The following is a 56862-nucleotide window of genomic DNA, read 5'->3' on the forward strand; positions in this document are numbered from 1 at the left end:
GCCTGCCGGCACCTTCTCCCCGAGGGGGAGAAGAGACTCGCTGCGGCGCCTCTTTTCCCTTCTCCCCTCGGGGAGAAGGTGGCCCGAAGGGTCGGATGAGGGGGCCGCTGGCTCGAATTCTCAATGCGCCAACGATTTGATCGCCGGATAGAGTGCGCGGTAGCGCTTGTAGGCATCCTCATAAGCGCCGCTCAATGCAGACACCGGCTCGATGGTGCCCGATGTCACCGGCGGCGTGCAGACGGCAATCGGATCTGCCCCGGTTGCTGCGATCAGGCCGAGGCGGGCGGCGCCGAAGGCCGCACCGAAATCGCCGTCGGCCGGCAGGTCGACCGGAACGCCGAGCGCGGTCGCGATCGACGCCAGCCAGTAATGCGAGCGCGAACCGCCGCCGATCGCCGTAACGCGGGAGATGCCGGTACCGGCCGAGCGCAGCGCTTCGAGATTGTCGCGGATGGCGAAGGCCACACCTTCGAGCACCGCCTGGGTGAGCACGACACGGCTGCTTTCATGTTCGAGGCCGATGAAGGCGCCGCGGATGACGGCATCATTGTGCGGCGTGCGTTCGCCGGAGAGATAGGGAAGAAAGCTGACGCCGGCCGGCGCCTTCAGCGTCTCGCCGAGTTCTCCGGTCAGCTCGGCGGCCGATTTGCCGGTGACCCCGGAATGCCAGTTGAGCGCATCGGTGGCCGACAGGATGACGCCCATCTGGTGCCAGGTGTTCGGCAGCGCGTGGCAGAAGGCATGCACGGCGCTTTCCGGCTTCGGCAGATAGGAGCCGTTGGCGGCAAAAAGCACGCCTGATGTGCCAAGCGAGACGAAGGCAGCGCCATCGCTGACCGTGCCCATGCCGCAGGCCGAGGCCGCATTGTCGCCCGCGCCGCCAGCAACGACGGCGTCGCCGGAAATGCCCCATTGCGCCGCCAGTTCAGACCGCAGCTTGCCGGCCTGCTCGGTGCCTTCGACAAGTGCCGGCATCTGCTCTCTGGAAAGATTGGTGGCCGCGAGCAGTTCAGACGACCAGGCGCGCTTGCCGGTGTCGAGCCAGGAGGTGCCGGCCGAATCCGACATTTCGGAGATATATTCGCCGGTCAGCCAAAGACGTAGATAGTCTTTCGGCAGCAGCACCTTGGCGATCCTGGCGAAAACATCGGGCTCATGCTTCTCGACCCAGGCGAGCTTCGGCGCCGTAAAGCCGGGAAAGACGATGTTGCCGGTGAGGGCACGAAAGCGCGGGTCGGCATCGAGGGCCGCAGCCTCGACGTGGCTGCGCGTGTCATTCCAAAGGATGCAGGGACGCAGCACCTTATCGGTGGCATCGATAAGCGTCGCGCCGTGCATCTGGCCGGAAAGGCCGATGCCCTTGACCGCAGCCAACTCCTTCGGATGTTTCGCCTTGAGGCCGGCGACAGCCTCCTCCGTCGCACGCACCCAGTGGGCCGGCTCCTGCTCCGACCAGCCGGAATGCGGACGCGAGACGTCGAGCGAACCATTGGCCGAGCCGACGATCTTCTGATCGCCGTCGATCAGCATCGCCTTGACGCCGGAGGTTCCGAGATCGAGACCGAGATACATGAGGTATTCTCCTTTGCCGTTACGGCAGATTGTCCTTCAGAAATATGTCGAGGCGAATGCGCTCCTGCGCTTCGATGACGGCAAGCCCGTCCGCCTTGGCTTTCAACACACGAATGGCGCTGCGCACCTCATGGCCGGCGTCCTGGTTGAGGATCGCATCGATCGTATTGTCGACGAGCGCTGCGCGCGTATGGGCGGTGAGCTCATGGGCGATGACAGTCAGCGTCCGGTCGACAGTCTTCTCCTTCAGCGCCCGGATCAGGCCGCGATTGCCGGCGCCAAGGCTGTAGACGCCGATGATCCCGGCATTCCCAAGCGCGTCGGCAACGAGCCTATGGGCGACCTCGGGGTCGTCGCGGCCTTCGAGCACCGGCAGGATTGCAAGATGCGGAAACTCCGCGGCCATGACTGCGGCAAAGCCCTCCAGCCGCTCGCGATGGTCGCGCACCAGCATGGAGCCGGCAAGCACGGCGATCTCGCCCTTTCGCGGCCCGAGAAAGCGGCCGAGCAGGCGGGCCGCTGTGCGGCCGGCCGCGATATTGTCGACGCCGGCGTAGTGATGGCGCAGCGAGCCGGTGAGATCGGAAACCAGGGTGACGATGGGAAAGCGCTCGCGCACCAGCTTGTCGACGGCGGCGCGCACTTCAGGCGCATCGGTCGCAACCATCGCAATGCCGCAAGGTTTCTCCCGGGATAACTCTTCCAGCACCGAGACGAGGGCGGCCGGATCGAAAGCCGGAACCTCGATCGTGCGAATATCGGTACGCTCAGCCGGCGAGCGCAGCACCGCCTGTCGGATCTCGGCATTGAGCCCGTGCATGAAGGAATTGTCGCTGGCCGGAAGGATGAAGACCAATGGATAGGTACGCCCTTTGGCGAGATTGGCGGCGGCAACGTCTCTGATATAACCGAGCTCGCGGATTGCCGTCTCGACCTTCTCCCGCGTGACGTGACGCACACCGGGGCGCTGGTTGAGAACCCGGTCGACAGTCGCGAGACTGACACCGGCGGCAGCGGCGATATCGTGAACCGTGGGCCTCATCGTTCCTCCTGACGAGACCATTAGCGCCAAATTTGATGTACGTAAATCAAAAAATCGAACAGGCCGATCGGCGTAGTGTTTTCCGCCACCGCAGGTCCGCTTGGGACTGTCCGACCGAGGATGACATGCTGATGACATATGAGTTGGAAAACGGCAAATAAAAAGGCCCTCCGGAGAGGACCTTTTCATGGGGCGGCAGGCCGGAGGTCAGTGGCCGCCACCGCCTCCCCCGCCTTGCGGCGCAGGTTTCTTGATCATGGCGACACCGAGAATCATCGCAACGAAAAGTGCGGTCAGGATGAGGAAAACGTCGCTGAAGGAGAGGACGACCGCCTGCTTGGTGGCAAGACCGACCATCTGCTTGATCGCGACCGAGGCGCCATCCATGCCGTAGGTGTTAAAATTGGCGGCCATGTTGTTCATCTGGTCGATTGCCGCCGGATTGCCCCAGTCCATATTCTCCCGCAGCCGTTCGTAGTGCACGTCCTGCCGGTTGGTGAGTACGGTGTTGATGACAGCGAGACCGACAGCGCCGCCGAGGTTTCTCGTCAGGTTGAACAGGCCGGATGCGCCGCGGATGCGCGACGGCGGCATCGTACCGAGCGCGATGTTGTTGATCGGCACCATGCACATCATCAGCCCGAAACCGCGCAGAATCTGCGGGATGAACAGTTCGTAGAAATCCCAATCCGCCGTCAGGTGTATCATGATGTATGTGCCGGCGGCGAAGCTGGTGAAACCGATCACCATCATCAGGCGCAGGTCCATCTTCGTCGACAGCTTGCCGGCGATCGGCGCGGTGAAGAACATCGCAAGCCCGGAGACGAACATCGTCTGGCCGATCATCAGCGAATCATAGCCGCGGATGCGTCCAAGGTAGACTGGGTAGATGTAGGTGAGGCCATAGAGGCCGATGCCCATGACGAAGGAGAAGATCGAGCCGAAGGAGAAATTCCGGTTCGAAAAGGCCTTGAGGTCGACGACGGGGAAGTCCACCGTGAAGGCGCGATAGAAGAAGATAATAGCCGCAACGCCGGAGGCGACGGCTGCGATGGCGATGGAACTGTCATTGAACCAGTCGTTCGAATTGCCCTCTTCGAGCACATATTCCATCGCGCCGAGGAAGATGCCCATCGAGAAAAGTCCCCACCAGTCGAACTTCTTGAAAAGCGACAGTTCCGGCTTGTCGAAATCGATGAAGTTCCAGGTGACGATCGTGACGATGATGCCGGGAACGATATTGACGAGGAACAGCCAGTGCCAGGAAAAGGCATGGCTGAGATAACCGCCGACGGTCGGACCGATGGTCGGCGCCAGCGTCGCGATCAAGCCGATGATCGGCGAAACGATGCTGCGCTTCGACGCCGGAAAGATGGTGAAGGCCGCCGCGAACACCGACGGGATCATGCCGCCGCCGATAAAACCCTGGATGGCGCGGTAGACGATCATCTGGTCGATATTCGTCGCCGTCGCCGCAAGCGCGCTCGCCATGGTGAAACCGGCAGCCGAGATTGCGAAGAGATAACGCGTCGAGATGATGCGCGCCAGCGTGCCCGAAAGCGGGATCATGATCACTTCGGCGATGAGATAGGCCGTCTGCACCCAGCCGACTTCGTCGCTGCCGGCCGAAAGGCCGGCCTGGATTTCGGCTAGCGAGGCCGAGACGATCTGAATGTCGAGGATCGACATGAACATGCCGAGCACCATCGCGAAGAAGGCGATGAGCTTCCTCGGATCCATGTGATCCTCGGCGTGGGCGGGCGCTGCCGGAATCGTCCCTGCTGCTGTCGCACTACCGGCCATCGGACCACCTCCGCCTTTTCTAAAGGCTTACTTGCTCGGCGCCGTGCGGGTGTCGACGTCGACGACGACGCTGAGGCCGGCGCGCAGACGGCCGCTGTCGAGCGCATCCTGCGGCAGCGCGATGCGCACCGGCACCCGCTGGATCACCTTGGTGAAGTTGCCCGTGGCATTTTCCGGCGGCAGGAGCGAGAAGACCGAGCCGGAAGCCGGCGAGATCGATTCGACGGTGCCGACGACGGGATTGTCGTCATAGGCGTCGACATGGACGTTGACCTTCGAGCCGGGAACCAGATGCTGGATCTGCGTTTCTTTGAAGTTGGCGTCGATATAGAGCTGGCGCACAGGGACGAGCGCCATCAGGCGCTGGCCGGGCGAAACGAGATCGCCCTCCTGGACCGAGCGGTTGCCGACGATGCCGTCATAGGGCGCCTTGAGCACGGTGAAGGAGAGGTCGCGGGCGGCCTTGTCGCGCGAGATTTCCAGCGAACGGACCGAGCCTTCGGCCTCCTTGCGCTGCGCCTGGAGAATGGTGATGTTGGCCTGCGCAGCAGTGATGTTGGCATCGCCGCCAGCAAGATTGGCCTTGGCCTGGTCGAGAGCGATATTGGCGTTGTCGAGATCGGCGGCAGTGCCGACCGACTTCGCCTGCAAATCGCTCTGGCGCTTCTGGGTGATCTCGGCACCGCGAACGGCCGCTTCGAGTGCCACCTTCTGCGCCCGCGCCTGCACGAGGCTGGCATTGGCGCCTTCGATCTGCGCGTCGATGCGCTGCAGCGAAAGCTGTTCGGTGGCGATCTGGGCCTCAGCCTGATCGAGGGCGTTCTGATAGTCGCCGTTATCAAGCGTGGCAAGCACGTCGCCCGCTTTGACTTCCTGGTTGGCGACCACATTCACCTTCGCGACGTAGCCCGTGACCTTCGGCGAAATCGTTGCAATATCGCCCTCGATATAGGCGTCGTCAGTCGACACCATGAAGCGGCCGTTCGTCCACCATTCGTAACCATACCAGCCGCCGCCGGCGAGAAGAGCAAGCACGACGATCGGCAGCACCGGGCTACGGCGCTTCTTCGCAGCCGCGGGCGCTGCGACCGAAGCCGGCGCCGACTGCGCGGGGGCAGATGGCTTCTCGCGAGCTTCCGCCGTCGGAGCTTCTGCAACTGCAGCGACTTCAGCTTTCGCCTCTTCGGCTTCGGCGTTTTCGCTGACGATCCGCGCGACGCTGCTTTTCTGGTTGCTCGACATGGCCACTTTACCGATCTTGAAGTAAATAATCGAACTGAACGGTTCGGTTCAGTTGACTTAAACCTGTTCTACCGTCATATCAAGATGTATAGAACCAATCGGTTCGATTTCTTTAAAGAAAAAACGAAACCGTGAACACGGTTAAGGAAAAATGACGCTGAAACCCGACCACGCCGCCGTCTTCAGCCCTCCCGTTGGAGGAGGCCGATTTGCCGCGGGCGAAGATCCGGCCAAGCGCCAGCAGATACTCGCCGGCGCCAAGCGCGTCTTCATGAAGATGGGCTTCGACGCCGCCAGTATGAACGACGTGACGCGCGAGGCCGGTGTCTCCAAGGGGACGCTCTACGTCTATTTCACCAACAAGGAAGAATTGTTTTCGGCGATGATCGAGGCCGAGCGCGCCGCCTTTGTGGCGGCCGTGCGCACGGCGCTTGCCGAACATGACGATCCCGAAGCCGGTCTGTACGAATTCGGGGTAAGTTTCGTCACCCATATGACAGATGAAAAGGTCATCAGCGCCATGCGCACCGTTCTTGGCGTGCGCGACCGCATGCCGGTGCTCTGTCAACGCTTCTTCAAGGGCCCGGAAAACCTGCGCACCATCATGCGCGACTTCCTGGAACGGCACATCGCCGAAGGCAGGCTCGAAATCGACGATATCGATCTGGCCGCCGGCCAGTTTCTCGACCTCGCCAGCGGCAGTTTCTTCAAGCTCCGCCTGTTCGGAACCATGGAAGAGCCGCCGCATCGCGACGAAATCGAGCGCGTCATCTGCGGCGCCATCCGGGTCTTCATGGCCGCCTACGGCGCCCGCCGACACGAGACCGCCTGACCCACCTCTGCCCCACCCTTGACTGCCGCGCTCCATCGGCCAAAATCCCGCAACGACGATCAAACCCGGCTTTCGGCTTTACTCTAGAGAAGAGCTGCAACTAGGGGAGTGAGGATGAGCGCCGTTGGACGGGCGATCTGGTTCATCGAGAGCCATTTCGAAAACGATCTGTCGCTGGAAGTGATATCCGAAACAGCCGGATTGTCGCATTACCACCTGTCGCGCGTTTTTGGGCTCGTCACCGGCCACTCGATCAGCAGCTACATAAGAGGGCGGCGCCTCAGCCGCGCCGTGCCCGCATTGATCGGCGGTTCATCCACCATTCTCGAGGTTGCGCTTTGTGCGGGCTATGGCTCGCACGAGGCTTTCACCCGTGCCTTCCGCGACCAGTTCGGCGTGACGCCGGATGCTGTACGCCGGCAGGGGCACGCCCGTAACCTTGTCTTGCTGGAGCCGATCAGAATGGACCCCACCCACCTCAACGACCTCGAACCGCCCCGCTTCGAAACCCTTCAGCCGATGCTGTTTGCCGGCTTGCAGGAAACCTACCCCTATGGCGGCAACGCCGCCATCCCTTCTCTCTGGCAGAAGTTCAATGCCCATTTCGGCCATATCTCAGGACAGAAAGGCAATGTCGCCTACGGCATCTGCAACCATATCGACGGCGAGGCGGAGAAATTCCGCTATATGGCCGCCGCGGAAGTCGCCGACGCCGGTGATCTGCCGGCGGATTTTGCAACACTCAAGCTTCCCGGCCAACGTTACGTCGTCTTTGCCCACCGCGGCCATGTCTCCGGTATTCCGCTGACCATGAACCGGATTTTCGGCACATGGTGGCCGACCTCCGGTCTGGAGCATGGCGCCGCGCCAGACATGTTCGAACGCTACGATGAGCGCTTCGACCCCTATACCGGCATGGGCGTCACCGAAATCTGGCTGCCGATCAGAGCATGATGCCGAAAAGTCCGAGTAGTCTTCGGACGACATCATGCTCTAACTCTTTAATTTAGAACAGGATGGTTTAAGGCCGACCTGGCCTTAAATCATTCTGTCTAAAGCATGTCGCGCAAAAGTGTGCCGCGGTTTTGCGCTAACGACATGCGTAAAAACAAAGACCTAAAGCGCGAGGAGCGAATCTGAAAGATCGCGACGCGCTTTAGGGAATAAAAGTCACATCGATTTCGTATACCCCCTTGCGGCGCTTGCGTAGCAGGCCACGGACACTACATTGCGCGCGTCATTCACGCATGTGACGCAAGAGGGATATACGCTTATGCAGGAAATCATGACGCTCATTCAGGATCCGGCCGCCTGGGTGGCGCTCATCACGCTGGTGGTGATGGAAGTCGTTCTTGGGATCGACAACCTGATCTTCATTTCCATTCTCACCAACAAACTGCCGCCCGAGCACCGGGAGAAGGCTCGCAAGATCGGCATCGGTCTTGCGCTCGTTATGCGCCTGGCACTCCTCGGCACCGTCGCCTGGATCGTGCAGCTGACCGAACCGCTGTTTGAGGCTTTCGGACACGGCTTCTCCTGGAAGGATCTGATCCTGATCGCCGGCGGCTTGTTCCTGGTGTGGAAAGCCACCAAGGAAATTCACCACAGCGTCGATCCTGTAGACCAGCAGGAGGATTTCATCGCCAAATCCACCACGACAGGCTTCGCGTCGGCGATTGGCCAGATCCTGCTGCTCGACCTGGTCTTCTCGGTCGATAGCATCATCACCGCCGTCGGCATGACGCCGCATCTGCCGATCATGGTGGTCGCCGTCGTCGCCGCCGTCACGGTCATGCTGGTTGCTGCGACCCCGCTTGCCAACTTCATCGAGAGGAACCCGACGATCGTCATGCTGGCGCTCGCCTTCCTGCTGATGATCGGCACAACGCTGATCGCCGAAGGCATGGGCTTCCATGTGCCGAAGGGTTACGTCTACGCCGCCATGGCCTTCTCCGCGCTGGTGGAGGTGCTGAACATGTTCGCGCGCAACGCCCGCAAGCGCAAGCGCGAAGGCGCACATTGAGGTTGAAGCGAGAAGGCGCGGCGAAACCGGCGCGCCTTCCCTCCCACCGGGCCTTTGCAGGCGTGGTTTTTCTTGACGCGCCCTGTTGAATATGGCCTAAGGCCAGCCGAACGGACGATCGGCGGATAGTGCGGGCATATGCCCTTTTCGGCCGGTTTGCCGATGAAGATATCTGCATCCTTCGGCCGAACGTTGCTTTCCCCGGAAAGCCGTCCGGCGTTCATTGACGGGCCATACCAATGACAACTTCCGGCGTCCGCGTCCGCATCGCTCCCTCGCCGACCGGCGAGCCGCATGTCGGCACCGCTTACATCGCTCTCTTCAACTACCTTTTCGCCAAGAAGCACGGCGGCGAGTTCATCCTGCGCATCGAGGATACCGACGCGACGCGCTCGACCCCGGAATTCGAGACGAAGGTGTTGGACGCGCTGAAATGGTGCGGCCTGGAATGGAAGGAAGGCCCCGATATCGGCGGTCCCTACGGCCCCTATCGCCAGTCCGACCGCAAGCCGATGTACCAGCCTTACGCCGAGGAGTTGCTGGGCAAGGGCCATGCTTTCCGCTGTTTCTGCACGCCCGCGCGCCTCGAACAGATGCGCGAAACCCAGCGCGCCGCCGGCAAGCCGCCGAAATATGACGGCCTCTGCCTCAACCTGACGGCCGAGGAAGTCACCTCGCGTATGGCCGCCGGCGAGACGACCGTCATCCGCATGAAGATCCCGACCGAAGGCTCCTGCGATTTCACCGACGGCGTTTACGGCGATGTCTCCATCCCCTGGGATTCCGTCGACATGCAGGTGCTGGTCAAGGCCGACGGCATGCCGACCTATCACATGGCCAACGTCATCGACGACCATCTGATGAAGATCACCCATGTGGCACGCGGCGAGGAATGGCTGGCTTCGGTTCCGAAGCACATCCTGCTCTATCGCTATTTCGGCTGGGACCAGCCGGTCTTCATGCATCTGTCGCTGATGCGCAATGCCGACAAATCGAAATTGTCGAAGCGCAAGAACCCGACCTCGATCTCCTATTATTCCGCGCTCGGCTATATCCCCGAAGCGTTGATGAACTTCCTCGGCCTCTTCTTCATCCAGATCGCCGAAGGCGAGGAGCTGTTGACGATGGATGAGCTCTCCGAGAAGTTCGACCCGGAGAACCTCTCCAAGGCCGGCGCGATCTTCGACATCCAGAAGCTCGACTGGCTGAACGGCCGCTGGATCCGCGAGAAGCTGTCGGAAGAAGAGTTCCGCGGCCGCGTGCTGAGCTGGGCGATGGAAAACGACCGCCTGATGGCCGGCTTGCGCCTGTCGCAGACGCGTATCTCAAAGCTCGGCGAGTTGCCCGATCTTGCTGGTTTCCTGCTGAAGTCCGATCTCGGCCTGCAGCCTTCCGACTTCGCCAAGATCAAGTCACTGCCGGAAGAGATCCTGGAGATCCTCAACACCGTTCAGCCGGATCTCGAAAAGATCCTGGAATGGAATGTCGAGACGATCGAAGCCGAACTGCGCGCGATTGCCGACCGCATGGGCAAGAAACTGAAGGTAGTGGTCGCGCCGCTTTTCGTCGCCGTGTCCGGCTCGTCGCGCTCGCTGCCGCTTTTCGATTCCATGGCGATCCTCGGCCGCTCCGTCGTGCGCCAGCGCTTGAAGCTCGCCTCGCAGGCCGTCGCCGCCCTCGTCGGCTCGAAGTAAGAACAGTCAGAGGATTTCGACAATGGCTGACAACAAGACCGAAACCACCCTTTCCTCCGACGCGACTGAGGTGCGCGCCCAGAAGCTGAAGCTGCTGCGCGAGCAGATCGGCGACGTCTATCCGGCACATTTCCACCGGACGATGACCAATGCCGAGCTCGGCGCAAAATACGAATCTCTGGAACCCGACGTCGAGACGCAGGACGTCGTCACCGTTGCCGGCCGTGTTTATTCCTCGCGCAACTCCGGCATGTTCATGGACATCCACGACGCCGGCGGCAAGATCCAGATCTTCAGCCATAAGGATACGACGCCCGAAGAGGCCCGGGCGCTGCTGCCGATGATCGACATCGGCGACATCATCGGCGTCACCGGAATCGTGCGCCGCACCAAGCGCGGCGAACTGACGATCAACGCCCAAAAGATCGAAATGCTGACCAAGTCGCTGTTGCCGATGCCCGAGAAGTGGCACGGCCTCTCCGACATCGAACTGCGTTATCGCAAGCGCCATCTCGACATCATGACCAACGAGGATTCGAAGCTTCGCTTCCAGCAGCGCTCGAAGATCGTCTCCGGCATCCGCCGCTTCATGGAGAATGACGGCTTCATGGAAGTCGAGACGCCGATGCTGCAATCGATCTATGGCGGCGCCACCGCCGAGCCGTTCAAGACGCATCACAACACGCTGAAGCTCGACATGTACCTGCGCATTGCGCCGGAACTGTTCCTGAAGCGCACACTGGTGTCCGGGCTGACCGACAAGGTCTTCGAGATCAACCGGAACTTCCGTAACGAAGGCGTCTCCACCCGGCACAATCCTGAATTCACGATGATGGAATGTTACTGGGCCTATGCCGATTACGAGGACATGATGGACCTCGTCGAGCGGCTGTTCGAGACCCTGGCGCTCTCCATTCACGGCACCACTGAATTCGATTTCGGCGACAAGCGCCTGTCCTTCAAGGGACCGTTCAAGCGTGTGCCGATGCCGGATGCCGTCAAGGAAGTGACCGGCATCGATTTCCTGGCGATCAAGACCGACGAGGAAGCACGCGCCGCCGCCAAGGCTGCCGGCTTTGAAGTCGAAAAGGATTGGACCTGGGGCGAATGCCTCGCCTTCATCTTCGAGGAAAAGGTTGAATCGACGTTGATCCAGCCGTCTCACGTCACGCATTTCCCGAAGGACATCTCGCCCTTCGCTAAGGAAGTGCCGGGCGAACCGCGCCTCGTCGAGCGCTTCGAGACCTATTGCAATGCCTGGGAACTCGGCAACGCCTTCTCGGAGCTGAACGATCCCGAAGAGCAGCGCCGCCGCATGGTCGAGCAGCTCGAACAGGCGCATGCCCGCGGCGAAAAGGAAAAGCAGCTGGACGAGGAATTCCTCGATGCGATCGACCAGGGCATGCCGCCGGCCGGCGGCCTCGGTATCGGCGTTGACCGCCTCATCATGCTGCTGACCAACGCGCCGTCGATCCGCGACGTCATCCTCTTCCCAGCCCGCCGCAACAAAGCCGACTGACGGAAATAAAATATCGAAACAAAATAAGCGGAGTGCCTGCCGGCGCTCCGCTTTTTTTATGATGTGCGCTCAGTGGGTCTTGGCGGGTTCCGCCGGCGGTTCTTCGGCCGGTGCCTCCGCGACGACGTCAGCGCCGCTGCTCTCCGTAGCAGGCGCGGCTTCGGCCGCCGGTGCTGCGTCATGTGCGCCGCCTGCGGCCTTCTTGCCCTTTTCCCCGTTCTTCGTGGAGCCAACCGCGACCGGGTCGACGCAATCCTCGGGATCCTTGAAAGCAGAACTGATCATGGCGATTTCGTCGGAGGGCATATCTATGCGCTCGCCGAAGAACAGGCCGTTTTCGCTGGCCTTGCCGTCATAGTAGCGCGCCGTATAAGGCTTGTCGTCTAGGCCGGGAACGGTCTTGTCGGGATGCGGGATATAGACGACGTCGGCGCCGATCGCTCGGCCGCGGATGTCGGCGCGCAATGTCGGACCGTTCTCGTCGAGCACCACCACCTGGACCAGATCCGGCTTCTGCGCTTCGTAAACGGCTTGGGCTACGCGAAGCGCGGTTTTGACGCGCGTCATCCCATCGGTCGGTTCGGTCTTGATGTATTTGCGTACCCAGATGTGGTCCTGCTTCCGGATCGTCACCAGGTTGACGTCGCTGCATTCGAGCCCGTAGCCACCACCGGCAGCACCCATCAGCCTGTCCTTGCCGACATAAACGGCCGCGCCGCCGGAAACGCCCGCCAGAAGAGCGACTCCACCGATGATGATTGCCAATTTCCGGGAAGGCCGGAACATGCGCAGTAAGGCCTTCACGCCAACTGCTCCGCCATCTGAAACTCCAACGCAGGACAAGTGCTGATAATGCTAAGGAAATGACGTTTCCGAAAGTTTAAGTGAGGGAGCGAAGCCTGCGCCATTTTGAGAAAACACCAAAAAAGGTCCGCTTTTTCCGGCCGCTTGCCACGGCCTGTTCCGCCATGCTCTAAACGCCCATGGCCTTCACGCTTCGCCAGGTTCAATATTTCGTCGCCGTCGCCGAACAGGGATCGGTAACGCGCGCCGCGCAGAACCTGTCGATCTCGCAATCCTCGGTGACGGAAGCGCTGAAGGAGCTCGAAACCGACCTCGGCGTTACGCTCTTCGAGCGCCACCCGCGGGGCCTGACGATCACCCATGACGGCCACCAGTTCCTGCGTCACGCGACGAAGATCCTCGCCTCTGTTTCCGATGCGCGCACCAGCTTCTCCGGCCAGCAAAGCACGCTTTCCGGCACGCTGAACATCGGCGTCACTTCGCTTGTCGCCGGCTACGTGCTCTCCGACCTGCTGGCGCGATACCGGCGTGCCTGCCCTGGCATCGAGGTCAGCGCCATCGAGGACAATGGCGGTTACCTCGAGCATCTCCTGGTCGGCGGCGAACTCGATGTCGCCGTCATGGTGATATCGAACCTGCGCGACCGCATGGCGCTGCAGGCCGAGATCCTCGAAACCTCGCCCTATCGGCTCTGGCTGCCGATGGGCCACCCTCTGGTGTCGGCCGACATCATCTCGGTCGCCGACATCGCCCGCGAACCGCTGATCATGCTGACGGTCGACGAAATCGAGGAGAATACCGGCAAGCTGCTCTCGGCCCTCGGCGCCCGCCCGCATGTCGCCTTCCGCACTCGATCGGTCGAGGCGGTGCGCAGCCTGGTTGCCACGGGCGCCGGCGTGGCGCTGCTTCCCGATCTCGTCTACCGCCCGTGGTCGCTCGAAGGCGACCGTATCGAAAGCCGCGACGTCTCCGGCTCGCTGCCGGTCGTCCAGGTCGGCATGGTCTGGCGCAAGGGCTCCAGCCTGCCGCGGGCGGCACGCGATTTCGTCGGCATCGCCGAAAGCCTGCGGTCGGGGCGCATCCGCTGATATCGGAATTTCCGATAATGCCTTTCTGATAAATGAATTTGCGAAAGCGGCCTTTTCGCGTCACTTTTTCATCCGGGAACAAACCGCCACTAAAGTGGCACCAGACCGGGAGACGGATGATGACACATCTCTTGAAATCCTGCACGGCAGCGCTCGCCTGCCTGAGCTTCGCGACGCAGGGCATCGCCGCCGAACCGCTGAAGGCGCTCGGCAAAGGCGAAGGTGCCGTCAGCATCGTCGCCTGGGCCGGCTATATCGAGCGCGGCGAAACGGATAAGAACTACGACTGGGTGACCGATTTCGAAAAGCAGACCGGCTGCAAGGTTTCCGTCAAGACCGCCGCCACCTCGGATGAAATGGTATCGCTGATGAACGAGGGCGGCTTCGATCTCGTCACGGCATCGGGCGACGCCTCGCTCCGCCTCATCGCCGGCAAGCGGGTCCAGCCGATCAACACCGATCTGATCCCGAGCTTCAAGACCGTCGACGAGCGTCTGCAGAAAGGTCCGTGGTATACGGTCGGCGACGTCCACTACGGCGTGCCTTACCTCTGGGGGCCGAATGTGCTGATGTACAATACCGATGCCTTCAAGGATAAGGCGCCGACCAGTTGGAACGTCGTCTTCGAAGAGCAGACGCTGCCGGACGGAAAATCGAACAAGGGTCGGGTTCAGGCTTATGACGGCGCGATCTATATCGCCGACGCCGCCATGTATCTGATGGCGCACAAGCCGGATCTCGGCATCAAGGATCCCTACGAGTTGACCGAGGACCAGTACAAGGCTGCACTCGATCTGCTGCGCGGCCAGCGCAAGCTCGTCTCCCGCTACTGGCACGACGCGATGATCCAGATCGACGACTTCAAGAACGAAGGCGTCGTCGCCTCCGGCTCCTGGCCCTTCCAGGTGAACCTGCTGCAGGCCGACAAACAGAAAATCGCCTCGACTTTCCCCGACGAGGGCGTCACCGGCTGGGCCGACACCACCATGCTGCACGCCGACAGCGAACATCCGAACTGCGCCTATATGTGGATGGAACATTCGCTGCAGGCCAAAGTTCAGGGCGATGCCGCCGCCTGGTTCGGCGCCGTGCCTTCCGTTCCGGTCGCCTGCAAGGGCAACGAACTGATGGGAGACGCCGGCTGCGCCACCAACGGCTTCGATCATTTCGACAAGATCAAGTTCTGGAAGACCCCGGTCGCCAAATGCACGACGCAGAGCGAATGCGTGCCTTATCATCGCTGGGTATCGGATTATATCGGCGTGATCGGCGGGCGGTGAACCCGAGCCGTTCGCGGGACAAACCCCTCCCCAACCCCTCCCCACAAGGGGGAGGGACTCCGAGTGGCGCCGCCGAATTCCTGCCGAAACACCAAGGTATCTGCGAAAGGGGTACGGCAGATTAAGCCCCTCCCCCTTGTGGGGAGGGGTTTGGGGCGGGGTCTTCATCAACCAAGACCGAAGCCCTCTCTAAACATCGCAAGACCCGGAGCTCCCCATGACGTCAGCCGTCCGCTTCCAGCAGGTATCGCGCCATTTCGGCCAGGTTCGCGCCGTCGACGGCGTCGACCTCGAGATAGCGCCCGGCGAATTCTTCGCCATGCTCGGACCGTCAGGTTCCGGCAAGACGACCTGCCTGAGATTGATCGCCGGCTTCGAGCAGCCAAGCGCGGGTCATATCCAGATCTTCGGCGAGACGGCCGACGGCATTCCGCCCTATCGCCGCAACGTCAACACCGTGTTTCAGGACTACGCACTGTTCCCGCATCTCAACATCCTCGACAATGTCGCCTACGGGCTGATGGTCAAGGGCGTCGGCAAGACAGAACGGATGAAGGCTGCCGGCGAAGCCCTCGATCTCGTCAAGCTGCCGGGCTATGGCGCCCGCCGTCCCGGTCAGCTCTCCGGCGGCCAGCGGCAGCGCGTGGCGCTCGCCCGCGCGCTCGTCAACAAGCCGAAGGTGCTGCTGCTCGACGAGCCGCTCGGAGCGTTGGACCTGAAGCTGCGCGAGCAGATGCAGGAGGAGTTGAAGAGCCTGCAGCGCGCGCTCGGCATCACCTTCGTCTTCGTGACGCATGATCAGGGCGAAGCGCTGTCCATGGCCGATCGCGTCGCCGTCTTCAACGATGGCAACATCGTTCAACAAGGCACGCCGCAGGATATCTATCGTTGCCCGAAGACCCGCTTCGTCGCCGATTTCGTCGGCTCGTCGAACGTGATTGCGCCTGACCTCATGGCGCTCCTCGGCGGCGAGAAGCGCTGGGCAAGCCTCCGCCCCGAGGCGATCCGCCTGGCAGGCGACGGCATCGAGGCAAAAGTCGAAAATGCAAGCTTCCTCGGCGCTGCCACCCGTCTCGGCGTCGAACTCAGGGGCAGCCGGCTGCACGTCATGCTGCCGGCGGGCGCGCCGGTGCCCGAGGTCGGCGCCGGCATCCGCCTCGCCTGGCAGCCTGCAGATATTCATTACATGGATGACGCGGCATGACGGCGCTCACCCTGTCAGGCGGCAAGACATCGATCCGTCCGGGACGCGGCGGCCTTTTCGGCCGGCTGTCGGACGCCTTCTGGCGGCACCCGAAACTGCTGCTCTTCCTGATGCTGACGCCGCCGCTGCTTTGGCTCGGCATCATCTATATCGGCTCGCTGATCGCCCTGCTGCTGCAGAGCTTCTTCTCGATCGATGATTTTTCCGGGCTGGTGAATTACGAGTTCACCCTCTCGACCTATGCCCAGTTGCTGAGCCCGACGAATTTCGACATCATCATCCGCACCGTCGTCATGGCCACACTGGTCACCATCGCTGCCGCGCTCATCGCCTTCCCGATCGCCTATTATGCGGCGCGATATGCGCAAGGCAAATGGAAGGCGCTCTTCTATCTAGGCATCATGCTGCCGCTCTGGTCGAGCTACCTCGTCAAGATCTACGCCTGGAAGCTGATCCTCGCCAAGGAAGGCATCCTCACCTGGATCTTTGCAAAGCTCCATCTCTCCTGGCTGCTCGAAGGTATCCTGGACCTGCCCGTCGTCGGCGGCAATTCGCTGTCGGTAAGCTATCTCGGCACCTTCATCGTCTTCGTCTATATCTGGCTTCCCTATATGATCCTGCCGACCCAGGCCGCCCTCGAGCGTGTGCCCGGCAACCTGATCGAGGCCTCGGCCGATCTCGGCGCCACACCACGGCAGACCTTCCGCACCGTGCTGCTGCCCTTGGCGCTCCCCGGCATCGTCGCCGGTTCGATCTTCACCTTCTCGCTGACATTGGGCGATTACATCATCCCGCAGATCATCGGCTCGTCCAGGCTCTTCATCGGCCAGGCCGTCTACGCCCAGCAGGGAACGGCCGGCAACGTGCCGCTCGCCGCCGCCTTCTCCGTGGTGCCGATCGTCATCATGGCGCTCTATCTGTCGCTCGCCAGGAAAATGGGGGCCTTCGATGCGCTCTGACCTCAAAAGATCGCCACTGGCCTTGAAGATCGCCGCAGCCGTCGGATTGCTCTTCCTGCACCTGCCGATCCTGCTGATCTTCGTCTATGCCTTCACGACCGAGGAAAAGAGCTATCAGTGGCCGCCGCCCGGTCTGACGCTGCAATGGTTCACCGTCGCCTGGAACCGGCCGGATGTCTGGTCGGCGCTTGGCCTGTCCGTGCAGGTCGCCGTCATCGCCACCGCGATCGCGCTTCTCCTCGGCACGCTCTGCGCGGCAGCCGTCAGCCAGACGAAGTTTTTCGGCCGCGAGGCGATCTCGCTGCTGGTTATCCTGCCGATCGCTCTTCCCGGCATCATCACCGGCATTGCGCTGCGCTCCGCCTTCAGTCTTTTCGACATTCCGTTTTCGGTGTGGACCATCGTGCTCGGCCACGCCACCTTCTGCGTGGTCGTCGTCTACAATAATGCGGTCGCCCGCTTCCGACGCACCTCCGGCTCGCTGATCGAGGCTTCGATGGATCTCGGCGCCGACGGCTTCCAGACCTTCCGTCATGTCATCCTGCCGAATATCGGCACCGCCCTTCTTGCCGGCGGCATGCTCGCTTTCGCGCTGTCCTTCGATGAGGTCATCGTCACCACTTTCACCGGCGGCCAGCAATCGACTTTGCCGATCTGGATGCTGGAAGAACTCATCCGCCCGCGTCAGCGCCCGGTCACCAATGTGGTCGCCATGGTCGTGGTGCTCGTCACCTTCCTGCCGATCCTGGCAGCCTATTACCTCACCCGCGACGGCGATAAGATCGCCGGTGCGGGCAAATAACAGGGAGAACATCATGGACACCCAAATGCTGATCGGTTCCCGCTTCGAAAAAGGCACGGAGACGGAAGAGCGCATCCTGAACCCAAAGACCGGCGAGGCAGTAATCGACCTTGCTGAAGCTTCGCTTTCCCAGGTCGACGCCGCCGTCGATGCCGCCGAAAAGGCCTTCGCAAGCTGGTCGCGGACGACGCCGAGCGAACGCTCCGGCTACCTCTTGAAGATTGCCGACGCCATCGAGAAGGATGCCGCCGGCTTCGCGACGCTTGAGGCGCTGAATTGCGGCAAGCCGATCAATGCGGTGCTGAACGACGAAATCCCGGCGATCGTCGATTGTTATCGCTTCTTCGCGGGTGCCGTGCGCAATCTGCATGGACCGGCCGCCGGCGAATACCTGCCCGGTCACACGTCGATGATCCGTCGCGATCCGATCGGCATCGTCGGCTCGATTGCGCCCTGGAACTATCCGCTGATGATGATGGCCTGGAAGCTGGCGCCGGCGATCGCCGGCGGCAATACGGTCGTCTTCAAGCCCTCGGAGCAGACGCCGCTGACGGCGCTGAAGATGGCCAAGCTGCTTTCGGATATCCTTCCCGAAGGCGTCGTCAACCTCATTCTCGGCCGCGGCGAAAGTGTCGGCAACGCCCTGATCAATCATGCCAAGATCGGCATGGTCTCGATTACCGGCGATATTGCCACCGGCAAGAAGGTGCTGCAGGCCGCCGCCAAGACGGTCAAGCGCACGCACCTGGAACTCGGCGGAAAGGCCCCGGTCATCGTCTTCGACGATGCCGACATTGACGCCGTCGTCGCCGGCATCCGCACCTTCGGTTACTACAATGCCGGCCAGGACTGCACCGCCGCCTGCCGCATCTATGCCGACGCCAGGGTCTATGACAATTTCGTCGCCGATCTCTCCTCGGCGGTGTCGAGCATCCGCTTCAATCAGGCCGACGATACCGAAAACGAGATCGGTCCGCTGATCTCCAAGCGCCAGCGCGACCGCGTCGAAAGCTTCGTCGCCCGGGCTTCCGAACACAAACACATGGAGATCACCACCGGCGGCAAAGTCTCCGGTGACAAGGGCTTCTTCTTCACCCCGACCGTCATATCGGGCGCCACGCAGGACGACGAGATCGTCCGCCGTGAAGTCTTCGGCCCCGTGGTTTCGGTCACCCGATTTACCGAAGCCGAGGATGCCGTCACCTGGGCAAACGACAGCGACTACGGCCTCGCCTCCTCCGTCTGGACGAAAGATATCGGCCGCGGCATGAAGACTGCCGCCCGCCTGCAATATGGCTGTACTTGGATCAACACGCATTTCATGCTGGTCAACGAGATGCCGCATGGCGGCGTCAAACAGTCGGGATACGGTAAGGACCTGTCGGTCTACGCGCTGGAGGATTACACCGCCGTGCGCCACGTGATGATCAATCACGGCTGAGCGGCGAAAAGGCAGGATTCGGAGAGGCTCAGGCGGGGTGGCGGTAAAGCGCCAGCACTCGCCCGCCGCCGTTGCGGATCATGGCGCGTGTGGGTAGACGATGAGCCGCATCAGGCTGCCCGCAAGCGCAATGCCGGTGATGGCAAGGAGCGTCATTTCTCCGCAGAGGCGTCATTCCATTCAAACGACCTGGAACATTTTCCCGGTTGCCGCGTCTTTCTCAGATAGACGCAAAGGATCACGTCATGTTGAAATGGGCTTTGATATTTTTCGTGATTTCACTCATCGCCGGCTTCTTCGGTTTTTCCGGTGTCTCTGCGGCCACCGCGACGATCGCCCGCGTTCTCTTCGGCATTGCGCTGGTGATCTTCCTCATTTTCCTGGTCCTGGCACTGATGGCCGGCCAGGCGATCTTGTGAGCGGAAAGCCGCCCTTCCTCTAACCTATTTCAACTCGGCGAGCAGAGCCTCGGCACCTTTGCGGATGCCTACCTTCGAGGCTTCCATTGCCGTGAAGCTGGCGCCGATATTCATCGCGTTGGGATATTGCTTGGTGACGTAGGACGACAGCAGACGATTGCTCGCGGCATCACAGATCTCCACGGCATAGTTCACCGAACCGGTCATCGAGCCTTCTCGGCCACGAGCGGCCTGGACGGTATTGTACAATCCACCTGCGACGTCGATGTGTGAAACCGTTCCGAGCACCGCAGTCGTCGCCTTGGCGCCCGTCAGCGTCAGGTGCAATCTGAGCGTTGCCGGAGCAGACGTGCTGACGATGGCAAAGCGCGTCTTCAATTTTTCCGTGAATTGAGCCTGCATATAATTGGCAAGCAACGCTTTGTCTGTCTCGGGGACCTTGCCGAACTGATTGTCGGAACCGTTATAAACCGTAACGGGATCGACGATGATCCGGGCGTATTGGCTCCAGTTGACATTCGTCTGATAACGATATGGCACGCGGCCGGTTTTGTCCGCCATATCAGGCTGAAGCTGCGAGGCCGAAGCGAGTCCGGAATAAACAGTCGGGTCAGGCGTCGAGCATGCGGCGACGGCAGAACCAATGAGCATCAGTGCGGCACCGACTTTCAATTTTTCTATCAAGGATTTGCTCCAGCTTTGAAAATGCCGAACGGCATGGGATCTGCTGGGACAGGTTTTATGGAATTCGAATATTGCTGTGTTTGCGATCATGTGCGGAAATGTTCGCGAGCCATTTTTTACGACGAAGGCCGAACGACGCGAGCCTGACGACACCACCGGCCGGACCTCAATGTGATGAAGGGATTGACGGCGGGCCTTCAGGCTGGGCCATCTGAGCGGCGGGAAGATCGATCACGACCACCAAGCCGCTCGGCTTCCTGTCCAGCAACGTCAATTCTCCATTGTGCCCTTTGGTGACGATCCCCTTGGCGATCGGCAGACCGAGCCCAAGCCCGGAGCCACCTTTGGCGCCGATCTGTCGCGATTTGTCCGCTTTGAAGAATGGCTCTAAAACTTTCGCCTTGAGTTCATCCGTCAAGCCGGGGCCGTTGTCGCTCACCCTTATTTTGATCCCGCCATCATCGCGGCATTCCAAGCCGATTTCGACCCGCGTTGCATAACGGGACGCATTCTCCACCAGATTCGTAATAGCGCGGCTGAGCGCCTGAGGTTTGCAGATAAATGCGAGCCGCCGCGGCCCGGTGAAACTCACATCGACGCCGGTGTCGGCGAAATCGGTCGCGATCGTCTGCAGCAGGCTCGAAATATCGACCTTTCGATCGACTGCCCTCACCGACGGGTCTTTAAAATAGGCCAGGCACTCGTCGATCATGAAGCTCAGGGTGGAGATATCGGCCAGCATCAGGCTGCGAAGTTCCGGCTCTGCGGAGCGTTCGGCCCGCATCCGCAGTCTCGTCAACGGCGTCCTCAGATCATGACCCACTCCGCTCAGCATTCTTGTCCGATCTTCCGCCATGCTCTGGATTCGATCGCTCATGACGTTAAGCGATTCTGCCAGACTTCGAATCTCGGCTGCGCCGTCCGGTTCGAAAGGCTTTTCCAGACTGCCTTCCATGCACGCTTGTTTCGCAGCGGCAGCAAAGCGCCTGAGAGGTTCGGTGATCAGCCGGCTGCTGAAATAAGCAAGCAGCACCAAAGGGATGACGATTTTCAGAATTCCGCTTGCAACCGCCGGAACGAACCACAAATAGCTGGGGAAAACCGGCAGTTGAAAGATCAGAGCACGCTTACCGTCAATTCCGACAGTCAGGACGTCAGGGTGCGATTGACCCATGGCGAAGCGGTGAAATGCGGCCAGAATATTGTCGGCGAGCATTGCGTCGATGCGCGCCACCAGCTCGCTTGGAGATATCCGTTGTTCCTCTGCGTCTGGCTGATCCGAGGACGTCCTTTCGACCGCAATGCCCAGTGCCGCAGCTCCCTTGAGGACAGCGTCTTCGTCCTGCGCTGAACTTGCCTCAGCAAATTGCTCCGCGATCATCGCCGCTCTCGCAGCAAACAGGCCGTTTTGAAAGCCGCGATCATGACGGCCGTAGATGAATGGCTCCATGGCCGTCGCCACCACGGAAACCAGCACGACAAGGAGGGTCGCCAAGATGAGGATCTGGTTCTGGATCGAAGCGCGCCGAAAATTTTTCAAGAGAGGCGCTCTACCTTGGATGCGAAAAGATAGCCGCCCAGCCGCACCGTCTTTATGAACGTCGGGTCTTTCAGGTTCGGCTCTATCTTTTGCCGGACCCGGCTGATGTGGGCGTCGATGCTGCGCTCAACCGGCCCCGCCGATCCGGCATGCGTCATCGACAGAAGTTGTTCGCGGGTCAAAACCTTGTTCGGATTGCAGCAGAATGCCAGAAGGATATCGAACTCGGCGGTGGTCATCGAAACCTGCGCTCCGTCCGCGTCGTGGAGTTGACGGCTTTTCGGATCGATGCGCCATCCGGAGAACGTCATCGGCCCAAGCGCTTCCTGCTGATGATGCGCATATGACGCTCTGCGCAGAATACTCTTGATCCTGGCCAAGAGTTCGCGGGAGTTGAAGGGTTTCGTAACATAGTCGTCGGCCCCGAGCTCCAAGCCCAGAATGCGGTCGATATCCTCCTGAAGCGCCGTCAGCATCAGGATCGGCACCTGGCACGATGCACGAAGCCGCCTGCAGATGCTGAAGCCATCCTCGCCCGGCAGCATCGCGTCGAGGACGATGAGATCGAATTGCTGTCGCGCCATTATTCGATCCATGGCCGCGCCGCTGTCGACCGACGAAGCCTGAAATCCGCTGCTTCGAACAAGCTCCACCAGCATATCCGCGATGGCGGGATCGTCTTCGACAATGAGGATGTGAGCCTGATTGGGAACCGTCATTTCATATGCCATCTTCATTCATTCTTTTGCCCGCTATGGCGCGAAATTACCACGCTTCACCGTGACTAGGTCAGCCTCGTCCACTGTCGATCACGGTGGTTAAGATCTTAAAGCAGGCAGATACCGCACGATATCAGTTGCCGCGCCGACGCCGGGCTCCGCCTTCAGGATATCAGCTGCCGTGCGATGATATGTTCGATAATGTTGAGATATGTTGTGGAATCTCCAGAGTGGAATCCGGCCTCAGAACTGGCTTTCAGGATCGCCGCTGATTTCCACCTTGTCACCTTGAATTGCGCAATCGATGATGACGGTGGCGATGAAACACATGCGAACAACCAGCAGGCAAAAGAACACCATAGAGGCGGCAGCCGTCGCATAATGCTTCACGGCTGAGCGCTTCGGCAGCCTTGCGGTAAATTTATGAAGGGCGTTTCTGGCGAGACGACCGACCGCCACGAGCAAGAACAACGCCGTGATGATATAGCCGCTTGCTGATGCTGCTCCTAACAACTGAAACATGAAAAGACATCCGCACCACGTGAAAAGCTCCGGTTTCGGAACTACGCTTTCAAGCCGACGAGACCGGGCAGAACAATGCCCATCGGATCCGCCTGGAACGAGGCGCAGCGTCCGACCCGTCGGCGGAGGGAATTTGCCCACGTCTAATCAGCCCGCTCTGCATCTGACGTGGCGCGGCGACTTAAAAGAAGAGATGTGGCGGCACGCCATCGAGATGCCTTCGCCCTGCCTGCAATCGACCTGACGCTGGCAGCCGGGGCCTTTTGGACTGCGTCAATCCTGCTTGTCCTTGATTCCGCAAGAGCCGCGATCCTTCTCAGAAATGCGTCGCTGTCGAATTCTTTCGAAGAGCGGACGGACTTTGCTGCCGACTGGGTAGCATGGAAAAACACCTCCAGATTGATGACCGGTATTGGCTTGATGTTTCGGACCATATCGATATCCGACCGCATTGTTACGGCCAGAAAATACCGGTCGGAACGCAAGGCGTCGAAGAGCTCAGGCACCGAGGATACAGCCGCCGCGGCATATCCCTTCTCATTCAATATCGAGACAATGTCGCAGGCGGCGCCTTTTCCGAGAAAGACGAGAATTGGCTTTTGCCGATTGCTTGGCGCGGAAGACATCACTGGCACACTCCTGACCTGTCGCCATAAGTGTAGCCCGCATCGACGCAGTCGTTTGTTCGGTTTTATTCGGTTTTGTTGCGTCGGGGGATGGCCGGCGAAGCTTCGATTACAGCACCGCCCGCAGCCAGGGATGCAGTCTGTTTGTTCGCTGCAGTAGCTCGTCGATCGATATCGATCCCGCGCCTGAGGCCGCCAGGACGAACATGCCACCGGCGATTGCCAGGTCCTTCTCGAAATGAAGGAGTTCGTTCTGGCTCGCAAAATTCGTGTGGAAGAGAAAGGCGGTCGCCAGGCAGAAGAGCGCCAATGCGAGTGCGCCAAGCCGGTTGAGGAAACCCGTCGCAATAGAAAGGCCGGCGCCCAGCTGAAGGGCGATCACCGCAAGCGCAACCGGCGCCGACAGGCCGAGCGTTGCGAAAGTGTCGATGGTCGCGGTGATATTTTTCGCGAGCGACGAACCTTCATGCAGGAAGATCAACGACAGCAGCAGCCTGCCCAGGAGAAGAACGAGATCGGCCAGTCGCAGCCGGCTTAGGGCGTTTTCCATCATATCCTCCGGTTTGACGAGAGCAGGCCGCAGTTCTGCCGCCTGCTCTTGCATTCATATACTCTTCAATTGCCGCCCTTGGCCGCAATGGCCTTTTGCAGGTCTTCGAGTTCCTCGCAACCATCAGGGCAAAGTTGCTTCAGCGATGCCATCTGCTCCTCGGCCTTGGCCATCTCTCCCGTTTCGACATAGAGTTCGCCGAGATATTCACGCGCTGCCTTGTGTTCGGGCTGAAGCTCCAGCGCCTTGGTGTAGTAGGTCAGCGACGTTCTGTAGTCGCCGGTCTTGCGCAGCGTATATCCCATCAGATTATAGACATCCGCCTGTTGGTTGTCTTCGGCAAGGCCGCGAAGCTCCGTCAGGGCTCCGGCATAATCCTTGGCATCGATCTTGGCGCGCGCCGAGGTCAAGTCGGGAGCGTCCGTCGATTGCATATTGTCGACGGCAAAGGCGGGAAACGCCGTCACCGCGGAAAAGCCGGCGGATAGGGCGCAAAGCCAGATGAATCCGAGAATTGCATATTTCATCATGGTGATCTCCTTTCGGCTTTTCAGGCCTGAATTGTCGGTGTGAAGCCATAGGCGCTTCCGTCCTTGACGAAAGTGCCCGAGCCCGGGAACGGAAAATGCGAGCCGCAGATCGCGATATTGTCGGCAATGATGCGGTCGATGAGACGGCGGCGCGTGTCGGTCGCTGTCGGTCCATCCTGGTCGTAGCTACCCTGCCATTCGGGATGCGGCGCGAGCAGGGCGGGCACATACATGATGTCGGCCGAGACAAGCAGTTGCTTGCTGCCTGACGTGACGAGATAGGTCGAATGGCCGGGCGTGTGGCCGAAAGCGGCAAGAAGCCGCACTCCCGGTGCAACCTCGGCCCCATCGTCAACCAGTTTCCAGTTCTTCCATTTCGGGAAAACCTCGGCGATGCGCTTGCCGGCCGGCCTGCGGCCTTCCGCGAGCTTCTCGACCCGCCCGGGCTCCGTCCACCACTTGTATTCGACGGCGTTGACGATGAGTTCGGCGTTCGGGAAGACAGGATCGTTCGTTCCCTTTTCCATCAATCCCCAGACATGATCGGGGTGGAAATGCGAGAGCATGACCGTGTCGATCCTCTTGTAGTCGATGCCGGCGGCCGCCATGTTCGCCGGCAGGTGCGTGGCATTTGCCTGCCATTGACCGACGCCCGAGCCGGCGTCCATCATGATCAGACGGTTGCCGAGCTTCAGGACGATCACCGTCAACGGGATCGGCATGAATTCGGTCGTGAGCCCGGCCTTGGAAAGCGCCTCCTTGGTGTCCTCGATCGAGGCGTTCTTGATGAAGGTCGGGTCATGCGGCTTTTTCCAGATACCGTCATAGATCGCCGTGACCTCGACATCCCCGACCTTGTATTTATGGAAGCCGACCATCGGCTCCAGCGGCGTTGCGGCGAGCGCCGGCATGACGAATTCGAGCTTCGACGACAGACCGAATGCAGCCGCTGCGGCAGCCGATCCCAGGACGGCGCGACGTGACATGGTAAACATGGATATGCCTCCTCTGGTTGATGGCATTTCTGGTGGCGAAGACTGGAATTGTTCCGATGTCCTCGCTGCCGAACTAGATCGCCGGCACAGCGCGCTTATTCCCAACATCGGGAGTTATTTCTTCAAGTTGTTGAAAATGTTTTCCGATTTCTATCGCGTGCGGCTTACGCCCCGCTGCATGCAAAAAAACTGGCGTCGACATGGAATAAAACCGTGAGCGGATCGGTCTAGACGGCAAGGGACCGCATTGCATGCGTGTGGGTCTCACGCCTAAATTCGGCCGCTGTTGAGGCAGGGAGAATGATGACAAACGCTCAGATCACCTATCCCGCCGGATCGAACGACTGGTTGCTGCTGGGCCGGCGAACGTCGAAGACCCGCATTCGACCATCACCGTTGACGGCGCTTTTCGGCGGCGCGGTGCGGCTATTCCATTTCATGATCTCGGAAAAATCGAACAGCGATCGGGTCGCTTCGGCAGCCGATGCGACGGTGCAGCATGAATTCATGCAGCGCTTTCAGGACATGATCGTTCCGCATCTTGACGCGGCTTATAATTTTGCCCGTTTCCTCAGCCGCGACGCGGATGCCGCACAGGATATTGTCCAGGAAGCGTTCCTGCGGGCCTATCGCAATTTCGAAACCTATCGTGGCGGCGATCCGCGCGCCTGGCTCTTTGCCATTGTCAGGAACTGCTGCCATGTTTGGCGCCAGCAGGATCGCCGCAAAGCGCGGTTCGAGCAGCCTTTGGGCAATGACGGCTACGCTGACCCCGATGAAGGTGGCGAATACCAGATCGCCTCGGAGGAGGATTCGCCGGAAACGGCGACGATCCGGCGAAGCGAGCAGCAGCGCGTGCGCGCGGTTATCAGCCGGCTTCCGGAGGCCATGCGGGAAATCCTTGTCTTGCGCGAACTCGAAGATCTTTCCTACCGGCAGATCGCCGAGATCATCGATGCGCCGATCGGCACGGTCATGTCGCGGCTTGCCAGGGCGCGGCGTGAATTTGGCGAAGCCTGGGATGCATGCAGCAAAAGCGAGACAGCAGGATGAGTGAAGCCCAACAGAAAGGTTGCCCGGAATGGCGCATCATGCTGCACGGCTTTGTCGATGGCGAGCTCGATTCCGTCCATACAGCGCAATTCGAGGATCATCTTGGCACCTGCGCGCATTGCAGGGCGGAGATGGAAAAGGTCCGTGCCGTGAGAGCGATCATCGACCAGGATGGTATCAAGTGGAAGCCGCCGGAGGCGCTGCGTTCGCAAGTCCTGTCAATGCTGTCGTTTGAACAGGCAGCGGCGGCCTCCAGCCTTCCCCCGCCGCGCCAGGCGCCTGTCTGGCGCCGCGCCCTGGACTTCTTCCGGCAATGGAGCTTCGTGCCTTCGCTGGCGGCATTGGCGGCAGGAGCAATCCTTTTCGCCAGCGCGCCATCGCAGACGGTGCTTTTGCAGGACCAGATCATGGCAAGCCATGTCAGGTCGATGATGGCCGATCATCTGACCGACGTACTGACCTCGGATCAGCACACGGTAAAACCCTGGTTCAACGGCAAGATCGATTTTTCACCACCGGTCAACGATCTCTCCAAGGATGGCTTTCCGCTGATCGGTGGGCGTGTCGACTATATCGGTGATCGCGCCGTCGCGGCCCTCGTCTACCGGCGCCACGGCCATGTCATCAACCTGTTCATCTGGCCCGCGGCATCGGCTGCGCAGACGATAACGGTCCGTGACGGTTACAACATGACGCAATGGTCGGATGGAGGGCTGGTATTCTGGGCGATTTCGGATGTCGCCGCAGGCGACCTGGCCGAGTTCGAGACCCTCTTCAGGGCGGCGACGAGAGCATGATGCCGAAAAGTGTGAGCGGTTTTCGGACGCCATCATGCTCTACTTTTTATTGATCTAAAGCAGGCTCGCCCCGACATTGATCGCCAGCGCCAGGATCGTCGTATTGAACAGGAAAGACAGCACGGCATGCAGCAATGTCAGCTTGCGCATGCTGGTCGAACTGACCGCGACATCCGCCGTCTGCGCGGCAACGCCGATCGTGAAGGAGAAGTAGAGGAAATCCCAATAGCCTGGCTCCTCGATCCCGTCAGGAAACTTGAGGCCACCCTCCTCGTCCGCCCCGCCATAGAAATAATGGGCATAATGGATGGTGAAGAGGGTATGCAGAAAGATCCAGGAGATCAAGATCGTCAGAACGGCGACACCTGCCCGGGCCAGCGCGATATCAGGCGCCGCTTCCTTGATCGAATGAAGCTCGAGACCGATACCGGCGACGCTGGCGAGCGCCGCACCGATCGAAAGAGCCAACAATACGGTGTCGGAGAAATCGAGATCCTCGGAGCGTTTCCGGATGCTTTCGACCGTTGCCCGCAGCATCTTGCGCCAGCTGAGCACGACAAAAACGCCGGCGCTGACATTCCAGCCGAACAAGATGTTGCCGGCGCTGACTTCACGCGAGGTCAGAAGCAGGAAGACCACGAGTCCGGCAAGGATAGCGATGATGAAGCTCGCATGCCTGTAGGCAAATGCCGCCAGCGAACTTGCACGTTTTTCACCCGCCATATCGGTCTCCAACAGCGTATGCCTTTGATAACAGCACGAAAAAGGCGCGCCTGCCAGCGGCAGCCGCGCCTTCGAATTGCATGCCGGACCTTATCAGGCGGCGGCGAGCTGCAGTTCCTTCTGCACCATGGTGCGCAACGTTCCCAGATCCTTGGCGAAGGCGCGAATGCCTTCGGCGAGTTTTTCCGTCGCCATTGCGTCTTCGTTCATCATCCAGCGGAAGGTCTTCTCATCGACGGAGACCTTCGGATCCGGCTTGCGGCTGTCTGGCGAGAGCTTACGCTCCAGCTTGCCTTCATCCTTGGCGAGCTCGTCAAGCAGGTTCGGGCTGATGGTCAGGCGGTCGCAGCCGGCAAGGGCTTCGATTTCGCCGGCGCTGCGGAAGGAGGCGCCCATGACGATCGTCTTGATGTCGTTCGCCTTGTAGTAGTTGTAGATCTCACGGACGGAGATGACGCCCGGATCCTCCTCGGCGGTGAAGTCCTTGCCGGTCGACTTCTTGTACCAGTCGAGGATACGGCCAACGAAGGGCGAGATCAGGAACACCTTGGCGTCGGCGCAGGCGATCGCCTGGGCCTTGCTGAACAGAAGTGTCAGGTTGCAGTCGATGCCTTCCTTCTGCAGCACTTCCGCGGCGCGGATGCCTTCCCAGGTGGAAGCGAGCTTGATGAGGATGCGGTCCTGACCGATACCGCGATCCTTGTAGGCGGCGATGATCGCGCGCGCCTTTGCAAGCGAAGCCTCGGTATCGAAGGAAAGATCGGCGTCGACTTCGGTCGACACGCGCCCCGGGACGAGCTTCACCAGGGCGGCGCCGACGGAGATGGCGAGGCGATCGGCGACGGCGGAAGAAACGGCTTCAGGATTGCCGCCCTGCTTCTTGCCCCAGGCGACGGCTTCCTTGATGGCGTCGGCGAACATCGGCGTACCGAGGGCTTTGAGCACGATGCTCGGGTTCGTCGTGCAATCCACAGGCTTCAGGCGGGCAACGGCTTCGATATCACCAGTGTCGGCGACAACGGTGGTAATCTCGCGGAGTTGGTCAAGCTTGGATGTCATGGTCAATAATCCTTGTTGAACTTGGGCTGCGACCGGCGCGAGTTCCGCCCGGCAAAGGTGATCTACCGACAGTTTTTCTGCATGCTGCGGGCGAAAATGCGCGCATCCGTCACGGATGATTCATAAACGTGAAGGACAGTAGCCATGTTCCCGTGGGCAAACGGCACGCCGAACGCAAGCGATTCCGCCTGCGGCTGGAAGGCCGGTCGTGACTTTCGGCATGCCCGCACTATGTCCTCCTCGGACGGACAGGAACGACTTCTATCACCCGGACTATCGCCGTTTGCCTAAGGAAAAGTCAAGGACATTTGTGCATTTCAATTGACATAAGTGTCACGCCCGTCATTATCCCCCGCAACAAGCGCGTCGTCGCAACCCCTTGTCTTCGTGAGGGGTCTAGGGCAGGAATCGTGCGGAGGAGATGTGGTCAAGCTTAAACGCGGCACGCACACAGCCTATTCCGAGGCATCCTCGCTACGGCTACGGGCGGCATGGCTCTATTACAACGAGGGCCTGACCCAGAAGGACGTCGCCGAACAACTCGGCATCAGCCGCACCACCGTGATCCGCCTGCTCGACGAGGCGATGAAACGCAGCGAAGTCCAGATCTGGATCAACGATTCGATCGGCGACTGCGTTGAACTTTCGGTGAAGCTTGAGCGCGCCTACGGCCTCGACGAGGCAATCGTCGTTCCGGCACCGGTCAATGGCGACGTCGACGCGCTGGCAAGGAATGTCGGCCTGGCGCTCGGTCAGTTTCTTTCCGAAGCCATCCCCGACGACTATACCATCGGCGTCGGCTGGGGCCGCACCATGACTGCCTCGCTGTCGAGCTTCCGGCCACCGCGCCGCGCCAATTGCAAGGTCGTCTCGCTGCTCGGCGGCATCGTCGCCGTGCACCAGACGAACCCGATCGATTACACATGGCGGCTCGCCAATCAGCTCGGCGCCGAATGCTACATGTTCCTGGCGCCGCTTCTCGTCGATTCGATCGAGACCAAGCGCAATCTGATCGACAAATGCGGGCTGGACACGATCTACCGTCTCGCCGAGAATCTCGATCTGGCGATCGTCAGCTGCGGCGATATCGGTCCCCATTCGACCTCGCTGTCGGAAGGCTGGATCTCGAAGGCCGAACTGCAGGAACTGATCGATGCCGGCTGCGTCTGCGACACCATGTTCAACTTCCTCGACGAGGACGGCAATTCGGTCGACCACTCGATCAATCGCCGCGTCATGTCCGTCGATCTCGACACGCTGAAGGAGGCCAAGCATATCGTGCTCTCCTCCGGCGGCGCACACCGCGCCGTCGCCATCCGCGCCACCATCAAGCGCATCGGCTGCAACACGCTGATCACCGATGAAAGCGCGGCAAGGGCGCTGCTGGAACTGGCAGAAACATCTCCCCGTCCTTCTTCTCTCCAGCGGGGAGAAGTGCCGTAGCGATAGCGAGGCGATGAGGGGGGGAAGCGACACTGGAGCAAACGGTCGGAGCGACAAGCGACGACCGACCTCCCGCTCCGCCCCTATCAGGCATGCGCCGATTCCCAGCCGAGCATCGCCCGCTTGCGGGTGAGGCCCCAATGATAGCCCGTCAGCGCGCCATTCTTGCCGACTGCCCGGTGGCAAGGCACGACGAAGGAGATCGGGTTGGCCCCGACCGCGGCTCCCACAGCGCGCTGCGCCGTCGGCCGGCCGATATCGCTGGCGATATCGGAATAGGTGACGGCCTTGCCGAATGGGATTTTCAGCAGGCTCTGCCAGACACTGACCTGGAAATCCGTGCCGATCAGCACGACACGCAGCGGCTGTTCCGAAGACCACTTGCCGGGCTCGAAGATGCGGGCGGCGTAGGGAACCGTTGCCTGCAGGTCCTCGACGTAACAGGCGTTCGGCCAGCGGCAGGTCATATCTTCGAGGCAGGCCCTCTCATCGCCGGAATCGCTGAAGGCAAGGCCGGCAAGGCCGCGGTCGGTCACCATGATCAGCGCGATGCCGAAGGGGCAGATGTGGAAACCGTAGCGGATGGTGAGACCACCACCCTTCGCCTTCCATTCGCCGGGCGACATCGCCTCATGGGTGACGAAGAGGTCGTGCAGGCGGCTCGGCCCGGAAAGGCCGACCTCGATCGAGGTCTCGAGCAGCGGCATATCTTCCTTGCGCAGCAGCCGCTTGGCGTGGTCGAGCGTCACCGCCTGCAGGAAGCCCTTAGGCGACAGCCCGGCCCAGCGGGTGAAGGTCTTCTGCAGCTGGGTTGGCGACTGGTTGAGCCGCGCTGCGATCGCCTCCAGAGAAGGCTGGTCACGGTAATCCTCGGTGATGAGTTCGATCACCCGACGGACAATGTCGTAATCGGGGCCGTCAGGCGTGATGTCTGTCTGCAGGTTCGCAATCATATTCATCGTCTTTCTCCTTGTCACAAGGAGATAATCAATAGGGTGTTCGCAAACCACCCGTTTCTTGCGCACCCACCAAGTGAGCTCATATACGCTGCTTGACCGTGGCGAGTGCGCCCTTGAAGGCTTTGGCGAAGCTTTCACGATCGTCGGGATTGAGGAAGGAGCCGATATCGGTGCGCCGGCCGTCGCCGAAGATCTGCATAGAAAGGATGCCGATCTCCTGGTGCCTTCGAACGAGAAAGCGCGCCCAGAACGGATTGAAGTGATGTTCCACCATCCGTCCCGATGGCGTGAACTTGCGCACCGACACATCCGTACGCGACACCGTTACCTGTTCGCGCGCCTTGCCGGACCGGTAATTCAGCCAGAAGGCGCCGTAGAGAAGCACGAAATCCAGTCCGAAGAAGAAGCCGATCGGCCAGGCGCCGGTCGCGATGAAGAACATGCCGTAGAGGAGGCAGACGGAACCGGACAGGATAAGCAGCACCTTGAAGCCCCGGCGGCCGAGCGACCGGTGGGGGAAGAGTTCGGCGGCGAAAACAGGCTGCTCGTTGAAGCTGTCGGCGTTGCTTTCCATCATGGCTGCTGAGTATAGAGTTTCCATGGCAAATCCGAAACTCAAATCCGTTAGCAAGACGCCTCAGGACGCGAATGTGATCACCAGCCGCAAGAAGGCCGCAGCGATGCGCACGGTCTATTCACTGGCCGAGCGTGAAGAGATCTTCCGCCGCTTCTCGGTGCAGCGGCCGGAACCGAGGGGCGAGCTCGAGCACACCAACCCCTTTACCCTGGTCGTCGCCGTGGCGCTTTCGGCGCAGGCGACCGATGTCGGCGTCAACAAGGCGACCCGCGCGCTCTTCAAGGTGGCCGATACGCCGGAAAAGATGCTCGATCTCGGCGAGGAGCGGTTGCGCGATTACATCAGGACGATCGGCCTCTACCGCAACAAGGCGAAAAACGTCATCGCGCTCTCGCAGATGTTGGTCGGCCAGTTCGGCAGCAAGGTGCCAAAGACGCGCGACGAATTGGTGAGATTGCCGGGCGTCGGCCGCAAGACCGCCAATGTTGTGCTGTCCATGGCCTTCGGCCAGGCGACGATGGCCGTCGACACGCACATTTTCCGCATCGCCAATCGTATCCGGCTTGCCCCCGGCAAGACGCCCGACGAGGTCGAAGCGCGACTGATGAAGGTGATCCCGAAACATTACCTCTATCATGCGCATCACTGGCTGATCCTGCACGGTCGCTACACCTGCAAGGCGCGCCGCCCCGAATGCGAACGCTGCGTCATCGCCGATCTCTGTAAATCGCCGGAGAAGAGTTGGGATGTGCCGGCGCCGCTGGTCGAGCTACCGCCGCAAGTGATCGGCGAGGCCGTCGAGTAGGACAGCGATCGCCAGCTCGTAATGCCGCCTTTCAGCGCCCGTCTCGATCGCGATCGCCGCGTGATCGAAGGCCGCCGATAGCAGCGACGTCAGCGGTTCGAGCATAGCGCCAGCCTCCGGAAGCATCGCTGCAAGCCCTGCCCGCAGCGTCGCTTCCGCATTCTCTGCATCGATCGTCGCACTCGCCAGCGGGCCGAGAACGGCAGGCGCCTCGATCAGCAGCAGCCGCGTGCGCCCTGGCGCCACCATCGCATCGAAATAGGCCGAGGCACCGCCGATCAGCATGGCACGAGGCGCGCCGTAGGACGCCGAGCGCGCCTCGATCGCCGCGGCCACCGCGCGTGCCTCGCATTCGATAACCGCCCTAAAAAGCGCCTTCTTGTCTTCAAAATGATGGTAGAGCGCGCCACGCGTCAGGGGCGCAACCCCGCATCCTTAGCGGAAATCAGCTTGTGCAAATGCACCATCATGCCGGCGGCAAACAGCGGTGTCAGAAGATTGACGAACGGGATCGCCAGAAACAGGGCGATCATCAGCCCGCCGAGAAAGACGGTGGAGGCGTGCTTGGCGCGGAAGAGCCGCGCCTCCTCAGGCGAACGGAAGCGCATTGCGGCGAATTCGAAAAATTCCCGACCGAGCAGATAGCCGTTCACCAGAAAAAAAGCGATCAGATTGACGCCGGGAATGAACAGCAGCAGCAACGCCACGATATTGCCGAGGATCACCACGCCGAGGAACTTGATCGAGCTTGCCATCGCCGGAGCGAGCGGCATGGCGGTGCCCGGAGCGTCCTTGGGATAATCGCGTTTTTCGATGACATCGGCGACATCGTCGAGAAACAGGCCGGCGATCAGCGCCGTGACCGGCGAAAGCAGTAACGCCAACATCAGCGCAAGGCCAATACCGGCAAGAATTGCGAAAACCAGGGCGAGCCATCCCGCCCAATCCGGCACATCGGGAAAGAAGCTGGTGAGCCAGGGAAAGAGGAAAGCCATGAAGGCTCCACGCAGCGCGAACCAGAGACCGACCAGCACGAGAATCGTCAGGCCGAGCACTTTCCAGAAGACCGAGCGTGTTTCCGGCGCGAACAAATTGGTGAGCGATAGTCGAGCGGCGTCAAGGATCATATCTCAGGCGTCTCCGGTTGCGCCGAAGATGTAGGAAAGATGGAGGCCACCGACAAGAGAGAATAAAATTGCATGCGGTAATAGAAAACTTGTCGAAAATTAAATGCTAATATAGTATTGTCACGTATCCAAATATGCATGGGCCTGAGAAGCAGCTTCCGAAATAGTTGCAAAGACAAGGGGTCGCAACAGCGCATCCACGGAACGCCTCTAGGGAAAAACGGGGGAGGCTGATGTGGAAGACTTTGTGCAAAAACTCAGGCAATACGCAAAAACCGGCACACCGGCCGAACGTCGCATTGCGAAATATTTCACCGAACACCTGAACGACCTGCCGTTCGAGACAGCTGCATCGGTCGCCGATCGCCTGGATCTCTCGCCGATGACCGTCGGGCGCTTCCTGCGCTCGCTCGGCTATCAGGGATTGGACAGCGTCAAGGTGGAGATTCGCGAGACCGTGACGACATCGCCGGCGCAATTGCAAAGCGCCATGAGCGAGCTGCATCAGGACGCCGCCGAGGGCAAACCGCTCGCCGTACTGGTTGCCGAACAGATCCAGGCGCTCCACCATATCTATCATCTGACGGCGCAGCCGCACTGGTCCGAAGCGGTCAGCTTGATCAGCACTGCCCGCGAAGTGTCGATCGTCACGCATGCCCGGCTTGCAAGCCTTGCCCATCATTTCTGCCAGCGGCTGACGCAAGCCCGCGACGGCGTGCGCACGCTCGACGGCGCCGACAACCGTTTTGCCGAGCTTTTCGCCCGGCTGGCCGTTGATGACGCGCTACTGGTCATCATCGATTGCCGCCGCTTCGCCAAGGCGCGGCTGCTTGCCCGGACCGCTCGGCGCTACGGCTATAAGGTCGTGCTCATTTCACCGCAACAAGCGGACTGGATGGCGGACCAGTCGAATGTCATGCTGCCCTTGCCGCCAGCGCGCGCGCCCGATCTCGACAATCTTCCGCCGCTGATCGCACTGCTCGATTGCCTGTCGGAATCCGTCGTCCTTGAAGTCGGAGAAGAGGCGGCCCTTCGCCGCCGCCGCATGATGGAATTTGCGACCGTCCTCGGCGAGACTGCGAACCACTGATCGGCTAATGCATCGTCTCCAGTTCGGTACGATGCCGGTGCATGGCGAGAAGACGGCGGTAGTCGCGGTCGTAGAGCGCCTGTTTCGTTTTGTCAGGCAGTCGTTCGTCGCCACCCGGATACATCGCCTCGCCGGCTGCCGCCAAATCACCGTACAAGCCGCAGGCGACGGATGCCGCGATCGCCGTGCCGAGCAGCACCGCCTCGTTCATTTTCGGCACCACCACCTTGCAGCCGGTGGCATCGCTGTAGAGTTCCATCAGCACCGGGTTCTTCACATGCCCGCCGGCAATATGCAGCGTATCGGGTACGTAGCCGTATTCCTTCATCATTTCGAGGATGTGGCGAATGCCGAGCGCAATCGCCACGGCCGTGCGCCAGTAAAGCGTGCAAAGCCCATCGAAGGACGTATCGAGCGTCAGCCCGCTGACGACACCGACGGCATGCGGATCGGCGAGCGGCGAACGGTTGCCATGAAAATCCGGCAGCACGAAAATGCGTGCACCGAAGGCATCGCCCTCCTCGGCCCGCAATTCGGCGATGCGTGCGACGATCCTCTGATGCAGCGCCGCCGTCGGCTCACCGCCGGCCGCGTGCATGCGCACGATGTGGTCGAGCAGCGCGCCAGTCGCCGATTGCCCAGCCTCTACCAGCCAGGATTCTGGAAAGACCGCTTCGTAATAGGGGCCCCACATTCCATGGCTCGGCTTGCGTTCCCGCGAGAATGTGACGATGCAGCTCGACGTGCCGGCGATCAGCGCCAGCTGGTGCTCTCGTTTTACAGGATCGGCGGCGTAGCCGCCAAGCGCGCCAAGCGCGCCGGCATAGGCGTCAATCATGCCGGCGGAGACATGGCAGTCCGTGGTCAGCCCGAGCGCCAGCGCCGCTTCCGGCGTCAGCCAACCGACGCTGCCTCCGACAGGCGTGGTTTCATCCGGCAGGTGGCCGCGCTCCTGAAGGTCCTCTAGGCCGATCCGCTCCAGGAAATCCTGCTGCCAGCCCGTTTCGCGATGGGCGAGATAGTTCCACTTCGCTGTCAACGTGCAGCGCGAACGGGCGAGCGATCCGGTCGATTTCCACGTCATGAAATCGGCGAGATCGAAGAAATAGCCAGCCTTCTCCCATGTGGCAGGCAGCTTCTTCTTCAGCCACATCAGCTTCGGCATCTCCATTTCAGGCGACATGACGTGGCCGGAATGTTCGAGCACCGTATGCTCCGTCGCCGTACAGAAATCGGCTTCCTTCAGCGCCCGGTGATCGAGCCAGACGATCGTGTCGAAGCGTGTCTCGCCGCCTGTGGACACGCTGAGCTGCCGACCCTCGACGTCACGCACGACGAGCGAACATGTAGCGTCGAAGCCGATCGCACCGACCGAGGCGGCGGCGATGCCGGATTGCTCCATCGCCTTGCGCACCGCCGTACAGGCGGCGGACCAGATATCTTCGGAATCGTGCTCGGCATGGTTTTCACGCGGCCGGTTCATCACGATCGGATGCTCGGCCTTGGCGAGCAGGCGGCCGCGTGCATCAAAGACGCCGGCGCGCGCACTGCCCGTGCCGATATCCACCGCAACCATATGATCACGCATCAAATCTTGGTCCCGTCCAGCTTATGGTTGCGGACAAGGTGGATCAAATCCGGCATGGCGTCAAACACCGCTTCCGGCGAAAGCCGGTCGAGTTCGGCGCGATAGCCGGCAAAGTTGGCGTGTGATCCGCCGGTGAAGGCAAAGACCGTCATACCAGCTGCCTTGGCGGCAGCAATGCCGGCCGGGCTGTCCTCTACAACAATGCAATGAGCAGGCGCCACCTGCATTTCACGCGCCGCATGCAGGAAAAGATCGGGTGCCGGTTTGCCGCGCTTGACCATCGTCGCGCTAAAGATGTCGGGCAGCTTGCCGAGAAGCCCGGTGACGGACAGCGACAGCCGGATTCGCTCCATCTGGCTGGACGAGGCGACGCAGCAGCGAACGCCAAGCCCGTCGATCGTCGCGGCGATACCCTCTATCGGCTTCAGTTCGGTGCGAAAACGGGTGTAGAGATCGGTACGAATGCGCTCGAGGAATTCCTCGCCGGCGTGGACGTTGAATTCGGTTTCCAGCGTATCGATGAGGGTCGAAAGGCTGCGGCCGAGAAAGCGCTCATAGGCCTGATCCTCAGTGATCGAGACGCCGAGATCGTTCATCGCCCCTACGAGCACGTTGATCGAGATCGGCTCGCTGTCGACGAGCACGCCGTCGCAATCGAAGATGACCAGCCGTGGTTCAGCATCAGCCATGGAAAGACCCAACCTGAGTTCAATTCGAACGCGTCACCGTCCCGCTTTGCGCGCAAGGCCGGATGAATGACGGCAGATGCCGCCATCCGGATTCCTTACACCGCAAGCTTGCCGTCGAGATAGAGTTGCAGCGTCGCCCGCGTGCCCTTTTCCCACAGGCTTTTGAGTGCATCGGCAAAACGCTTGCGGAAAAGTTCGGATTTCGCCACTTCGCCGAAAATATCATCGAAGACCAGGAAGGCCGACGAATCGCTCTTCGCCTTCAGCGCCGCCGCGTGCAGGCGCTCGGCGCTGGCGTCGTTGAAGACGATATCCTTGCCGCTATCGGTCTTGCCGGCGAAGTAACGGCACCAGAGCGCCGAAACCAGCGCCAGGCCGACGATGTCCCTGCCCTGGCGCAGATTGTCGAGCGTCGACGGCAAGATGAATTTCGGCTGGCGGTTCGATCCGTCCTGCGCCAGCCGAGGAATGGTGTCGGCAATTTTCGGATTGAGCAGGCGATGTTCGATCAGCGCGAAATAATCCGTCAGCGATGTGTTCGGCACCGGCGGCACGATCGGGATGATTTCGTCTTTCTCGAGCTTCGCGAGGAAGGCGCGAATCAACGGGTTTTCCATGGAATCATGAACGAAATGAATGTCCATCAGCGCCGCCGGATAAGCGATCGCAGCATGTCCGCCGTTGAGAATCCGGATCTTCATATGCTCGTAGGGCGTCACATCGGGCACGAAGGTGACGCCGACCTTTTCCAGTGCCGGCCGACCGGCCGTGAACTTGTCCTCAAGCACCCATTGCTTGAATTCCTCGCAATAGACCGGCCAATTATCCTCGATCTCGAAATTGTCCCTGAGGAAATCGATTTCGCGCTGGCCGGTTGCCGGCGTGATGCGGTCGACCATCGCATTCGGGAAGGCGACATTCGCCCGGATCCACTCGGCGAACCCAGCATCCGAGAGGGCGGCCGTGCCGACCACGGCATTGGCGGTGACGATGCCATTATGGGGGATGTTGTCGCAGGACATGACGGTAAAGGGTTCGATACCCCTGTCCTTGCGCGCCTTCAGCCCGGCGACGATCAGGCCGAACACCGTCTTCGGCGCGTCGGGGCTGTCGCCATCGGCAGCAATCGCGGGATGCGCCGGGTTGAAGGTTCCTGATGCGTCGATGAAATAGCCACCCTCGGTGATCGTCAGCGAAACGATGCGGATCTCGGGATCGGCGAGCCTGGCGATGATAGCGGCGGGGTCGCCGACCGGCAGGATATCGATCATCGGCGCGGTGACGCGCGCCGCCGTCTTGTTGTTATCCTGCTCGACCACCGTCGTCAGAAAATCCTGTGCCTCAAGCTTTTCGCGCATCGCCGCATCGGATGGCAGCACACCGGCGCCGACGATCGCCCAATCGTGATCCGCGCCGGCGTTGAAGAGATCGTCGAGATAGACCGCCTGATGGGCGCGGTGAAAATTGCCGACGCCGAAGTGCACGATGCCGGCTTTCAGCGACGCCCTGTCATATCCAGGGATGGCCGCGGTGCCCGCCACATCCGAAAGCGTTGCCAGCGATAATTTGCACGTCATGTTTCAGTCCTCTTGAAGGTCTTGCCGAAACGGCCGGACGCCATCGCCCGGCTCGCATGCCTGCCCCCAGCCCGGCAGTCGGCCTTAGATGGCAAGGCCGCCCTCGTTGAATTTGTGAATACGCGAACGATCCGGCGTCAGATAGACCGCATCTCCGGCTTTGGCCGCAAAATCGCCGCTGCCGCGCGCCGTCATCATGCCGATGCCCTCGGCATCGATATGCAGGAAGGTGTCGGAGCCAAGATGTTCGGCGACCACCACCCTGCCCTTCCAGTCACCGCTCTCCATCGACAGCAACATATGTTCGGGTCGGATGCCGATCGTATGGGCGCCCAGCTGAGCGGCGTTCTGTCCGTTGATGAAATTCATCTTCGGCGAGCCGATGAAGCCGGCAACGAAGAGGTTGCGCGGACGGCTGTAAAGCTCGAGCGGCGAGCCGACCTGCTCGATATTACCCCTGTTCAGCACGACGATCTTGTCGGCCATGGTCATCGCCTCGACCTGGTCGTGGGTGACGTAGACCATCGTCGTCTTCAACTGCTGATGCAGTTCGCTGATCTCGAGACGCATGTTGACACGCAACGCTGCATCGAGGTTCGACAGCGGTTCGTCAAACAGGAAGGCCGAAGGCTGGCGCACGATGGCGCGGCCGATCGCGACGCGCTGGCGCTGGCCGCCGGAAAGCTGACGCGGCTTGCGCTCCAGGTAGTCGGTGAGATTGAGCACACGGGCCGCATCCGTCACCTTGCGGTCGATTTCCGCCTTGTCGATGCCCGCCATTTTCAGCGGGAAGGCGATGTTGTTGCGCACGCTCATATGCGGATAAAGCGCATAGGACTGGAACACCATGGCAAGGCCGCGTTCCGAGGGCGCCTTTTCGGTGGCGTCCCGGCCGTCGATGACGATCTTGCCGCCGGAGACGTCCTCGAGGCCAGCGATCAGCCTGAGCAGCGTGGACTTGCCGCAGCCCGACGGGCCGACGAAGACGACGAACTCGCCGTCTTTGATGTCGAGATCGATCGAAGGGATGACCTTGGCTTCGCCGAAGACCTTGGAAACCTTCTGAAGGGTAATGCTGCCCATGTTTGTCTCCCTTATCTTATTTCACTGCGCCGAAGGTCAGGCCGCGGACGAGTTGTTTCTGGCTGAACCAGCCGAGGATCAGGATCGGCGCGATCGCCATCGTCGAAGCCGCCGAGAGCTTGGCGTAGAACAGGCCTTCCGGGCTCGAGTAGGACGCGATGAAGGCCGTCAGCGGCGCCGCCTTCGAGGCGGTGAGGTTGAGCGTCCAGAACGCCTCGTTCCAGGCAAGGATGATGTTCAAAAGCAGCGTCGAGGCGATACCGGGCACCGCCATCGGCGTCAGAACGTAGACGATCTCCTTCATCAGCGAAGCCCCGTCCATGCGGGCCGCTTCGAGGATCTCGCCGGGAATTTCCTTGAAATAGGTGTAGAGCATCCAGACGATGATCGGCAGGTTGATCAGCGTCAGCACGATCACCAGGCCGGTGCGCGTGTCGAGCAGGCCCGAATTGCGGAACAGCAGATAGATCGGGATCAGCGCGCCCACAGGCGGCATCATCTTGGTCGACAGCATCCACATCAGCACGTCCTTGGTCCGCTTGGTCGGCGAAAACGCCATCGCCCAGGCGGCCGGGATCGCGATGATCAGGCCGATCAGCGTCGAGCCAAAGGAAATGATCACCGAGTTCATGAAGTGGCTGAGGTAGTTCGACCGGCTTTGCACCTCCGCGTAATTTTCTGTCGTCCAGTGGAAGAACAGGAACTGCGGCGGCGAGGCGATGGCGTCGGCTTCCGACTTGAAGCTGGTCAGGAACGTCCAGAGAATCGGGAAGAAGATCAGGATGCCGAGCGTCCAGGCGATTGCGGTAAAGATGACCTTGCGCCGGGTGGTGACTTTTCTGGCCATCTCAAGCCTCCAGATTCTTGCCGACGAGGCGGACGAGGAAGATCGCAACGATATTGGCAAGCACCACCGCGACGATGCCGCCCGCCGAAGCTCCGCCGATATCGAACTGCAGCAGCGCCTGGGCGTAGACGAGATAGGTGAGGTTGGTGCTGTCGGTGCCCGGCCCGCCATTGGTGGTGACGAGGATTTCGGCGAAGACCGAAAGCAGGAAGATCGTCTGGATCAGGATCACCACGGTGATGGCGCGGGCCATGTGCGGCAGGATGATGTAGATGAATTTCGAGATCGGCCCGGCGCCGTCCATCTCGGAGGCTTCCTTCTGCTCCTCGTCGAGCGACTGCAGCGCCGTCAGCATGATAAGCGTCGCAAACGGCAGCCACTGCCAGGCAACGATGAGAATGACCGAGAGCAGCGGCGCATTCGCCAGCCAGTCGATCGGCTGCAGGCCAAGCGCCTTGGCAAGATGCGCAAAGAGGCCGTTGACCGGGTTCATGAACATATTCTTCCATACCAGCGCGGCCACAGTCGGCATGACGAAGAATGGCGCGATCACCAGGATGCGTACGATACCCTGGCCGTACATCGGCTGGTCGAGCAGCAGCGCAAAGGCGATGCCGCCGATGACGGTGATCACCAGAACGCCGGCGACGAGCAGCAGCGTGTTGATCAGCGCCGCGAAAAAGGCCGGATCGGACAGGAAATATTCGTAGTTCAGAAAGCCGACGAAGCTCTCCATGCCGGGGCTGAGCAGATTATAGTTCAGCGTCGAAAAGTAGATCGTCATCGCAAGCGGGACGATCATCCATGCAAAGAGGAGCAGCACGGAGGGCGCAATCATCAGGCGCGCTGCGGAGCGAGTATGCAAGGTTGCCATGGCAATCACCGATCTGATCTGAAGCGGGGAGCGGCTGCAGGAAAGCTTTGTCTCAAAAAAGCGGCCGCCGATGCAGTTAGGGCAATCGGCGGCCCAGAGGGGCGGATCGTCAAGAATCCGCCTCTTGCTCAGGAGGTCTTATTTAATGTAGCCGGCCTTGGTCATTTCGCGCGTGGTCAGCTGCTGGGCAGCCTGCAGGGCCTGGTCGACCGAAAGCTGGCCGGCAAGTGCTGCGGAGAACTGCTGGCCCACTGCCGTACCGATGCCCTGGAATTCCGGGATCGCCACGAACTGGACGCCGACATAGGGGACCGGCTTGACGGTCGGCTTGGTCGGATCGGCCGAGTTGATCGAGTCTAGCGTCATCTTGGCAAACGAAGCCGCCTTCTGATAGTCCGCATTGGCGTAGAGCGAGGTGCGGGTGCCTGGAGGTGCGTTCAGCCAGCCTTCCTTCTCGGCGACGAGGTTGGTGTAGTCCTTGCTCGTTGCCCAGGCGACGAACTTCTCAGCGGCTTCGACCTTCTGCGAACCTGCCGGGATGGCGAGGTTCCAGGCCCAGAGCCAGTTGCCACGCTTGCCAAGGCCCTTATCCGGGGCAAGCGCGAAGCCGACCTTGTCGGCGACCTGCGACTGCTTCGGATCGGCGACGAAGGAAGCGGCAACCGTTGCGTCGATCCACATGCCGCACTTGCCGGTCTGGAAGAGCGCCAAGTTTTCGTTGAACCCGTTGGAAGAAGCGCCCGGAGGGCCGGCATCCTTCATCAGCTTGACGTAGAAATCGAGCGTGTCCTTCCACTCGGGCTGATCGAACTGCGGCTTCCACTTTTCATCGAACCAGCGCGCGCCGAAGGAGTTGGACATCGCCGTCAGGAACGCCATGTTCTCGCCCCAGCCGGCCTTGCCGCGCAGGCAGATACCGTAGATTTCCTTGTCCTTGTTGGTGATCTTGCGGGCAGCGTCCGCCACGAAGTCCCAGGTCGGGGCGTCGGGCATCTTCAGACCGGCGGCGTCGAACAGGTCCTTGCGGTACATGACCATCGAGCTCTCGCCGTAGAACGGCGCCGCATAAAGCTTGCCGTCCGTGGTCAGGCCGCTGCGGATCGCCGGCAGCAGGTCGTCGGCGTCGTAATCCTTGCCGAGGTTGTCGAGCGGCAGCAGCCAGCCCTGTTTTGACCAGATCGGAACTTCGTAGGTGCCGATGGTCAGAACGTCGTACTGGCCGCCCTTGGTCGCGATGTCGGTCGTGACCTTCTGGCGCAGCACGTTTTCTTCGAGGGTGACCCATTCAAGGTCGATGCCGGGATTCTTCGCCTTGAAATCATCCGTCAGCTTCTGCATCCGGATCATGTCGCCGTTGTTCACGGTTGCGATTGTCAGCGTCTCGGCCGAGGCCATGCCGGCAAACGCCAGTGCTGAGCAGGCGCCCAGCAGAAAAGTTCTCAATGTCATATCTTCCTCCCAGAAGATGGGGTGTGAGCATTCGCTTCGCTCATGGGCAATTACTCAATAAACGATATGGAATGTCAATCGGCAATCGTTGCTGCAGTGCCGAAGGAGATAGCTACCTCATTGTTTTAAATACTATATTTTTTGCTCAACTCCTGAGCAAAAACTCAGCAGTCTCTTCGTCGCTAATCAGAGCGTTGATTTGATGGCCAACGACCGCGGCCCTGATCGCCTTGAACTTGCGCTTGCCCTTGGCCAGCCCAATGACCATCGACGCGTCGCGGGACGGGATCGGCGCCGAGGCGACGCGCTCGTTGATCGGGTTGTCGAGCAACCTGCCGTCGACATCGAAGATCCAACCGCAAATCTCGCCGACAGCGCCGCCGCGCATCAGCTCCATCATCTCGTCCTTCTCGAGAAAACCGTCGACGCAGAGCGGCCCGTCGATTCCGAGTTCGCCGATGCCGACGAAGGTGACGTCGGCTTGCGCGCTGATGTCGAGTGTCGAGCGCACCAGCTGCTGACCATGCAGCAGCTCCCGCTCTTCCGCCGAGGTGACGAGCACCGGCAACGGCATCGGATAGTGTCGCGCTTTCACGGCATCGGCCATGCTGAAGATGACGTTGTAATAAGCAGCCGATCCGTCCGGCGCGATATTGCCGGTCAGCGAGACGATACGATGATGGGGACATTCGATCGCCGGAAGCTGATCGACGGCGGCCTTCAGTGTCCGGCCGGTACCGACGGCGAGCACGATCGGCTCGGACCGTTTCAGCCACCGCTCGATTTCGGCCGCGGCCGCCTCGGCAATGCCGACCGTCGCCGACGACCCGGAATCGCTCGGCACCACCTCCACATGTTTCAGCCCGAATTTCCGCCGCAGTTGACTGGCGAGTTCCAGGCAGGCCGCGATCGGATGATCGAGCCGCACCTTGATCAGGCGCTCGGCGACCGCCAGCGACACCAGCCGCTGCGCCGATTGCCGCGAGATCCCCATCGTAGCGGCGATTTCATCCTGCGTGCGCCCGGCGACGTAGTAGAGCCAGCCGGCACGCGCCGCATCGTCGAGCCGTGCAGGGGTCTCGGATCTTTTTGCCATTAAATGCCTACCACGCGAAAGTGAGCCGGCGTGCCGCCGCCGAACATGATTTGAATCTGTATCGCGCCAGATCAAAACAAAATTCCGGCAAATGTCGAGCCTGTTGACAGGAGCCCTGTCGAATTACTCAGGCAAACCATTGCATGACGAAATAGATCGCCGCCTTCACCAGACCGTAAATCACACCGCCGGCAACGACCAGCGACACCGCCGTCATCACGAAGCCGATCAGCGCGAAGAGCCCGTCGCGGCCTAATATGCCGAAAGCGAAGACCGAGATGGTGATCGCCGGCAGCATATTGCCGAGCGGCACCGGCAGCAGCAATACGATCGACAGCAGCAGGCATGCGGCCCCGGCGATGTATTCCGCCGGCGGCTCGGCAAAGATCGCCAGCCTCGGCTTCAGCATGCGCTCCGCCCAGGCGAGCCAGCGATGAATGCGGCCGACAATGGTTTCGAAATCCTCCCGCCGCATCGAACGGTCGGCAATTATCCTCGGAAGCCAGGGTTTCAGCCCGAAGGTCAGTTGCGCCGCCAGGAAGACGAGCGGCGCGCCGAGCACTGCCGAAGTGCCCGGCGGCGTCGGAAAAGCGTTCGGCAGCGCGAAGATCAGCATCAAAGCGCTGATCGCCCTGTCGCCCATCGTCTGGAACAGGTCACCGATCGAAATCCGTTCCCGGCTCCGGTCGGCGGCCAGCTGACGCAGGATGGATGAGAGGCGGCGACCTTTGGGGCGGGGTGGACGTGGTCTTCTGCGTCTATGGGAATCGGCGTTTTCGATGGTCATGATACCAGTGGGTGATGGAAGTGCAGGCGCAGATTTTGGCCGCGCAATATGCCAATTGAATGACTTGTGGGACGGGAATAGCTGTTGGTGGCGATTTGTCTGGATCATCCCCTTGGCGCCGCCAGCGCATGGCGCGCAGCGGAATGAAGGCTTGTAATTCCCCGCCAACAGTGCGAGCAGACACCACAGACCAGAGAAACGGCAGGGTGGCAATGATCATTTCATTCGACATCGGCGGCTCCGCCATCAAGGGCGGCATCGCCCGCTCCGAGGCGGACATCGTCCCCCTCGGCCGCCGCCCGACGCCGAGGGATGATTTCGCCGCTTTCGTCGCGACCTTGCGCGCCATCATCGCTGAAACCGGTGAAGCGCCGAGCCGCACTGCCCTCTCCATCGCCGGTGTCGTCGATCCCGATACGCAGCGGCTGACCTGCGCCAACATTGCCTGCATCCATGGCCGCACGCTGGCGGCGGATCTCGAAGCGGAACTCGGGCTTCCGGTGCTGATCGCCAACGACGCCGACTGTTTCGCCATGGCCGAAGCCGGCCTCGGCGCCGGTCGCGGCCACCGCATCGTCTTCGGCGCCATCCTCGGCACCGGCGTCGGCGGCGGCCTGGTAGCCGATGGGCGCCTCGTCAATGAGGCCGGCGGTTTTGCCGGCGAATGGGGTCACGGGCCGATCATCGCATCCGCAGCCGGTAATCCGCCTGTCCCCATTCCCGCCTATGCCTGCGGCTGCGGCCAGAAGGGATGCGTCGACACCGTCGGCGGCGCCCGTGGCCTGGAACGCCTGCACAAGACGCTGCATGATCTCGACCTTTCGAGCGAAGAAATCATCGCTCAATGGCAACATGGTGAGAAGAAGGCGACCCGGACGATCGACGTCTATGTCGATCTCGTCGCCTCGCCCCTGGCGCTGACGATCAACATCACCGGTGCCACCATCGTGCCGGTCGGCGGCGGGCTGTCCAATGTCGAGCCGCTGCTTGCCGAGCTCGATCACACCGTGCGCGCCCGCATCCTGCGCAAGTTCGACCGGCCGCTGGTGGTGCGCAGCCAATGCCGTATCGAACCCGGCCTGATCGGCGCAGCACTGCTAGGATTGAAGGCCGAGGCGGCCTAACCGCCGGCTTCCCTAGAGCACCGGCCACATCCGCACGATCGCCGCGAAGCGATCCCAGTCCTTGCGCGCCGAAGGCGTCCAGGCAGCCTCGGCAACGGCAGAAAGGCGCGGAAAAACCAGCCGGTTGAAATAGGCGCGGGAGAGGAAGTTCTCGGTCCAGATGCAGGCCTGGATGCCGCGCATCTTCTCTTGCAACGCCTCCGGCAACTCGCCCTCGGCCTCGTAAGCGTAGGTGTGTTCCGGCGGAGCGTAGCCCGCCCATGCCGCGCCGGGCTCGGCCCAGGCTTCGGCCTGCGCCATGTCGAGATAATAGGCCTGGCCCGGCGTCATCACCACATCATAGCCGTCCTCAGCCAACTCGATACCGACAGCGGGCTTTTCCCAGGCCATCAACAGCGTGCCGTCGCGATCGACGCCGCCGCCATGTGAGACCTCGTTCCAGCCGGCGAGCTTCCTGCCGCGTTCCAACAGCATGGCCTTGATCCGTTTCAAAAGATAGGATTGCAGCTCGGCGGTGCCGGCCAGTTTCTCCCGCTCCATCAGCGCCTTGCAAAGCGGCGAGGAAAGCCAGGAGCCCTGCGCCACTTCATCGCCGCCGATATGGATATATTCGCTGGGAAACAGCGTCACCATCTCGTCGAACACCTTGCCGAGAAATTCATAGGTGAATTCGACCGCCGGATTGAGGGCATTGTTGGGATAACCTTGCACCGAGCGGTAGCTGTCCGGCGCCTCCTGGCCGTCGATGAGCTCGGGCAGCGAGAACAGCGTCGCGGTGCTGTGGCCGGGAATATCGATTTCCGGCACCACCTCGATATGCAGCGAGGTGGCATGCGCAACGATCTGCCTCACCTCGTCCTGGGTGTAATGGCCGGAGCGCGTTTCCGCCCCGTCGCCGAGCTGCGGCACAAGCACCTCATCCGGCCCATGCCGGGCACCAATCTCCGTCAGGGCCGGATAGGCCTTGATCTCCAGCCGCCAGGCTTCGTCGTCGGTCAGATGCCAATGGAAGATGTTGAGCTTGTTCCAGGCGAGGATGTCGATCAGCCGCACGACGTCGGCCACCGGATAGAACTGCCGCGAGACATCGAGATGGCAGCCACGCCAGTCGTAACGCGGCTGGTCGGCGATCGTGCCGAAATTCGGGAATTTGAAGCGCTCCCGATCGGTGCGGGCGCCGTGCAGCAATTGCGCCAGGCTGATCAGCCCATATTGCCGCCCAGCCGCATCTGCACTCGAAAGCACGATCTCATGTGCGGTAAAACGCAATTCGTAGGCGAAGGCGGCGATAGAGGATTCGGTGGCGAAACGAATGGCCCGCCCGCCTTTGACGGCACTGAGGGAAAACGGGAGGTTGTCGGCCGGATAGAGCCGCTGGTAAAGCGCGAGAACCAGGGAGAGCGCCGTGATCGCGTCGGGCCGGGTTCTTTCGACGGGATAAAGGATGACCGGCAGATCTCCCGCCTTCAGCCCGAGCGCCAGCGGCCAGGGCAACAGCGCATAGGGCTCCTCGATCCGGCCCGGCGGCAGAAGCGGCGGCGCCACACCGCCATCCCGGCCTTCGAGCATGAGATCGCCGAAAGCGACGGGAACATGGCGCCCGTCGACAAGTGTCAAATAGGCCGATTTGATGCCTGACGTCGCATGTTTCGGCTCTCTGGTCAGCCCCTCGACCGTGAACCGCCAGTGCCCGCCCAGCGGCACGCTCAGCTCCTCATGCGGCAGGAATTCATGGAAATGCGCGAACCGTCGTTTCAGGCTGCCGCCGTTGCAGACATGTTTGTCGGCAACCCGCGTCTCCGACGTGTATGCGAGCGAGAAGCCGGACAGCGGCTCGGTCGAAAGATTGAAGAGCGTGAAGGTCAGGCGCCCAAAGCTGCCCTCTACCGGGCTCCAGCTCGCTTCCAGACGATAATTGGCAATGCTCATATTTCCCCCGATCCGCGGCAAGACATGAGCTGTGTTTTTGCCGCCGCAGTTTCCCGGCATGCGTCCGCAGCTTGACTTTTTCGAGGCGGAGTCGGCGTCGTCGGAAGAATTGCGGTGTGACTGCGACTGAAGAAAGGAAAACGGCGCGGCTTTCGCCGCGCCGTCCTCACTCTGCTGCCAACGCCGGCGGATGTCTGTCATCCGCCTCTTCCTGGATGGCGTCGGCATCCCGGCCTGGCTCGTCCTTTGCCTTCGGCTCCCGGCCGAAGAAAAGCGCGTAACCGGCGGGCAGAACCAGAATGGTAAGCACGGTCGCAACCAGGATACCGCCCATCATCGCGTAAGCGAGCGGACCCCAGAAGACGCCGCGCGAGATCGGGATCAGCGCCAGCACGGCGGTCAGAGCCGTCAGCATGATCGGCCGGAAACGCCGTACGGCCGCACCGACGATCGCCTCCTGCCGGTGCATGCCGGCCTTGATGTCCTGGTCGATCTGATCGACCAGGATGATCGAGTTGCGCATGATGATGCCGAGCAGCGCGATGACGCCGAGGATCGCCACGAAGCCGAAAGGCGCGCCGCTGATCAGCAAGGCGGCCGCCGCACCGATAATGCCGAGCGGTCCGGTGGCGAGCACCAGCATCGCCTTGCCGAAATGCTGCAGCTGGATCATCAGCAGTACGATGATGACGGCGAGCATGATCGGCGCTTTGGCGGCGATCGACATCTGGCTTTCCGCCGCATCCTCGGCGCCGCCCTGGATCTCGACGTTGTAGCCGGCCGGCAGGCTGTCGCGCAGGTCCTTCAGGTCGGCATACATTTTCATCACCACGTCGTTCGGCTGCACATCGTCAGGCAGCGTCGCGCGCACGGTGATCGTCGGCAGCCTGTTGCGCCGCCATTCGATTCCCTGCTCCATGACCGGCACGACCTTGGCGACCTGCGAGACCGGCACGAAGCCGCCGAAATCCGTCGGGACATAGACGGAATTGACCGCCGACAGCAGCGAGCGGCTGGCATCCGGCTCGCGGGCGACGATAGAGACCGTCTCCTCGCCGTCGCGGAAATCGTCGAGCGCAGCACCGGACATGGCGGTCTGCAGCATCTGGCGCACGCGCTGCGAGGTGACGCCGAGAGCCCGGGCGCGGTCCTGGTCGATCACCAGCTTCATCGCCGGCACCTGTTCCAGCCAGTCGTCATGGATGGCGCCGAGCATCGGGTTGGCCTGGAAGCGCGCCTTCACCTGATCGGCGATCGCTCGCACTTCCTGTCGGTCAGGACCCATGACGCGCATCTGCACCGGCCAACCTGTGGGTGGGCCGAGGAAGAGACGGTCGACCTTGCCGCGAATCTCAGGGAAATCTTCGGCAAGAATCGTCCGCAGCTTGACGATCAGCCGCTCGCGCGCCGGTTCATCATTGGCCATGACGAGAAGCTGGGCGAAGTTCGGGTTGCGCAGCTGCTGGTCGAGCGGCAGGAAGAAACGCGGCGCGCCTTCGCCGATATAGGTGGCGATGAACTTCTTGTCGTGATCATCCATCATCTTGGCTTCGAGCGCCTTTGCCTGCACCTCGACTTCCTTGATGCTGGTGCCCTCAGGCAGCCAAAGATCGACGAGGATTTCCGGCCGCGAGGATTGCGGGAAGAAATTCTGCGGGATGAACTGGAAGGCCCAGAGACTGGTGACGAAGGTGCCGAGCGTCAAGAGCAGCACGATGACCCGGTGGCGCACCGCCCAGCCGACCGTGCCGCGCAGACGGCGATAGAAGCCGGTGTCGAAGGCATCGTGATGCTCGCCGGCGTGATGGCGCTGCTTGAGGATCATGTAGCCGAGCCACGGCGTGAAATAGACCGCGACGAACCATGAGGTCACCAGCGCAATGCCGACGACATAAAACAGCGAACGCACATATTCGCCGGCCGTCGATGCGGCAAAGCCGACGGGAATGAAGCCGGCCGTGGTGATCAGCGTGCCCGTCAGCATCGGGAAGGCGGTCGAGGAATAGGCGAAGCTTGCCGCCTCGATCTTGACGAGCCCTTCCTCCAGCTTTCGCTCCATCATCTCGACGACGATCATCGCATCGTCGACGAGCAGGCCGAGCGCGATGATCAGCGCGCCGAGCGAGATGCGCTGCAGATCGATGCCGAGTTCGTACATCAGCGCGAAGGTGGCGGCGAGCACCAGCGGAATGGCGATGGCGATGACCAGGCCCGAGCGCCAGCCGATCGATAGGAACGAAACGATAAGCACGATAACAAGGGCTTCGCCGAGTGCATGCATGAATTCGCTGACCGCATCCGTCACCACGTCCGGCTGGTTGGCGATCTGATCGACAGCGACGCCGTAAGGCAGCGCCTCTTCGAAGCGCTGATAGGTCGCCTCGACGCCCTTGCCGACATCGGTGACATTGAAGCCCTTGGCCATCACGACGCCGACCTGAACGCTGTCATGGCCATTGAAACGGTACTTGCGCTGATAGGGGTCTTCCAGCCCGGAACTGACGGTGGCGATATCGCCGAGGCGCGTCACCTGGCCGCCGGCGCGAAGGCGCAGCTCGCGGATATCGGCCGCCTTCTTTACGTCGCCTTCGACCGAGATGCGCACCGAGCGCAGGCCGGTATCGACGGAGCCGGCCGGATCGACATTGTTCTGGCCCTTGATGGCATTCTGCAGGTCGAGGATCGTCAGGCCGCGCTCGGCGAGCGCCTTGGACGAGACGTCGATATAGATCTTCTCAGGCTGGTCGCCGATGATGACCGCCTTCTCGACACCAGGCGTCGTCAGCAGCATGTCGCGCGCCTGGATCGCGAATTTCTTCAGCTCCGGATAGGAATAACCGTCGCCGCTGATCGAATGCAGCGTGATGAAAGTATCGCCGAATTCGTCGTTGAAATAGGGGCCGAGCAGGCCCTGCGGCAGCTCGCTGGAGATATCGCCGACCTTCTTGCGCACCTGGTAGAAGGCATCAGCCACGTCCTTCGAATTCGTATCGCCCTTGACCTGCAGGGTGATGATCGCGCTGCCCGCCCGCGTATAGGACTTGACCCAGTCGATATGCGGCGTTTCCTGCAGCTTGCGCTCGATCTTGTTGACGACCTGATCTTCCATCTCCTGGATAGAAGCGCCCGGCCAGATCGCCTGAACGACCATGACGCGGAAGGTAAATTCGGGATCCTCGCGCTGGCCCATGCGCATCAGGCCGAGCACGCCGGTGATGATGATCAGTCCGAAGAGGAAGCGGGCGATGCTCGGATGGCCGATCGCCCAGCGCGACAGATTGAAGGGCCGCTTTTCGGTAGTGTTGGCGTCCATGGTTTTCTTCCCCTTTGCGACGCAATCAGCGGACGGTCTGGTCCGTGTCGGCCAGGGCCGACTGCTGGTCCGGCACCTTCACCTTCAGGTTCTCGGTCATGAACTGCGTGCCGGCCGCAACCACGAGATCGCCGGTATCGAGACCCTCGGTCACATGCACGCCGTCGCTGGTGAAATCCGCGACCTTGATATCGCGGCCATGCACGGTCGCCGTATCGCGGTCGACGGTCCAGACCATCTGCTTGCCGTCCTTTTCAGCCAGTGCGCTGAGTGGGATCGAGACATAGCTATTGCCGTTGCTGACGTCGGCCTCGATCGTCGCGGTCATGCCGAGCAACACCTGCGGATCGTTCGGCAGGCTCACCCGCACCGCAAAGGTGCGCGACTGCTGGTCGGCGCTGCCTGAGACTTCCCGCACCTTGCCATCGAGCACCAGCTTGCTATCGGCCCAGAAGCTTGTCTTGACCGTCTTGCCCGGCTTGAATTCCGCAATGTCGTTTTCGGGAACTGCGATCTGCACTTCCTTCTCACCGTCGACGGCAACGGTGACGACGGCGGTGCCGGAGCCGACAACCTGACCGGTATCGGCATTGATTGATGTGACGATGCCGTTCTGACCGGCCTTGAGCTCGGTGTAGCTCACCTGGTTCTTCGCCTGGTCGAGCGCGGAGAGGGCGGCGTCGCGCTGCGACATCGCCTGGTCATGGCTGAGCGAAGCCTGCTCGAGCTGCGACTTCGGGGCGACACTCTTGTCGAAAAGCTGCTCGGCGCGTTTATTGGCGAGATCGGCAGTTTCGACGCCTCTTTCGGCAGAGGCAAGATTGGCTTCCGCCGTTCTGACCGCCAGCTGGTAATCGGTGGCGTCGACTCGGGCGAGCACATCGCCCGGCGTCACCCGGTCGCCGATATCGACGAGGCGTTCGGTGATCTTGCCGGCAACGCGAAACCCGAGGTTCATCTCCGTGCGTGCCTTGACCGAGCCCGAATAGTCGAGCTTGCGGGTGTCGCCGGCCTTGGCGATCTCGACGACCTTCACCGGCCGGATGACTTGCTTGACCTCAGCCTTCTCTTCCGAACAGGCGGAAACGCCGATGCCGATAGCGCCGACAAACACAAGGCGGGCGACAGACGGCATGTGATGGCTGAGGCTCTTGAGCGAAAACATCTTCCGCACTCCTGGATGGTTTGGGGGTCTCGACGGCGGCTGCCGTCCATTATTTCTTCAGCGCCCTGATCACGTAGTCGATCAGTTCGTCGACGCTCGCGCGGTTCGTTTTGGCAAGACATTGCGCCACCATCTGCGGATGGCAGAGATTGATCGTCGCTGCGCCGAAGCAGCGCGACGCAACGACCGGGTCCTGCTCGGCGAATTCTCCCGCCGCAATTCCTTCGGCGATGATTTCGGCAATGAGATCGTGGACGCGGTCGATATGTTTCTCGATGACATGCCAGTCGCGCTCGATCGCGACGATGATCATCTCGTGCACCTTCATCTCGTCGAGCATCAGATCGAGCGTCAACTGATGCTGGGTCGTGACATAGCGGCGCAGCCGCTCACTGGCGCTGACCGGCTGATGGCGGATGTCGTAGGCGATTTGATAGGCGGTAGCGAGCATACGCCCGCAGAGCGCCTGGTGGATCTCCACCTTGGAGGCGAAGAACCGATAAATATTGGCTGGCGACATGCCGAGATCGCGGGCGATGTCAGCCACCGTCGTCTTGCTGTAGCCATAGTGGCGGAACAGCCGCTCGGCCGCGTCGAGAATGCGGGTGACATTCTCCTGCCGCGTGACGTCGAGTGTATTTTCCGTGATGTCGTCCATAGTTTCGATACTCGAATTACGACTGACGATTTTTGAATTTCGTCAGTCGTAAAATATCATGCGTCATTTGTCAACAGTCAGCACAGCGCCCAGGCGAGATGCCGCCGATGCGCGTTCATTTGTAGATGTGGGATTTTTCCGAAGCGATCGAACGCTATTGTCGAACGCTGCTGAAAAGTGCCGCGACGCCAAACGCGCGCGGCACCTCGTTAGCGGCAACGGAAATTAGCCGAGCTTGACGTCGAGCGTGATCGGAACGGAGGCGAGCGCCTTGGAAACCGGGCAGCCGGCCTTCGCCTTATTGGCAAGTTCGGTGAAGGTCGCCTCATCGGCGCCGGGAATACGACCGGTGAGCGAAAGATGGATGGCGGTGATGGCAAAGCCGCCCTCGACGCTTTCGAGCGTCACCTTGGCGGAGGTTTCCATATACTCGGCGGTAAAACCGGCTTCGCCGAGGATCAATGAAAGCGCCATGGTGAAGCAGCCGGCATGGGCGGCACCAATCAGCTCCTCCGGGTTGGTGCCGGCAATGCCTTCGAAGCGGCTGGCAAAGCCGTAAGGATAGTCTTTCAGGGCGCCGCTCTGCGTCGAGATCAGGCCTTTGCCGTCTTTGAGGCCACCGGTCCAATGAGCCGAAGCCGTGCGATTGATCTGCATGCCGTCCTCCTGTTTTCGATTGTGCTTTCAGAGCATGATGCCGAAAAGTGTGCGCGGTTTTCGGACAACATCATGCTCCAACTGTTTCCAGAAAGCGGCAGGGCGCCGCTCCATGCCCGCGGGAGATCAGATAGCCTTCCCGATGGCCAATATAATGCTCTATCCTGAGAAGACGACAGGCCTGTAAAAATCAGCGGGAATCGAAGCGCTTTCAGGCAGGATGCTGCAGCACGCTGAGACCGCCGTCGATCGTCAGGCAGGTGGCATTCATGAAAGGGCACTCGTCTGAAATCATGAACACGGCCGCCATGGCGATCTCCTCCGGCGTCGCGATGCGCCCGCCGGGATGCAACCTCATCGTCTCAGCCTTTGCCGCCTCAGGATCTGGGAACCCGTTCCAGTAATCGATCACCTTCTGCGTCGAGACATAGCCCGGCGCCAGCGCATTCACCCGGACATTACGGCCCGCATATTCGAGACCGAGGGATTTGGTCATTCCAAGCAGCGCGTGTTTTGCCAACGGATAAGGAAATGTGTGCGGGATGATGGTGAAAGCGTGCGTCGAAGCAATATTGAGGATGACGCCGCCGCCCTGTTCGATCAGGCCAGGCAGCACCGCCTTGCAGCAGTTCCACGCACCCTTCAGATTGATGTCGAAGCAGCGGTTCCACACTTCATCCGTCGTCTCGAGCGGTTCGGCAAAGACATTCACACCGGCATTGTTGACCAGCGCGTTCAACTGGCCGATCTCTTCATTCGCCTGAGCGACCAATGTCGTGATCGTTCCAGAATCGGTTATATCGGCCGGCAGATAACCAAGTCGCCCACCGATGCTTTTGAGCTCTTTTACTGACTTCGCCAGCAATGCGGCGTCGCGATCGACGAGAAAGACGGCGGCATCTTCCCGCATAAAAGCCTTTGCAATCGCAAGACCGATACCCTGCGCGGCACCTGTTATCAGGATGTTCTTACCCTGCAGGCGGCTACCCATCTATCTCCCCTCCGATTGAACCGGCAGCCCCGACATCAGGATCGTTACCTTGCCGGCAAGAACTTCCCCGGGCGCAAGCGGCGTCAGCCCGCCCAAATCAGGCAGGTGGTGGCCGTTCGGCAGATGGCTCATCGGCTCGAGGCAGAAGAAGTCGCTCCGGTCGACCGGCATATAGAGCATGAAGCGATCGAGCGCGCCGTCGGCTTCCAGCGCCGCCTGGATTCCAAGTTCCGGCCAGACGATTGCCGCCTGCCCATTCCAACCCTCGAAGGCATTGTTCATCCATCTTTGCGGCAACAGCTTTTCAGATCTGAAATCGAAATAGTCAGGCACCGGGCCGGGCCTCTCAGGGAGATGATCCGGCCGCTCGTTCCAATAGCGATCGGCCGCAATCGTCAGTCGCGTTTTTGGCGTCCGTACGAAAAAGGGATGTTGACCAAGCCCGAAGGGGAGAGCCGCTTCGCCGCGGTTTTCGACGGAAAGCGTCAGCACCAGTACATCGCCGGCGAGACGGATTTCCTGCCGGGTAAGATAGGCATAGGGTGAAACGCTGTCGGCGCCGCGGGAAAAGGAAAACTGCGCATTCTCCGGGCCGGCGTCTTCAAGCTGCCAGAGGCTGAGCCAGCCGTCGCCATGCCGATAGAGCGGATCTGAGGTATTCGGCTGGAAGGCATAGTCACGTCCGGCAAAAGACATGCTGTTGCCTTCGACGCGATTGCCGAACGGCACCATTGCAAAATTCGCCATCGCTCCGTCAAGCCCGCCGGCGGCCACGAGAAAGGGGATGCCGCGAAACGTCGCGGCGGTGACCGCGGCACCCCGGGGGCTGACCCGGACGGCGAGATCGCCGTGCCTCAGTTCGATGTCGCTCACGGCCTGTCCTTCACTCATCCGCGCCGTCCAGCAGCCGAAGATCTCAAATTGTCGAGCAGCACCGCGATCAGCAGGATCAGCCCGCGCACGACATACTGATAGAATGCCTGGATATTCAGGAGATTCATAACGTTTTCGGCAATGCCCATGATCAGCACGCCGACAATGACCCCGCTCATGGCCGCCCGTCCGCCGGCTAGCGAAACGCCGCCGAGAACACAGGCCGAGATCACCGAAAGTTCAAGTCCCGTCGCCGCATTCGGCTGGCCGGAGGTGATGCGCGAGGCAAGCAGGATGCCGGCAATGCCGCAGACGAGCCCCTGCAGCGCAAAGATCCAGATGCGCATGTTGACGACATTGACGCCGGCAAGCCGCGAGGCCTCGGGGTTGCCGCCGATCGCCAGCGTGTTCTTGCCGAAGACGGTGCGATTGAGCACGAAACCGAAGACCAGAAAAAGGATCAGCATGATCCAGATCGGCGTCGGCACTGTCAGGAAGCGCGATAGGGCAAGCTGATAGAAGGCAGGATCGTTGATGCCGACGGCGCGGCCGTCCGAGGCGATCAGCGCCAGCCCGCGCACGATCTGCATGGTCGCCAGCGTGGTGATCAGCGCATTGATGCGAAAGCGGGCGATG

The 56862-nt window shown here is 61.0% G+C and carries 54 protein-coding genes and 1 pseudogene (1 of these 55 only partly in view); 18 read left to right on the forward strand and 37 right to left on the reverse strand.

Annotation, left to right across the window (positions count from 1 at the left end; all coding sequences use genetic code 11):
• Positions 1-120: 120 nt before the first annotated feature.
• The 4 genes from xylB to RCCGE510_RS16845 form a co-directional block, all read right to left on the reverse strand.
• Complete coding sequence (gene xylB / locus RCCGE510_RS16830; protein ID WP_007631844.1) at positions 121-1575, reverse strand: xylulokinase; 1455 nt, start codon at positions 1573-1575, stop codon at positions 121-123.
• A 19-nt stretch (positions 1576-1594) separates the two neighbouring features.
• Positions 1595-2617, reverse strand: coding sequence for a LacI family DNA-binding transcriptional regulator (locus RCCGE510_RS16835; RefSeq protein ID WP_007631847.1), 1023 nt, complete (start codon positions 2615-2617; stop codon positions 1595-1597).
• A 207-nt stretch (positions 2618-2824) separates the two neighbouring features.
• Entirely contained in the window at positions 2825-4420 is a 1596-nt protein-coding gene (locus RCCGE510_RS16840) for a DHA2 family efflux MFS transporter permease subunit (RefSeq protein ID WP_007631848.1), read from the reverse strand.
• 27 nt (positions 4421-4447) lie between these two features.
• The gene (locus RCCGE510_RS16845) at positions 4448-5662 is read right to left on the reverse strand and encodes an HlyD family secretion protein (protein ID WP_007631849.1); all 1215 of its coding nucleotides are present in this window, start codon (positions 5660-5662) and stop codon (positions 4448-4450) included.
• Between the two features lie 151 nt (positions 5663-5813).
• Here RCCGE510_RS16845 and RCCGE510_RS16850 point away from each other — a divergent pair, with 151 nt between their 5' ends.
• From RCCGE510_RS16850 to lysS, 5 genes are all read left to right on the forward strand, one after another.
• Positions 5814-6494, forward strand: coding sequence for a TetR/AcrR family transcriptional regulator (locus RCCGE510_RS16850; protein WP_007631850.1), 681 nt, complete (start codon positions 5814-5816; stop codon positions 6492-6494).
• 114 nt (positions 6495-6608) lie between these two features.
• A complete protein-coding gene (locus tag RCCGE510_RS16855) occupies positions 6609-7448 on the forward strand; it encodes an AraC family transcriptional regulator (protein WP_007631852.1) in 840 nt (279 codons plus the stop codon).
• A gap of 319 nt (positions 7449-7767) precedes the next feature.
• A complete protein-coding gene (locus RCCGE510_RS16860) occupies positions 7768-8517 on the forward strand; it encodes a TerC family protein (RefSeq protein WP_007631853.1) in 750 nt (249 codons plus the stop codon).
• 239 nt (positions 8518-8756) lie between these two features.
• Positions 8757-10211: a glutamate--tRNA ligase gene (gltX, locus tag RCCGE510_RS16865; RefSeq protein ID WP_007631854.1), complete on the forward strand. Its 1455-nt coding sequence runs from the start codon at positions 8757-8759 to the stop codon at positions 10209-10211.
• A 22-nt stretch (positions 10212-10233) separates the two neighbouring features.
• Entirely contained in the window at positions 10234-11730 is a 1497-nt protein-coding gene (gene lysS, locus RCCGE510_RS16870) for a lysine--tRNA ligase (RefSeq protein ID WP_007631855.1), read from the forward strand.
• A 69-nt stretch (positions 11731-11799) separates the two neighbouring features.
• Here the strand turns inward: lysS and RCCGE510_RS16875 are convergent, their stop codons facing one another.
• Positions 11800-12534: a hypothetical protein gene (locus tag RCCGE510_RS16875; RefSeq protein WP_037079032.1), complete on the reverse strand. Its 735-nt coding sequence runs from the start codon at positions 12532-12534 to the stop codon at positions 11800-11802.
• A 179-nt stretch (positions 12535-12713) separates the two neighbouring features.
• On the opposite strand from RCCGE510_RS16875, the gene RCCGE510_RS16880 reads away from it, so the two are divergent.
• From RCCGE510_RS16880 to RCCGE510_RS33495, 7 genes are all read left to right on the forward strand, one after another.
• Positions 12714-13622 carry a LysR family transcriptional regulator gene (locus RCCGE510_RS16880; RefSeq protein WP_007631857.1) on the forward strand — a complete coding sequence of 303 codons (909 nt, stop codon included), beginning with the start codon at positions 12714-12716 and terminating at the stop codon, positions 13620-13622.
• Between the two features lie 119 nt (positions 13623-13741).
• Positions 13742-14902 carry an ABC transporter substrate-binding protein gene (locus tag RCCGE510_RS16885; protein ID WP_007631859.1) on the forward strand — a complete coding sequence of 387 codons (1161 nt, stop codon included), beginning with the start codon at positions 13742-13744 and terminating at the stop codon, positions 14900-14902.
• A gap of 217 nt (positions 14903-15119) precedes the next feature.
• Positions 15120-16106 (forward strand): ABC transporter ATP-binding protein, encoded by a 987-nt coding sequence (locus RCCGE510_RS16890; RefSeq protein ID WP_007631861.1) that lies wholly within the window; start codon positions 15120-15122, stop codon positions 16104-16106.
• A complete protein-coding gene (locus tag RCCGE510_RS16895) occupies positions 16103-17065 on the forward strand; it encodes an ABC transporter permease (protein WP_007631863.1) in 963 nt (320 codons plus the stop codon). Before RCCGE510_RS16890 ends, RCCGE510_RS16895 begins: the two co-directional genes overlap by 4 nt.
• On the forward strand, positions 17055-17867 hold the full coding sequence (locus RCCGE510_RS16900) for an ABC transporter permease (RefSeq protein WP_007631865.1): 813 nt from the start codon (positions 17055-17057) through the stop codon (positions 17865-17867). Before RCCGE510_RS16895 ends, RCCGE510_RS16900 begins: the two co-directional genes overlap by 11 nt.
• Positions 17868-17880: 13 nt before the next feature.
• A complete protein-coding gene (locus RCCGE510_RS16905) occupies positions 17881-19308 on the forward strand; it encodes a gamma-aminobutyraldehyde dehydrogenase (RefSeq protein ID WP_007631867.1) in 1428 nt (475 codons plus the stop codon).
• A 245-nt stretch (positions 19309-19553) separates the two neighbouring features.
• Entirely contained in the window at positions 19554-19727 is a 174-nt protein-coding gene (locus RCCGE510_RS33495) for a DUF1328 domain-containing protein (protein ID WP_007631868.1), read from the forward strand.
• A gap of 24 nt (positions 19728-19751) precedes the next feature.
• Here RCCGE510_RS33495 and RCCGE510_RS16915 read toward each other — a convergent pair whose 3' ends face one another.
• The 8 genes from RCCGE510_RS16915 to RCCGE510_RS16950 form a co-directional block, all read right to left on the reverse strand.
• On the reverse strand, positions 19752-20411 hold the full coding sequence (locus RCCGE510_RS16915) for a DUF3313 domain-containing protein (RefSeq protein WP_240539665.1): 660 nt from the start codon (positions 20409-20411) through the stop codon (positions 19752-19754).
• 166 nt (positions 20412-20577) lie between these two features.
• Positions 20578-21951 (reverse strand): HAMP domain-containing sensor histidine kinase, encoded by a 1374-nt coding sequence (locus tag RCCGE510_RS16920; RefSeq protein ID WP_007631870.1) that lies wholly within the window; start codon positions 21949-21951, stop codon positions 20578-20580.
• A complete protein-coding gene (locus tag RCCGE510_RS16925) occupies positions 21948-22688 on the reverse strand; it encodes a response regulator transcription factor (RefSeq protein ID WP_007631871.1) in 741 nt (246 codons plus the stop codon). The genes RCCGE510_RS16920 and RCCGE510_RS16925 overlap by 4 nt, the downstream gene beginning before the upstream one ends.
• 225 nt (positions 22689-22913) lie before the next feature.
• Positions 22914-23192: a hypothetical protein gene (locus tag RCCGE510_RS16930; RefSeq protein WP_007631872.1), complete on the reverse strand. Its 279-nt coding sequence runs from the start codon at positions 23190-23192 to the stop codon at positions 22914-22916.
• Between the two features lie 143 nt (positions 23193-23335).
• Entirely contained in the window at positions 23336-23827 is a 492-nt protein-coding gene (locus tag RCCGE510_RS16935) for a hypothetical protein (RefSeq protein ID WP_037079036.1), read from the reverse strand.
• Between the two features lie 100 nt (positions 23828-23927).
• Positions 23928-24371 carry a DoxX family protein gene (locus RCCGE510_RS16940; protein WP_037079058.1) on the reverse strand — a complete coding sequence of 148 codons (444 nt, stop codon included), beginning with the start codon at positions 24369-24371 and terminating at the stop codon, positions 23928-23930.
• 62 nt (positions 24372-24433) lie between these two features.
• The gene (locus tag RCCGE510_RS16945; RefSeq protein ID WP_192815314.1) at positions 24434-24898 is read right to left on the reverse strand and encodes a tetratricopeptide repeat protein; all 465 of its coding nucleotides are present in this window, start codon (positions 24896-24898) and stop codon (positions 24434-24436) included.
• Positions 24899-24918: 20 nt separating this feature from the next.
• Positions 24919-25893 carry an MBL fold metallo-hydrolase gene (locus RCCGE510_RS16950; protein WP_007631879.1) on the reverse strand — a complete coding sequence of 325 codons (975 nt, stop codon included), beginning with the start codon at positions 25891-25893 and terminating at the stop codon, positions 24919-24921.
• A 300-nt stretch (positions 25894-26193) separates the two neighbouring features.
• On the opposite strand from RCCGE510_RS16950, the gene RCCGE510_RS16955 reads away from it, so the two are divergent.
• Positions 26194-26946 carry a sigma-70 family RNA polymerase sigma factor gene (locus RCCGE510_RS16955; RefSeq protein WP_037079039.1) on the forward strand — a complete coding sequence of 251 codons (753 nt, stop codon included), beginning with the start codon at positions 26194-26196 and terminating at the stop codon, positions 26944-26946.
• Positions 26943-27743 (forward strand): anti-sigma factor, encoded by an 801-nt coding sequence (locus RCCGE510_RS16960; RefSeq protein ID WP_007631883.1) that lies wholly within the window; start codon positions 26943-26945, stop codon positions 27741-27743. Before RCCGE510_RS16955 ends, RCCGE510_RS16960 begins: the two co-directional genes overlap by 4 nt.
• Positions 27744-27797: 54 nt before the next feature.
• Here the strand turns inward: RCCGE510_RS16960 and RCCGE510_RS16965 are convergent, their stop codons facing one another.
• Positions 27798-28466 carry a DUF1345 domain-containing protein gene (locus tag RCCGE510_RS16965; RefSeq protein WP_007631884.1) on the reverse strand — a complete coding sequence of 223 codons (669 nt, stop codon included), beginning with the start codon at positions 28464-28466 and terminating at the stop codon, positions 27798-27800.
• A gap of 93 nt (positions 28467-28559) precedes the next feature.
• On the reverse strand, positions 28560-29525 hold the full coding sequence (gene tal / locus RCCGE510_RS16970) for a transaldolase (protein WP_007631886.1): 966 nt from the start codon (positions 29523-29525) through the stop codon (positions 28560-28562).
• Between the two features lie 423 nt (positions 29526-29948).
• Here tal and RCCGE510_RS16975 point away from each other — a divergent pair, with 423 nt between their 5' ends.
• Positions 29949-30968, forward strand: a complete 1020-nt coding sequence (locus RCCGE510_RS16975) for a sugar-binding transcriptional regulator (RefSeq protein WP_007631888.1) — start codon at positions 29949-29951, stop codon at positions 30966-30968.
• 86 nt (positions 30969-31054) lie between these two features.
• Here RCCGE510_RS16975 and RCCGE510_RS16980 read toward each other — a convergent pair whose 3' ends face one another.
• Complete coding sequence (locus RCCGE510_RS16980; protein WP_007631890.1) at positions 31055-31927, reverse strand: bifunctional helix-turn-helix domain-containing protein/methylated-DNA--[protein]-cysteine S-methyltransferase; 873 nt, start codon at positions 31925-31927, stop codon at positions 31055-31057.
• A gap of 79 nt (positions 31928-32006) precedes the next feature.
• Entirely contained in the window at positions 32007-32504 is a 498-nt protein-coding gene (locus tag RCCGE510_RS16985) for a DUF2244 domain-containing protein (protein WP_007631891.1), read from the reverse strand.
• Between RCCGE510_RS16985 and nth the strand changes: the two genes are divergently transcribed.
• Positions 32503-33309, forward strand: a complete 807-nt coding sequence (gene nth / locus RCCGE510_RS16990; protein ID WP_192815315.1) for an endonuclease III — start codon at positions 32503-32505, stop codon at positions 33307-33309. The two genes, RCCGE510_RS16985 and nth, sit on opposite strands and share 2 nt — an antisense overlap.
• Here the strand turns inward: nth and RCCGE510_RS16995 are convergent.
• Positions 33274-33726, reverse strand: a pseudogene (locus RCCGE510_RS16995) (TetR/AcrR family transcriptional regulator); the annotation flags it as partial. The gene nth and the pseudogene RCCGE510_RS16995 overlap by 36 nt on opposite strands.
• Positions 33723-34436 (reverse strand): sulfate transporter family protein, encoded by a 714-nt coding sequence (locus tag RCCGE510_RS17000; RefSeq protein ID WP_007631894.1) that lies wholly within the window; start codon positions 34434-34436, stop codon positions 33723-33725. The gene RCCGE510_RS17000 and the pseudogene RCCGE510_RS16995, both read right to left, overlap by 4 nt.
• A 235-nt stretch (positions 34437-34671) precedes the next feature.
• Here RCCGE510_RS17000 and RCCGE510_RS17005 point away from each other — a divergent pair, with 235 nt between their 5' ends.
• On the forward strand, positions 34672-35526 hold the full coding sequence (locus RCCGE510_RS17005) for a MurR/RpiR family transcriptional regulator (protein WP_007631895.1): 855 nt from the start codon (positions 34672-34674) through the stop codon (positions 35524-35526).
• A gap of 4 nt (positions 35527-35530) precedes the next feature.
• Here RCCGE510_RS17005 and RCCGE510_RS17010 read toward each other — a convergent pair whose 3' ends face one another.
• The 10 genes from RCCGE510_RS17010 to RCCGE510_RS34795 form a co-directional block, all read right to left on the reverse strand.
• Positions 35531-37114, reverse strand: a complete 1584-nt coding sequence (locus tag RCCGE510_RS17010; RefSeq protein WP_007631897.1) for an FGGY-family carbohydrate kinase — start codon at positions 37112-37114, stop codon at positions 35531-35533.
• A complete protein-coding gene (locus RCCGE510_RS17015; protein WP_007631898.1) occupies positions 37114-37803 on the reverse strand; it encodes an HAD family hydrolase in 690 nt (229 codons plus the stop codon). The genes RCCGE510_RS17010 and RCCGE510_RS17015 overlap by 1 nt, the downstream gene beginning before the upstream one ends.
• A gap of 95 nt (positions 37804-37898) precedes the next feature.
• Entirely contained in the window at positions 37899-39380 is a 1482-nt protein-coding gene (locus RCCGE510_RS17020) for a mannitol dehydrogenase family protein (protein ID WP_007631899.1), read from the reverse strand.
• 84 nt (positions 39381-39464) lie between these two features.
• The gene (locus RCCGE510_RS17025; protein WP_007631900.1) at positions 39465-40463 is read right to left on the reverse strand and encodes an ABC transporter ATP-binding protein; all 999 of its coding nucleotides are present in this window, start codon (positions 40461-40463) and stop codon (positions 39465-39467) included.
• A gap of 16 nt (positions 40464-40479) precedes the next feature.
• Positions 40480-41310, reverse strand: coding sequence for a carbohydrate ABC transporter permease (locus RCCGE510_RS17030; RefSeq protein WP_007631901.1), 831 nt, complete (start codon positions 41308-41310; stop codon positions 40480-40482).
• A gap of 1 nt (position 41311) precedes the next feature.
• Positions 41312-42184, reverse strand: coding sequence for a sugar ABC transporter permease (locus RCCGE510_RS17035; RefSeq protein ID WP_007631903.1), 873 nt, complete (start codon positions 42182-42184; stop codon positions 41312-41314).
• 138 nt (positions 42185-42322) lie between these two features.
• Complete coding sequence (locus RCCGE510_RS17040; RefSeq protein WP_007631904.1) at positions 42323-43633, reverse strand: sugar ABC transporter substrate-binding protein; 1311 nt, start codon at positions 43631-43633, stop codon at positions 42323-42325.
• A gap of 145 nt (positions 43634-43778) precedes the next feature.
• Complete coding sequence (locus tag RCCGE510_RS17045) at positions 43779-44729, reverse strand: sugar-binding transcriptional regulator (RefSeq protein ID WP_007631905.1); 951 nt, start codon at positions 44727-44729, stop codon at positions 43779-43781.
• Between the two features lie 127 nt (positions 44730-44856).
• The gene (locus RCCGE510_RS17050) at positions 44857-45435 is read right to left on the reverse strand and encodes an exopolysaccharide biosynthesis protein (protein WP_192815316.1); all 579 of its coding nucleotides are present in this window, start codon (positions 45433-45435) and stop codon (positions 44857-44859) included.
• A gap of 52 nt (positions 45436-45487) precedes the next feature.
• Positions 45488-45748: a hypothetical protein gene (locus RCCGE510_RS34795; protein ID WP_157179917.1), complete on the reverse strand. Its 261-nt coding sequence runs from the start codon at positions 45746-45748 to the stop codon at positions 45488-45490.
• On the opposite strand from RCCGE510_RS34795, the gene RCCGE510_RS17055 reads away from it, so the two are divergent.
• Positions 45729-46640 carry an ROK family protein gene (locus tag RCCGE510_RS17055; protein ID WP_007631907.1) on the forward strand — a complete coding sequence of 304 codons (912 nt, stop codon included), beginning with the start codon at positions 45729-45731 and terminating at the stop codon, positions 46638-46640. The two genes, RCCGE510_RS34795 and RCCGE510_RS17055, sit on opposite strands and share 20 nt — an antisense overlap.
• A 12-nt stretch (positions 46641-46652) precedes the next feature.
• Here RCCGE510_RS17055 and RCCGE510_RS17060 read toward each other — a convergent pair whose 3' ends face one another.
• From RCCGE510_RS17060 to araH, 8 genes are all read right to left on the reverse strand, one after another.
• The gene (locus tag RCCGE510_RS17060; protein ID WP_081525753.1) at positions 46653-48563 is read right to left on the reverse strand and encodes a family 20 glycosylhydrolase; all 1911 of its coding nucleotides are present in this window, start codon (positions 48561-48563) and stop codon (positions 46653-46655) included.
• A gap of 172 nt (positions 48564-48735) precedes the next feature.
• Positions 48736-51882, reverse strand: coding sequence for an efflux RND transporter permease subunit (locus tag RCCGE510_RS17065; protein ID WP_007631911.1), 3147 nt, complete (start codon positions 51880-51882; stop codon positions 48736-48738).
• Positions 51883-51907: 25 nt separating this feature from the next.
• Positions 51908-53047, reverse strand: coding sequence for an efflux RND transporter periplasmic adaptor subunit (locus RCCGE510_RS17070; protein ID WP_007631913.1), 1140 nt, complete (start codon positions 53045-53047; stop codon positions 51908-51910).
• A 49-nt stretch (positions 53048-53096) separates the two neighbouring features.
• Positions 53097-53705 carry a TetR family transcriptional regulator gene (locus RCCGE510_RS17075; RefSeq protein WP_007631914.1) on the reverse strand — a complete coding sequence of 203 codons (609 nt, stop codon included), beginning with the start codon at positions 53703-53705 and terminating at the stop codon, positions 53097-53099.
• 225 nt (positions 53706-53930) lie between these two features.
• Entirely contained in the window at positions 53931-54362 is a 432-nt protein-coding gene (locus tag RCCGE510_RS17080) for an OsmC family protein (protein ID WP_007631916.1), read from the reverse strand.
• A gap of 211 nt (positions 54363-54573) precedes the next feature.
• Positions 54574-55353, reverse strand: a complete 780-nt coding sequence (locus RCCGE510_RS17085; RefSeq protein WP_007631917.1) for an SDR family oxidoreductase — start codon at positions 55351-55353, stop codon at positions 54574-54576.
• The gene (locus RCCGE510_RS17090) at positions 55354-56244 is read right to left on the reverse strand and encodes an aldose 1-epimerase (RefSeq protein WP_037079047.1); all 891 of its coding nucleotides are present in this window, start codon (positions 56242-56244) and stop codon (positions 55354-55356) included.
• A protein-coding gene (gene araH / locus RCCGE510_RS17095) for an L-arabinose ABC transporter permease AraH (protein ID WP_007631919.1) crosses the window boundary here: on the reverse strand, positions 56241-56862 show its 3' portion. 329 nt of this gene lie beyond the right edge of the window; 622 of the gene's 951 nt are visible here — the last part of the coding sequence; its start codon lies beyond the right edge, outside the window — the gene reads right to left on this strand; it ends in the stop codon at positions 56241-56243. Before araH ends, RCCGE510_RS17090 begins: the two co-directional genes overlap by 4 nt.

Source organism: Rhizobium sp. CCGE 510 (assembly GCF_000292525.1).
In the GTDB taxonomy this organism is placed as follows: domain Bacteria; phylum Pseudomonadota; class Alphaproteobacteria; order Rhizobiales; family Rhizobiaceae; genus Rhizobium.

Bases quoted from the DNA above. Each gene is read 5' to 3' on its own strand.
- RCCGE510_RS16985 (WP_007631891.1), bottom strand. From the start codon at position 32,504: ATGATGGAAAGCAACGCCGACAGCTTCAACGAGCAGCCTGTTTTCGCC.
- RCCGE510_RS16945 (WP_192815314.1), bottom strand. From the start codon at position 24,898: ATGATGAAATATGCAATTCTCGGATTCATCTGGCTTTGCGCCCTATCC.
- RCCGE510_RS17020 (WP_007631899.1), bottom strand. From the start codon at position 39,380: ATGACGTGCAAATTATCGCTGGCAACGCTTTCGGATGTGGCGGGCACC.
- tal (WP_007631886.1), bottom strand. From the start codon at position 29,525: ATGACATCCAAGCTTGACCAACTCCGCGAGATTACCACCGTTGTCGCC.
- RCCGE510_RS16850 (WP_007631850.1), top strand. From the start codon at position 5,814: ATGACGCTGAAACCCGACCACGCCGCCGTCTTCAGCCCTCCCGTTGGA.
- RCCGE510_RS16835 (WP_007631847.1), bottom strand. From the start codon at position 2,617: ATGAGGCCCACGGTTCACGATATCGCCGCTGCCGCCGGTGTCAGTCTC.
- RCCGE510_RS16855 (WP_007631852.1), top strand. From the start codon at position 6,609: ATGAGCGCCGTTGGACGGGCGATCTGGTTCATCGAGAGCCATTTCGAA.
- RCCGE510_RS17090 (WP_037079047.1), bottom strand. From the start codon at position 56,244: ATGAGTGAAGGACAGGCCGTGAGCGACATCGAACTGAGGCACGGCGAT.
- RCCGE510_RS17035 (WP_007631903.1), bottom strand. From the start codon at position 42,184: ATGGCAACCTTGCATACTCGCTCCGCAGCGCGCCTGATGATTGCGCCC.
- gltX (WP_007631854.1), top strand. From the start codon at position 8,757: ATGACAACTTCCGGCGTCCGCGTCCGCATCGCTCCCTCGCCGACCGGC.
- RCCGE510_RS17065 (WP_007631911.1), bottom strand. From the start codon at position 51,882: ATGGACGCCAACACTACCGAAAAGCGGCCCTTCAATCTGTCGCGCTGG.
- RCCGE510_RS17000 (WP_007631894.1), bottom strand. From the start codon at position 34,436: ATGATCCTTGACGCCGCTCGACTATCGCTCACCAATTTGTTCGCGCCG.
- nth (WP_192815315.1), top strand. From the start codon at position 32,503: ATGGCTGCTGAGTATAGAGTTTCCATGGCAAATCCGAAACTCAAATCC.
- RCCGE510_RS16845 (WP_007631849.1), bottom strand. From the start codon at position 5,662: ATGTCGAGCAACCAGAAAAGCAGCGTCGCGCGGATCGTCAGCGAAAAC.
- RCCGE510_RS17075 (WP_007631914.1), bottom strand. From the start codon at position 53,705: ATGGACGACATCACGGAAAATACACTCGACGTCACGCGGCAGGAGAAT.
- RCCGE510_RS16890 (WP_007631861.1), top strand. From the start codon at position 15,120: ATGACGTCAGCCGTCCGCTTCCAGCAGGTATCGCGCCATTTCGGCCAG.
- RCCGE510_RS17025 (WP_007631900.1), bottom strand. From the start codon at position 40,463: ATGGGCAGCATTACCCTTCAGAAGGTTTCCAAGGTCTTCGGCGAAGCC.
- RCCGE510_RS17040 (WP_007631904.1), bottom strand. From the start codon at position 43,633: ATGACATTGAGAACTTTTCTGCTGGGCGCCTGCTCAGCACTGGCGTTT.
- RCCGE510_RS16840 (WP_007631848.1), bottom strand. From the start codon at position 4,420: ATGGCCGGTAGTGCGACAGCAGCAGGGACGATTCCGGCAGCGCCCGCC.
- RCCGE510_RS16955 (WP_037079039.1), top strand. From the start codon at position 26,194: ATGATGACAAACGCTCAGATCACCTATCCCGCCGGATCGAACGACTGG.
- RCCGE510_RS16880 (WP_007631857.1), top strand. From the start codon at position 12,714: ATGGCCTTCACGCTTCGCCAGGTTCAATATTTCGTCGCCGTCGCCGAA.
- RCCGE510_RS16895 (WP_007631863.1), top strand. From the start codon at position 16,103: ATGACGGCGCTCACCCTGTCAGGCGGCAAGACATCGATCCGTCCGGGA.
- RCCGE510_RS17080 (WP_007631916.1), bottom strand. From the start codon at position 54,362: ATGCAGATCAATCGCACGGCTTCGGCTCATTGGACCGGTGGCCTCAAA.
- RCCGE510_RS16885 (WP_007631859.1), top strand. From the start codon at position 13,742: ATGACACATCTCTTGAAATCCTGCACGGCAGCGCTCGCCTGCCTGAGC.
- RCCGE510_RS17015 (WP_007631898.1), bottom strand. From the start codon at position 37,803: ATGGCTGATGCTGAACCACGGCTGGTCATCTTCGATTGCGACGGCGTG.
- RCCGE510_RS16930 (WP_007631872.1), bottom strand. From the start codon at position 23,192: ATGTTTCAGTTGTTAGGAGCAGCATCAGCAAGCGGCTATATCATCACG.
- RCCGE510_RS17055 (WP_007631907.1), top strand. From the start codon at position 45,729: ATGATCATTTCATTCGACATCGGCGGCTCCGCCATCAAGGGCGGCATC.
- lysS (WP_007631855.1), top strand. From the start codon at position 10,234: ATGGCTGACAACAAGACCGAAACCACCCTTTCCTCCGACGCGACTGAG.
- RCCGE510_RS16965 (WP_007631884.1), bottom strand. From the start codon at position 28,466: ATGGCGGGTGAAAAACGTGCAAGTTCGCTGGCGGCATTTGCCTACAGG.
- RCCGE510_RS16980 (WP_007631890.1), bottom strand. From the start codon at position 31,927: ATGAATATGATTGCGAACCTGCAGACAGACATCACGCCTGACGGCCCC.
- RCCGE510_RS16960 (WP_007631883.1), top strand. From the start codon at position 26,943: ATGAGTGAAGCCCAACAGAAAGGTTGCCCGGAATGGCGCATCATGCTG.
- RCCGE510_RS17085 (WP_007631917.1), bottom strand. From the start codon at position 55,353: ATGGGTAGCCGCCTGCAGGGTAAGAACATCCTGATAACAGGTGCCGCG.
- RCCGE510_RS16950 (WP_007631879.1), bottom strand. From the start codon at position 25,893: ATGTTTACCATGTCACGTCGCGCCGTCCTGGGATCGGCTGCCGCAGCG.
- RCCGE510_RS17030 (WP_007631901.1), bottom strand. From the start codon at position 41,310: ATGGCCAGAAAAGTCACCACCCGGCGCAAGGTCATCTTTACCGCAATC.
- RCCGE510_RS17010 (WP_007631897.1), bottom strand. From the start codon at position 37,114: ATGCGTGATCATATGGTTGCGGTGGATATCGGCACGGGCAGTGCGCGC.
- RCCGE510_RS17045 (WP_007631905.1), bottom strand. From the start codon at position 44,729: ATGGCAAAAAGATCCGAGACCCCTGCACGGCTCGACGATGCGGCGCGT.
- RCCGE510_RS16940 (WP_037079058.1), bottom strand. From the start codon at position 24,371: ATGATGGAAAACGCCCTAAGCCGGCTGCGACTGGCCGATCTCGTTCTT.
- RCCGE510_RS34795 (WP_157179917.1), bottom strand. From the start codon at position 45,748: ATGTCGAATGAAATGATCATTGCCACCCTGCCGTTTCTCTGGTCTGTG.
- RCCGE510_RS16905 (WP_007631867.1), top strand. From the start codon at position 17,881: ATGGACACCCAAATGCTGATCGGTTCCCGCTTCGAAAAAGGCACGGAG.
- RCCGE510_RS16860 (WP_007631853.1), top strand. From the start codon at position 7,768: ATGCAGGAAATCATGACGCTCATTCAGGATCCGGCCGCCTGGGTGGCG.
- xylB (WP_007631844.1), bottom strand. From the start codon at position 1,575: ATGTATCTCGGTCTCGATCTCGGAACCTCCGGCGTCAAGGCGATGCTG.
- RCCGE510_RS33495 (WP_007631868.1), top strand. From the start codon at position 19,554: ATGTTGAAATGGGCTTTGATATTTTTCGTGATTTCACTCATCGCCGGC.
- RCCGE510_RS16900 (WP_007631865.1), top strand. From the start codon at position 17,055: ATGCGCTCTGACCTCAAAAGATCGCCACTGGCCTTGAAGATCGCCGCA.
- RCCGE510_RS17070 (WP_007631913.1), bottom strand. From the start codon at position 53,047: ATGTTTTCGCTCAAGAGCCTCAGCCATCACATGCCGTCTGTCGCCCGC.
- RCCGE510_RS16925 (WP_007631871.1), bottom strand. From the start codon at position 22,688: ATGAAGATGGCATATGAAATGACGGTTCCCAATCAGGCTCACATCCTC.